Source organism: Paenibacillus sp. TC-CSREp1 (assembly GCF_050171015.1).
Classification (GTDB): domain Bacteria; phylum Bacillota; class Bacilli; order Paenibacillales; family Paenibacillaceae; genus Paenibacillus; species Paenibacillus silvae.
In genome coordinates this window covers 1-57,671 of the sequence record NZ_JBNOKM010000020.1, presented here as the reverse complement: position 1 = coordinate 57,671, position 57,671 = coordinate 1, and the positions used below count along the sequence as shown (strand labels likewise).

The window sequence follows — 57,671 nt, the reverse complement described above, 5'->3', positions numbered from 1 at the left end:
CTCGGCGAACTCGGCTACATTCAAATGCTGCTTCTCACCTACCGATTTACCTGCTGCACGGAATGCCGAGCCCCAGATCGGACCAGATGCACCGCCACAATACTCCATAATTACCAGAGAGCATGCATCCAGGAATGAACCGATATCCTTTTTCTCCTCGTTAATGATGTGGTTCCACTCACGCTTCAATTGACGGAAGCCCTTGGCTACACTCATCCCGAAGTCGCCGTCTCCCGCATGGGAATCCAGTTCGCAGAACGGTACTTCGTTTTTGATGATGATTTCGCCCATCTTATCAATCAGATAAACGACATTGTCGAGCGAGAATTGATTATTTTGAATCACTGCTGCTGAAGCGTCCGTCTGTACCTCATAGGATACAGGTGCATCCTCGGTCACAACCGCTTCCAAAGCTTCGGAGTAGGCTGGTTGTGCCACTGGAGGGCCGGATACTTTGAATGCAGGCGTGTCACTTTCCTTGAACAGCAGCGTTTTCAATTCATCATCCAGCTTCAGGATCGTCACCGACGCACCCGCCATATCAATGCTGGTCATATAGTTGCCTACAAATGTTGTTGCAACGGTAAGACCTGTATGGCCTGAAAGCTCACGTTGAACCGAGTTGTTGAGCAGGTACAGCTCCTGCAATGGTGTTGCGCCAAATCCGTTTACAAGCACAGCGATTTCGGCTGAAGCATTCTGATCCAGCTTCATGTCTTGAAGCAGAGCAGAAACCATACGTTCGGCAAGTTCATCTGCGGTAGCAATTTTTTCACGGCGAATACCGGGCTCACCATGAATACCTACCCCATACTCCATCTCATCTTCTGCAATTTCGAAGGTTGGTGTACCTTTCGCAGGAACGGTACAGGAGGTGAATCCAAAACCGATGCTGCGCACGTTCTGTGCTGCTTTCTCCGCAACGGCCTTCACTTCTTCCAGACTACGGCCTTCCTCTGCTGCGGCTCCGGCAATTTTATGGACCAGTACCGTTCCCGCTACACCGCGACGGCCTACCGTATACAAGCTGTCCTGCACAGCGATGTCATCCTCAACACGTACATACTGCACATTGATGCCATCTTCCTCAGCCAGATATGCTGCGTTTTTGAAGTTCATCATATCGCCGCTGTAGTTTTTGATAATGAGCAGCGTGCCCTTGCTGCTCGCCGTTGCTTTGATCGCTTGATACACCTGAATCTGGGAAGGAGATGCAAATACGTCTCCGCATACCGCTGCATCCAGCATGCCTTTACCTACATAACCAGCGTGTGCCGGCTCGTGACCGCTACCGCCGCCGCTGATCAGGCTGACTTTGTCAGCCTGAATCTCTCTGCGTTTGATGACTTTATATTTTTTCAGAAATTCCAGCTCCGGGTGCGCAAGCGCAATCCCGTTGCACATTTCCATAACAACATGTTCAGCCTGGTTAATGATCTTTTTCATTTATTTTGCCTCCTGGCGAGCTGCTTTGTACTCCCGTCCGATTCGGTCAGCCGCTGCAATGGCAGCTGCAACTTCAGGTACTGTGATCGGGAATGGCATCGCATGGATGGATTCCTCTGGAATACACGCAATCTCAGCTACTTTCAGCAATTCTTCCTGCGTAATCGTCTCTACACCGATATCTGCCAGACTTACTGGCAATCCTACAGAGAGACAGAAATCCATTACCTGATGCAGCTCTTCGGTTGGAGCATTTTCAAGAACGAGCTGTGCAATCGTTCCGAAAGAAACTTTTTCACCATGGAAATAATGGTGTGTGCCTTCAAGCACGGTCAGACCGTTGTGGATCGCGTGTGCCGCAGCCAAACCGCCGCTTTCAAATCCAAGACCAGACAACAGAATGTTGGTTTCCACAATGTTCTCCAGCGCTTGAGTTACAACGTTGCTGTCACAAGCTACCTTCGCTTTAGCCCCGTCGGTAAGCAGCATTTCGTAACACAGTTTGGCAAGCGCAAGAGCTGCGTTTGTTCCAACAGCAGAAGGCGTGTATCCTTCACGGGAACCCATCGGCAGACTTGCATTGACACGGGAATAGGATTTGGATGTTGCTCTTGCTTCAAAGTAAGTGGACAGAGCATCTCCCATACCGGACACGAGGAAACGTGTTGGTGCATTAGCAATAACGGTGGTATCGACAAGCACAACGCTTGGGCTTTGCTTGAAGTATGCATAGTCATCGAAAGAGCCTTCTGGTGTGTACAATACAGCCGAGTGACTTGTAGGTGCATCCGTTGCTGCAATGGTTGGACAGATGATCAGCGCTTCGCCCTCAGCCACACATTTCGCTGCATCAATCGCTTTACCACCACCAAGACCAATCGTACAGGTGCAGCCTTTTTCTTTGGCAATCTCTTGCAAACGAGCCACTTCCTCGCGTGAGCATTCGCCTCTAAAACCGCTTTCAACAAAAGTGATATTGAATTTGGCTGCTGTTGCATCCAGCTTGGCTTTGACACGTTGTACATCGTCCGGGTGTGCAATCAATAAAGCAGAATCACCAAATGATTTTACGAAGTATCCCAGGTTCAACAATTCGTCTTCGCCTTGCACATATTTCGTTGGACTGATAAATGCTTTTCTCATAATATGGTACGCCTCCTAAAAGTAAAAATCGCTACATAAGTTGAACTAAAGATTTTACACAATCCACTCCGATGACAGAATAACCTTCCAATCGCTGTTATCCCCAGATTTTTTGGATTCCCTATTCCAAAGGGGAAAATCCGGTGATAAAGGCGAGCGCTCCGCTTTTTCAGGTTTTTTCTGTCCCCTCCGTTCACGTGTAAATGAATAGTTCAACTTATACAGAAACATTTTTGCCGCAGCGCTTGTCCTGCTTCACATGAAATTCAGACATTAAGGTGCCCTGCTCCGTGTTACATCAAATTTTAACTGTATCAATTGACCTAAATATAACGCAGACGCAGGAGGTTTGCAGTGGACTTTGATAACAAATTATTATAATTTGCAATCGTAATTTTTTGCTTTTTCGCGCAATCATGGTATGTTATTGTCATGAGATGGTTCAATTTTGACCTCCCATGTTCCATTACCCGCTATGTTCATGTCTTAATATGTACAACTTTTAACTTTTTAACGACTCTCCGATCCATGAAAATGATTAACTACGGAGGTTTTTCATATGATTAAAGAATATCTGCACATCAATAAAATACTGGATCTGGACAAATGGAAACGCCTTCAGGATTCACTTGCCACAGTAACCAAACTCGCTATACTAACCGTGGATTACAAAGGCATTCCCGTAACCAGCCACAGCAGCTGCCAGGCCTTCTGCCAGAACGTTCGCAAAGACCCCGAGCTTCTTCCCTACTGTCAAAAATGTGACTCGCGCGGCGGACTGGAGGCTGTTCGGCTCAATGAACCCTATATTTATCTCTGTCATTTCAATATTATCGACATTGCGATTCCGATTACCATTGATGGGAAATATATCGGTGCAGTCATGGCTGGACAAGTCAAGCTCGCTGACCCGGAGAAGGGAACCGATCTGGAGCAGATCGTGAGATCCAAAAATGTATCCATGCACGATGCCAAAATGAAGCATTTACAGGCAGATTATGACCAGCTGCCCGTCATGACGTACGAGGAGATTGTGAAGATTTCGAACATGCTGTCCCTGCTCTGCAACTATATTGTGGAAGAGGCGTTGAACAAAAACCTGCTGGTGGAGATGTTTGAGAAGGCTTCCGGCAATCAGGAGTCCGTGAACCTGTCCACGATTCTGCCCGGTTATTCCATTCGCAACATCGAATCCATCAAAAAGGAAATGACCAACGCCATCGCTGATGCTTATCTCAAAAATAGCCCAAATGATACGGAAAGTGTGAATCCGGTGCTGCAGCCTGCTTTTGAGTATATTCACGCGCATAAAAGTGAACAGGTGTCTCTGAAACAAGCGGCCGAACTGTGCCACCTGAGTCCAAGCTACTTTAGCCGGTTATTCGCGAAGGAAACGGGTGAAAACTTCACCACCTATCTCGCAAAGCTCAAAATCAAGTGGGCCAAGCAGCTGCTGGAGGTCACGGATATGCCCGTTTCACAGATCAGCGATGAGCTGGGATTTAATGAATCGGGATATTTTATCAAAATTTTTAAAAAGTTCGAGGAAATCACGCCTGCCCTCTATCGTAAATATATTCAAGAGCAGTGAACGATAAAGCTGTTGTGCCTGAGATCTCACTCTAGTAAGACACAAGATCATGCACCTGCTATGATAGCTGTTTCTGCAACTCCCCATCCAGCCAGGTTAGTGCGGCTCGCAGCTTATCCTGCGGAACTGTATCGTAGCGATCCCCTGTCGACATTTCGAAGGAGCAGGTGTTACCTCCAGTTTTGTTCAGATACGATGTGATCGCGATATCAAACTGCTGCGCCATTTGCACAAGCAGTGGTTCAACTTCGGAAGCGGCAAGCGCAAAATGAACGTGGAACATGTTGGACACCGGCTGTTCAGGAACCGTTCTAATCCCGTGACATGCATTAAACAGTGACGCCAGCTCTTTGGCCTGCTCATAGTAATGTCCCATTTTGCCAACACGCTCATGATAATAATACCGGGAGCTGAGTATGTACGGGTACAGCCCGATCAGATCACCGCCATGCCGCCGTTTCCACACCCTGGATTCCTGCATCATGTCTGAATCTCCGGCAAGAATTGCCCCCGCAATACCGCCAATACCTTTATAAAAAGAGATGTACACACTATCGAACAAACGACAAATCTCCGCTGGTGTTTTCTCATAATAAGGCGTGATCTCAAACAGACGTGCCCCGTCCAGATGCAGCTTGATGCCGCGTTCACGGCAATACGCCGAGATTGCTTCCAGCTCCTCGTATGCTGGCAGCTGCCCGCCAATCTCTCGCTGCGGCAGCTCAAGCAGTAGACAGGCGATCTCCTCTTTCATGCCCTTCACATCTTCAAGTGTAATCAACCGATCCGCTTCTCCGAGCAGAATGCTTTCGATCTGATGCAGCTCCTTCAGCCCGTCCTCCTCATGGATCTCCAGATGAGCCAGCGGGTGATAAGCCACCCGTTTAACATCAGCCCGGTCACACCAGATGCGAAGTGCAATCTGTTGTGCCATCGTACCGCTTGGGAAAAACACCGCGGCTTCTTTACCCAGCACCTCCGCCATCTCCTGCTGGAACTCATCTATAATCGAACCATTGCCATAGTGGTCACTGAACGTTTCTCCATCGACATGCTCCAGCGCCTCCTGCAATACTTTCACTTTACGGCTTCCATGCCCGCCTATAATATACGCAGCTTGATTGAAAGCATCAGCCAGCGTTACTACACTATTTTTATCCTGCACAATGCATCTCTCCTCTACTGTTCCGGTTCAGCCATAATCTCGACTAGCGCATGAAGCGCACTAGATATATGTTCACCACGAGAGTATACAAATCCTACTTCCAAACGAGAATACGGATCAGGCAGAGGCAGTATGACAATATCACCTCTGAAGGCTGCCTGAGCAACCGAAGAACGTGGCAGCAGGGATACGCCGAGCCCCGTAGCAACGCCATGAATAATCGTGTCCAATGTCCCGTACTCTATGACGTTTAATGTACGAATGCCCCGGGTTCTCAGAAAACTCTCGGCTTGATCCCGATGGCTGCAGCCAACCTCAAAAAATAGCATCGGTCTGTTAAGCAATATGGACATGTCATGTTCATCTGATCCGGTAATCAGCACCAGTTCATCGTCATACATTTTGATATATTGCAGCTCCGAATGGTCTATTGGACCATACACCAAAGCTCCGTGAAGCTCATGCTTCATAACCTTCTGGTTCAGCTCATGTGTGCCTCCTGTGACAAGAGAATACTGTACCTTGGGATAACAGGAGCAATACTCCGCCAAGAGCGGCGTCAGGAATCGGGAGACGGCAGTCTCAATCGAGCCTAAACGAAGATTTCCCGTCGGCGGACCTCCTTGCTGTGCGGCCTCCTCGGCTTCGTCTAGTAATTGCAATATTCGATCTGCATAACCAAGCAGGTTCTCTCCTGCCGGGGTAAGCAGCATTCCGCGATTCGAACGATGAAACAGCGGCACTTGCAGCTGTGCTTCCAGTTGTCTGATCCGTGTTGTTACGTTGGACTGCACATAATTAAGGGCAATCGCGGCTTTGCTTATACTGCCTTCGCGGGCAACCGCCTGGAATATTTTCAAATCACCAGCATCCAAAATCTTCACCTGCTTACCGTTATATGAGAGCATAAGAGCATTCTGCCAACTTGAAAGCTTGTACCTCATGCCAACGCTCTTCTATTTTCCACTTATTTTTCACTATGATTATTATTGATACTGACCTTCACTTTTGTTTATTTTACGTGTTTTCAGCCTGCCTGTACAATGACTCGGTAATAGGCTTTATCTTTACACAAACACTGCGATGATGTGTAAATAAGCAGCTTATCTATATCATTTAGGAGGTAACCTCATGAAAGCTATAAAAACAATGAAGGCCATAATACATTCTGAACAAGCCGGTCTGAAAGGTCTTCACTATTCAACCTGTGCAGTCCCGAAAGCAGAACCCGGACATGTCGTGGTGCAGCTGCGCTCTGCCGGACTCAATCACCGCGATCTCTTCATTATGTCAGACCGAATGCCCCAAGACACTCCACTTATTCCTGGATCAGACGGAGCAGGTATTGTGGTCGAGGTCGGCGACGGTGTGCAACATATCGTTGCAGGTGATCCGGTAATCATTCATCCGACTCTCGACTGGCAGCATACCGCAGACGTGCCTGTTGTTCCGGGGATTGTCGGTGGTCCAACCGACGGAACGCTCGCACAATATATTGCGCTGCCTGCCAGCAATGTGCTCCCCAAGCCTGCCCACCTCTCCTGGAACGAAGCCGGGGTCTTATCTCTTGCTGCGCTGACAGCTTATCGGGCGTTGTTTACTCGTGGCGGACTCCAGGCTGGTGAACATCTCTTCATTCCCGGCATTGGAGGAGGTGTCGCTACGTATGCCTTGCTCATGGCAGCAGCTGCAGGAGCGAAGGTAACCGTAAGCTCCAGAAGTGAAGTTAAACGAGCTGAGGCGTTACGTCTCGGTGCGGTTCAAGCTTTGGATAGTCATGGAGACTGGGGAAATATGTTGAACAGGGACAATCCTGTAGACATCATCCTGGACAGTATCGGACAAGCGATGTTTCCCAAATACGAGCAGATCATCAGACCGGGCGGACGAATTGTAATGTTTGGCGCAAGCTCGGGCGATGACCTGCATCTGCCGATTCGTTCGATCTTTTTTCCACAGATCAGTCTGATTGGCACCTCCATGGGCAGCCGCGAAGAGTTTGTGCAGATGCTGGACTTGGTAGAGAAACATCAGATTCGTCCCGTAGTAGACAGCATCTATTCACTTGAACATACCGCACAAGCATTCGAACGTATGGAGAAAGGTGAGCAGTTCGGCAATATTGCTATACAGATCAATTAAAAAGCGACCTTGTGACCATGATCTTTCCCCCTAACAATGATAGACTATGCATAGACATCGTCATCGGTTGGGGGGATTTACTTTTGACTCATTTTCTTCAACGTTATATGAAGCATATCATCGCTATACTGATCGCAGTCATGCTTGCTGCTCAGATCCCTGTGGTGAAGGAACTGCTGGCAAGAGGAGCCGCAACATTGTACGTAGCTGCAAAATATCCAGGCCAAACGGTCACATTTGAACACTTTGAATATGAGCCACACTTTGGAGACTATATCATCTCCTTCGCGGCACAGAAGAGAGATGTTTTGCATCTTACCCTAGGGCCGAAAATACTGCCCATTTTTGTAAAATACGATCCCTGGAATCAGCCCATATCCGATTAAGCGACTATCGCTTTCCTATTTATTGAGTTAATTATTCAGGAGGTATGACCATGTCCAACCATCAACATCTCGTTATGTTAGTTCGTAAAATTATGAATGCGGAAGGAACCGAGCAGGAACTGGACGACATGTTAACCGAGGTGCAGCAGGCGCTGCCCTATGCAGAGGTTAGTAATCTGATTTTCTGGGATGAACGCGAGTTAACTGCGGAGCAGATTGTAGAAGAAGCGCTTCAAGCACGCCCAATACAGCTCCCGCCTCAATCTTGAACTTATTCAGGAGGTGAATGATATACATGTCTACCGAAGAATTAAATAACCCATTAGATGCTCTTGATTTCGACTCAGCCTCTTCTCACGAAAAACAGGAAGCACTTCGTCAGATCATTGAATTGCATGATCCTGAATTAACCCGGCGAGTTCTTGCTCTTGGCATGTGCACAGAGGAGGATGATTTAGTTCGTATTGAAGCCTGGCGTGCTCTTGGTATGGCGGAAGCTTCTCCACTTCTAGATACGATTTGCGAAGCAGCAGGACAGTTGGTACGCAATGTGGAGGAAGACGAGGATGTGCAGATCTATGCTTTAATGACGTTAGCCCTGCTGCCCGTTACCGAGGCTGAAATTGAGCTGGCTCGGAATGTCATTGAATCGGACGCATATATTTTGCTCCAAAGCGCTGCCTTCGCTGTGATAAAAGCAAATAAACAGCTTCCCCAAGCTGTACATGCGCTGGAATCTCTCCAATCACATCCAGAGTTCGGTGCTGCCGCCACAAGGGAACTTCATTCTATATCGGGACGTGAGGAACAATGAAATCCAACGATAAACAGCTTTCATCAGAACCGATTAAAGGACACTCGGCAGAAGAAGCGACGGAGGTTACTCAAGCCGTATACCTCACTCAAGGCGAGATTCATGCCATTCAGAAGGCCCTTCTTTTCCTCAAATTCGAATGCGAAGAGACCGCCTCATTGTTGTACGCGGGCAGTCCGTTATTGAATAGTGCACTAAGCAAAATGAGAGAAATCGATGTAAATAGCGAATTCATCCAAAAATTTCACGCTCGCCCTAATCCCCATGCAGCGGCTTTTATGCGTGAAAAGCTGGAGCGATCGTATGCCGAAGAACATGTGCCGCATGAGCGAACAGAAGAGCAGCAGGCTGAAATCTGGCGCAGCTGCATGTTTCCTTTTCCCGTAGAGGCGCCCAAACCGCAATCCTAAACTTCAAATTCTTTTATTTCGGTGAACTATTGAAGTAAATTACAGGTATAATATAGAAATACTAGATGATTTATTACATACAGGAGGCGAATGATGGAAACGGAAGGTTTACGCGGTGTGGAGCAGCTTGCTCTGAAGAAACACAAAATCTATAAACAAAGCCTGCTTCGATATTTGGCGCGCTCCATGCTGGCCAGCATGTTTATCGGCTTCGGCGTGATAGTCGCGTTCAAGACGGGAAATTTCTTCTATATGGAGGATTCCCCGTTTACATACCCTATGGCAGCGATCACCTTCGGTGCAGCAATCATCCTGATTGCTTATGGCGGCGGCGACCTATTCACAGGCAACACATTCTATTACACCTATGCGGCACTGCGCAAAAAGCTGCGCTGGCTTGAAGTTATTAAGCTGTGGATTGCGAGCTACAGCGGTAATTTGATGGGTGCGGCAGTGTTTGCCCTGCTGATCTACCTGACGGGACTGTTTGATTCAGCACAGGTTAACGGTTTCTTGCTGAGTGTGGTCGAGCACAAGATGGAGGCGCCAGCGATGCAGCTCTTTTTCCGCGGCATTCTCTGTAACTGGCTGGTATGTCTGGCCTTTTTCGTTCCGATGTTCATGAAGGAAAATGGCGCCAAAATGTTTGCCATGATGCTCTTTGTTTTTTGCTTTTTCATCTCGGGCTATGAGCACAGCATCGCGAATATGTGTACATTTGCAATTGCGCTTGTGTTGAATCACCCGGGAACCATCTCGTTTGGCGGTGTAATTCACAACCTGGTGCCAGTGACTTTGGGCAATCTGGTTGGCGGCGTGCTGCTGATGGGCTTTATGTATTATGCAGTGAACAAACCGTTTCTGGACGAAGAGACACATTAATTTTTTTCGAAAAAAATCCCCCTTCTTGCCCGGTCCAATGACCGCAGCTGATCGGTAAGCCAAACCAAAACCCCCGGAAGTGTCTCCTGTTTCAGGAGCCACCGCCGGGGGTTTTTAGCCTGTCACCAGCAGGATGACAGAATGAATCTCTTCACCAGAACATTATGAATCAAGCATCTAGGCACCTGTCCGCTTCATTTCGAGATGCAGCAGCGGAAACGGATTACCTGAACCATCCAGCTCCGACCGACCAATCTGCACAAATCCCATCTTCTCATAGAAACGGGCGGCGCCTTCATTCTGCTCATTGACATCCACTCTAAGCTCGGTGCCTTTCATCTTCATCGTTTGAAAGACTAGAAATTTACCGACACCTTGTCCCTGAAAATGCTCGTCTACAAACAACATCTCAATGAAGCTGTTATCCAGACCAATGAACCCCATTGGCTCCTGCTCGGCATCCAGGGCCTCCCAGACCTCAACTTGCTTTTGCTCCAAAGCCTCACTCACCATTTGTTTATAAAATAGAATGTGATGCTCCTCCAGAAATGTATGTGTAGCTCGAACAGCACGCTCCCAGACCGCTACCAATTTGGCGTGATCCTGCTCCCGATATGGTACCATTAACATGATGTAATTCACTCTCCTTTATCAAGTCACATGTAGTTAGGCACAAACTCCCGGTCATATTCATGATCGACTTCATGATGTAATCATTTTACATCCTTAGACCTTTGTACATTTTACCATATCCAGTATGTATAGGGCATCTGCAATTCACCAGCATTGTCATAACATCACGTATCAACTGATCCGCTCTTGCTCATCACACCTGCCGTCCTTAACCAGAAAAACCGCCTCATTCGAGACGGCCTTTCCTTACTACATGTGTAGGATTAGTGCTGCAGCTGAGCAAGAATCTGCGGATCTTTAATTTTTTGATCCTCGGATAACAGAACGATCTTGGACAAAATCTCGGCTGTTCTTGGATCTTCATCCAGAAACGGCAGGAAAATGCGTCCGCGATGCTGGCTGTGTACTGGCACAATGTGCAATGCACCTGATGCCTGCTTGAATACATTACCGCTTCCTAAATGAACAGCATATTCGCCCAGACTACCGTCGATACGTGCATAATTGCCATCCAGACGCACATTGTTGATTTTGAGCAGACGCAAGGATTCGTTCACAATGACATGACGCATCTCGATCGTTGTAAGGCTTGCCTCTGGATCAACACCGCCTACATGAGCAATGCTGACGACCAGATCAACATCACGCATAACCTCGGAGAAGAATACGGGCGGAACATCCTTTAATTCCACAGGTTTATACGTGCGGCGATCATAGAATTGCACCGTTTCCAGCGTAGGGGCTTCTGTATCAGCCGGGGAGAACCAGTCCGCCATCGCATAGAGATTAGCAATCAAGTTATACTCATAACTTACCTTTTGCAATCCCTCTTCATAGCTTACTGTCCACTGACGGCTTTTCAGCAGGCTGGCTGTTTTGTTCGGCTGAATCTGATAACCGGCATACCTGCGGGACACCGTGCCTTGTGCAAGCTCATCTTCGTTTGGCAGATAAAGTTCACGGAAAACCTGCTTGAACGGCTGACGCTCCTGACGATCGAACAGTTCTCTCTGGAACTCGCTCCAGTTGCCGCTCTGATACAAATGCAGTGGATGGGCAATCAACAGTTGATCCCCTTCCTTCAGAGTATAAGCGACTCCCTCTGCCCCTGGAGCAATCAAACCATTAGTCTGCGCGTCAAATCTTCCAAGTTGCGTGCCCGATTGGAATATCAATGTTTTTATCAGCGGCTGGATTACTGGATTGTTCATCAGATTGGCAATCTCCTGACAGGTAAAAGCCGTACCTGCGTTCATGGAGCGCTCCAGTTCCTGCTTGGCCCGACGGTATTGATCAGCCAGATCAGACTTCAACTCTTTCAGTTCTGCAATGTAACCATTTTTTTTAAATCGTGCCGGCACAGATTTCAGCGTTTTGCCTTTGCTGACAATAACCAGATCCGACTGGCCCTCATCATCAATAACGAGATGTGCCGTCGTATCTTCATCAAGTGCATGAGGTTCGAAATAAGACTTCATCTCATCCAGCTTGCGAGCCTCCATATCCCACATGAGGCGTGTCACATCAGCATAACCTGCATTGCGTGCAAGATTGCCAAGTGCAATCTGGGATGCCAATCCTTCGCTCGCACGGCGCTGCGCCCCGAACTGCTTGCTCTGCATCAGGAATTTCTGAATAAAGTCGTACCGCTCACGTAAATCCTGATCCCGATCTTCAGCTAGTGGAATCAAGCTGTAGGTCAATAAATGATCCTTGTTGCGTTTGTCGGCAACGGAATCGCGCATCTCCTTCAGGTCAAGCTTGCCCAGCGCGGCATCAGCGAATAATTGTGATCTGCGATGATTAGCCCCGCCGGAGATGTACTTGGCACAATCGTACAGCAGATTGAAACGTTCTTCCCCCACTGCTGCATAGGCTTCTTCAAACCAGGCAATATCAAAGGCTCCATCATTAAAATCTTGTGCAGGGATTGGCGAGTAATGTGCCACAATGGTTTCCTTTTCCGCGGTAAACTGTTCGTTAATATGCGCATGGAAATACCATGCACCGCTACGCAGTCCTTCCCAGCCAAGATGTCTCGCTACCAGCTCCATCCATTGTGGCGCATACATCGCTGCCTCCAGCAGCTTTTTCTCGTTAAACGGGTACTTCCGGATCAATTCACCCAGCAGCTGCTCATCTTCCCCAGCCCGAGGATAACAATGTTTAATCAGGTAACTAAACGTTTCTTTACGAGTCGTGTTATCCCCGTAGCTATAGATATAACCCCGTACAAAAGTATCCTGATCCATCGCAGAGACCAGATGCACCCAATGCTCCATTCCCTCGATTCGTTCCAGCTTCATCGCAAGCGTGCTCACTTCCGTGGACAATTCTCCCCGCGTCAGCTCGATCTCCAGAATGCGATTCACGACAGTATCCCGCAGATGCATCAGCTTCGGATCATCTTGAATACGCTCTGTACGAGCCGATGTCATGTCACGGATGAACACAAAACGATGATGTCCCATCAGCAGCTGCCGATATATTTCCTGATCATCAATCAGCTCTAACTGATATGCACGCAGGAAATCATCCAGCGACAGCAGTGATAATGGATGGTAAGGCTCTACAAGATGTGAGAATTGATAGGCTGTCTGGAAAAAACGCTTGAAACTGTCATTGTCGTATACGTTGTTTCTTACAATATAATTCCACGGACCTGTCAGAATGTGCAGCATAGCCGTTTCCTTCGCCAACATCTCAGCTGGCATGTTAGAGATAATGGAAGCCCACGCTCTCTCCGAAACCTCAAAGATTCCACTTGAATCACAATCCAGAAACGCCGCCGAGATCAGAGCTTGAACCTGCAGTTTATACGGAAGAGCCTCCATCATTTCATGCAGCTTAATCATCTCGTTTAATGGGTAAACCTGTTCTGCAAATGTTTTGCGCCAACCCTCCAGCAGTGAAATCTTCCTTAATTCCTCATACTCATACTGGTTGACGTAGAAGGAGTAATGTTCATTCAGCTTGCTGTTCAGCTTGCCTAGCTGCAATTCTACATACAGCTGCAGCAGCTGCATATTTGTGAGTCCACTCTGCTCAAAATACTGCTTCCACACTTCAGGCAGCGGAAATTGGTCCAGTTCTTTCATTTTGGATCGTTCTGCATAGGGAACCATTGAGCGCAAACTGGCTCCGACAAGCAGTGTATCTCTGTACCCCGCATAATACTCCACAACATACTCATGATCCCTGTGTTCATGAACCAGTGCATTCAAGCCTTCCAGAATACTTTGGATCTTATCCAGCGATAACCGAAAGATATCCTTCGGGCCACTGCCACTGTGGTCACGCTCTTCATCCAGCAGCAGTTCACGTCGATTCGGATCAAATAAACCATATCCATTGGAAGACGTGTAGCGGCTACCTTCTTCAAGCAGTTTATCCAGCAGCTTTTGCTCCTTGGCTGTAGGCTTATCCAACTGCTCCGCCAAAGGCTTGAGCTGCTCCATTTGCTCTGCTCGTGCTTCATCCCCTTGAATCTCCGTTAACAGCTCAAGCGCTCCCAAACGCTGCAGTTCACTCTTGGCCTGGAGTAAACGCTCAACCGAGTCCTTCAACTTCTCAGCCGGCTGCAGCAGCAGAACTTGAATAACCTTCTGTCGAAGAGAACCCGTTTTGAGCTTCAGCAGTGCTTCCATCTGCTGCATCTCCTCGCTAGTCAGCGAAAGCCGTTTTACTTTGATCAGTGCACTTTCACGATTGCTGATGCTCTTGTCGGATAAACTCTCAAACACAAACTGCCGCTGCACCTCGTTATCAGGTTCCTGCACAAACTGGGATAACAGCTCGCCACGTAATTCAGGGCTTAACCGATCCTTCAGGGCTATGACCTCAGCAATCCAGTCCGCATCCATATCATAAGCGGCCAGATATAACATTTTCTTGATTACGTCATCTGCTCCGATTCGATATTGAACATAATCCAGCACTCTGGAAGGTCCACTTGAACCGCTCTTTGGAATGAAATCCAGCATCTCTTTAAATAAATCAAAGTCATGACGGCGTGCCTCTTTATCTTCAAGCACATCCCAGCGAGGCACATACACGCTGCGCTGATGCTCTCCCTCTTCAAAGCTCCAATTGTGCGTGTACGCCGCCGTATAATTTTGCACAACCCAGTGTATCAATTCAATATCTTGCACATTCAGTGTTTTGCGTGCCATGGCAAGACGAAGTCCCAAGTGTTGGCTGTTAGCCAGAATATACTGTGCTACAATTTTCTGATACAGTTCACCCTGATCCATAATCTCCACAATTTTGCTTTGAAGATCATTCTCTTCAATAACAGCTGTAGCCCACAGGCTGATGTATAGTTTGTTGGCATTTTTCTCCTGCCGCCATGCCTCGCGAACTTCCTCATGAACAAGTGCCTCGTACGCCTGTTCGGCCAGTTGAGACACTACACGCTGGTTCACAGCTTCAAGCCCAAGCCCGGTCCATACCCCCAAAGCTCTAACGACAGAGCTGAACCGGGTCAGGTTGTTGTCCAGAATTATTTTTAATATGTAAATATACGCTTCAAGCGTCCCTTCGTCCATGCGTTCCACAATGCTCTGGCGAAGTCCCTCCTGCAGTCTCGCCGCAATCAAGAGCTCACCGATCATATGATAAGCATCCGTCTGCTCGCTCATGAGCATGCCCTTGATCATTTCACCTGTCAGCAATGCAGACTGGTTATCCCCGTAAATTATGTCGTGCAGCGCCTGCTTGACTTCAGCATTATGATGATCCAGTTCATAGGCAATACAATCCGGCAGCACACTGCGGTATTCATACAGATTAAACTTATCCTGCTCACGAAGGGTCAGGTAATCCATCAAGTGTAAATCTCTGGCCTCCATGCGAAATAAACCGAGCAGCTTGCGCAGTACATGCACGACATGCTGCCTGGGATCGTAAGTCCGGAAAGGCCGGCGTTCGTAGCTGGTGCTGTAAGGATAGAGTGTTGCGCCTTCAGCAATATAACGGAACCGGGCAACAAACGAATCATCGGTCAGGTGCTCCAGCACTTCAATAATAGGCTGAAACAGAGGCTGCTGCTTCTCCAATGCGAGACTGACCAGCTGTCTTTCCGCATTGAAATAACTCTCCTCATCCCCACGCAAATACGTTGACTCTGCCAGAGTGATGATATATTTCGACAACTCCAGCTGTGGTCCGGTAAAAGCACCTGCCTTCTGCTGCAATCCTTCAATATACGTTTGTACCTGATCTTCCTGATTCATTCTGTTCTCCTCCTTGTCATCCTGCTTCTTCCTACCACAGACGTCCAGCTAACATTGTAAAACGAATAAAGGCCACATCAGCACCATCCTCAATCGTCAGCGGCTCATCCAGCGCTTCGAGCTCCCGCTCATTCAGAAATACTTTGTAAAGTCCGTCTTCATATGCCAGTATCGCGGCTTCCTTCGCCTCTGCCAGTTCAGGAATACCCTCACCGTTTACCGAGCCAAAACCAACCTTGCCCGCAGCGCCCTGAGCCCCGATCTCCTCCGGCATCAGATAAGCAAGCATGGACGAAGTATTTTTTCTCTCCTCGAAAGCTTGTACCTGCACTTCGACCATGTTTTCGATAAGAAGCCGAAGGGTGCAGGTTGTTTCCGGAAGCACGACTGCTTGCCTTGCGAGAGCCTTGCGTTTCCCCAAACTTTTCACCGTAACCCATATATTCAAGAAATGTGCCTCCCTTCATCGAATGCTGCACAAATCCAATTTAAACCAGCAGCATACAACCCTGTAAAACCCTAAATGAATACCCGAAATTCGGACAGTTCAAAACAAATAAAATACGTACATATGTACCCCTGATGAACATCATAACCAAAATATACGTCTCTTTCATGAGCCCATAATCATGTTTACATCGAACCTGCGAACTAGTACATATTTGCGCATAAAACGCAAAAAGCCACTCCCCCCGCATAATCAGGGATGAGCAGCTCGGAAGCACCTAACATGATATTCGCGCATTTTAATACCGTTTTTCCGCTGGAGCGTATCATACCAAACGCAACGGTTGAATCCTGACCGCGGCTGTCTTGAATCCAGGCATCCGGCAAACGGGGTCCAGTTCCGGCCTTGTTGCCCGGTTCACATTCTGAATACCACCCCAGTGCATAGGTACAAACAAGGTATCATTCCGGATGGACTCCCTGATTCGGGAACGTACAGTGAATGTCCCATAAGCAGACGTGATCTCTACCCATTCACCGTCACGAATGCGGTGACGAGCTGCTGTTGCCGGATGCAGCTCCACAAAGTTCTCCAGCTCGCGAGCGGATAGAGCCGGACTTCTGCGAGTCTGTACACCCGTCAGATAATGAGGAAGAATTCGCCCATTCGTCAGAATCAGGGGATATTCATCTGAAACATCGTCCCAGCCTAGACTTGAGCCCAACGTAAATGCAGCCTCTCCGTCAGTATGAGCGAATCGTTCGCGGAACAATAAGCCCTCTCCTTGATGCTCCGCAGAAGGACAGGGCCAGTACACCCCCTGCTCCTTACGCAGACGCTCATAGGTAATGCCATAATAATCTGCCTTACCACCACGGCTTGCCACTCGTAACTCATTAAAAATATCCTCCGCCTTCTCGAACTCAAACCACGAGCCCTTGCCAAGCTTCGTTGCAATTCGGCATAAAATAACCCAGTCATCCAATGTCTCTCCCGGTGCAGCTCTCCCCTGTTCCCGCAGAAGAACACGGCCCTCCAGATTCGTAAGTGTACCCTCATTCTCCATATAAGCCGTTACTGGCAAAACAATATCCGCCATTCGGGCAGTTTCGGACAAGAACATATCAGCTACAACCAGCAAATCAAGCTTGCGCAGCCCTTCCTCCACCAGACGAACGTTGGGGTTAGAAACGAGCGGATTGGAGCCCATAACGAGCAAGGTCCGAATATGCTGTTCATGAATGCGCTCCATCATCTCATAAGCCGACACACCTTTACCCGGCAAAGCCTCGGGTTCTACACCCCAAACCGACGCTATATAGGCACGGTCCTCCGCATTTTCTATAGAACGATAACCCGGCAGCTGATCTGCCTTCTGCCCATGCTCTCGTCCTCCCTGTCCATTCCCTTGCCCGGTAACTGCACCATATCCACAACCTGTTCTTCCGATTTTGCCAGTTGCCAGCACCAGATTCAGAAAACGGCGAACAGCCATATGTCCATCCGTTTGCTGCTCCACCCCGCGTGCAGTCATAATCATGCCGGTTTTTGCACTTCCATAAGCAATAGCGGCCTTTCGGATCATGTCCGGTTCAACTCCGCACGCGGTCGCAGCGTGTTCAAGCTGCAAACTTTCCATCTCCTGCACCAGCTGTTCATATCCACTGGTTCGTTGTTTAACAAACGCGGAATCTACCAAACCTGCCTCCAGAATCACCTTCAGCATCGCATCAGCCAAAAGTGCATCCATACCAGGCTTCACCTGCAAGTGAAGATCAGCAATCGCAGCGGTTGCCGTCTTGCGAGGATCAATGACGATGATCAATGCTCCATTTTCTTTGGCCTCGTTAAAGTAAGGCAGCAGTGTCGGCTGGCACTCAGCTATATTGGTGCCCGCCAGGATAATACATTCGGCTTTGGGAATGTCGGACAGCGGGAATGTTAAACCGCGGTCGATCCCGAAAACTTTATAGCCAGCAGAAGCGGCAGCTGACATGCAGAAACGGCCGTTATAATCAATGTACTTGGTGCCAAGCGCAACCCGAGCGAATTTGCCAAGCAGATAGGCCGTTTCATTGGTTAATGATCCACCTCCGTATACACCAACGGTATCTTGCCCATAAGTATGCTGAAGCTGCTGAACACGATCCGCAATGGTCTGAAGTGCCTCCTCCCAAGAGCACGGCTGCAATTCTCCCCCGCGGCGAATGAGCGGCTGCATCAATCGCTCGGGACTGAATACTTGCTGATGAGCATTCAGGCCCTTTACACACAAGCGACCTTGTGAAGCCTTGTTTGGCAAGCCTTGAACCGCATACTCCGCACGTCTCTGACCAGCAACAGGCGCAGCCAGCTCTTCCACCGACATTTTGCACTGCACGCTGCAATAAGGGCATTGGGTTTCTTTTACCACTAATTTGGACACCGCTTGTTCCGTATCTGCTGTTCCGCTCATACTTCCCCCTGCCTTTCTGAATAATGATTCGAAGCTTCACGCCTCAATCTGAAACTGAATCGCTTCAACTGACCTTTGCATTCCGTCAAGCTCAGCATTCGCGACAAGCACACGTTCCTGCTCCCGATTAAGCACAAGCTCCTGTTGAAACCGTGTATCCAAAAGTGTTTCCCGAATGGACATACTTCCGAGTCGATCCATCCAGGCCCATATTGGTTCATCGAACCACGCCGTTTGTCGGTACCATTGCAGACAGGCTGAGGCAAGCTGCGCAGCTTCCCCGATTGATTCAACCGTACCCAGAAGAATACCTTGCTTCACAGGATGACCTGCATGACCTCCTGCGTAAATCTCCCACCCTGCCGGAGAAGCCAGCAGGCCGATATCCGTAACCAGCACAGGAACGAATAATTCTGGACCCGAAGCGATCGTTATAATCACTTTGTATGGCATTGCTGCGCCCTTCCATAAGCTAAGAAGCTCTGACTGGACTTTCCCCGTACTGGAAATACACGCTGTGGATGAACTGTGTTGATCTGATAACATGTGAATGTTATTCTTCGTATCCATCTCAGGCTGTGTGTTCCCTGACATATGAGCATAAAATTGAATAGCGGCAAAACATACTGGACACCCCTGTTCCGAGTTCCAATTCAGCTGCTTCAGGATCGAAGTCAAGTCATTGCCAATCTTCATCCACAACCCACTTAGCTGATGCTTCAGCTCTTCATGTCCCATATCCGTGCAGCGGCATACAGGCATTACCGCCTTCTTTTGAAAATCGCGTGAATCTGTACTTGCAGCAGCATCTTCATTAATCATTCCACGTTTCGCGTGTTTCAGCAGCGCGCCCACCATCGGTCTGCAGCCGCCACAGGAGCCAGAAGCTTTGGTTTGCAGCTTCACTTGCTCCTCCGTCTCCAGCCCCTGCTCATGAATAGCCTTCAAAATGGATGCTTTGCTTACATTATTGCAGGCGCACACCGTTTCCTGATTCGGAAGCGCAGCTGCAGCCATCTCAGCCGGATCAGTAGCCCCTTCCCGAGGGGCTAGCTCTGCAGCATCAGCCCCACGCTGCACCAGTCCAAGCAAAGCTGTTCCATCAGCCGTATTTCCAAACAAAATGGCGCCCTTCACCTTACCACTTTGCATCAGCACTTTTTTGTACGTCCCCTGTATGCGATCTAAATGCTGTACTGCCGTCTGTAAGCCCTCCCCGCTGATCTCGCCTGCCGAGAATACATCTATACCCGATACTTTAAGCTGCGAATAAGGAACGGAACCCATATATTCCGCTGTCTTCTGCCCGCACAAAGTACGCGCAAGCACTTTACCCTGCTCATACAGAGGTGCAACCAGGCCATAACTTATTCCCCGATGCTCTGCACATTCTCCAACAGCATAGATATCAGGCACACTCGTGCGCATGTAATCATCAACTGTAATCGCACGATTCGTGGCAATACCACTTCTTCTCGCCAGCTCAACATTCGGCCGAATGCCAACAGCGACCACAACGACCTGTGCCTCCAGCTTCGAACCATCTGTAAAAAGCAGCCCCTGTGCTTGTGAACGTCCGGTTATTCTCTGTGTATTTTTACTCAAAAGAAAGGACATCCCCTGAGCTTCAAGCTCATGCTGAAGCATCGCTCCAGCCTCAACATCCAGCTGCCGGTTCATGATATAAGGCGCATTATGGACTACCACCGCTTCCATGCCCAGATGCAGCAGCCCGCGTGCAGCCTCCAGTCCCAGTAACCCGCCCCCGATCACGGCAGCTTTGCTGAACTCCTTGGAGTAGTGGGACATGCGGTTACAATCATCTATCGTTCGGAAAGACATCACACGCTCCTTTTCAATACCCGGGATCGGCGGCATATATGGAGAGGAGCCTGTGGCCAAGATAAGAATATCGTACGTTTCCTTTTTGCCGGATGCTGTTTCGATGAATTTACGGTCTGGTTCAATCCGGTGCACAGTCTCCCCTGTACACAGCCTGATCTTACGCTCCGCATACCAAGTCCAGTCATGGATGATGATATCCTGTAAGGAATGCTCTCCCTGGAGGACTTTGGATAACATGATTCGATTGTAGTTGGGGCGAGGCTCGGTCCCGTAGATGACGATCTCGTACATATCCGGTTCGAGTGCAACAATCTCTTCTACACATTTCACACCTGCCATGCCATTGCCGATGACGACCAGTTTCCTTTTATTCACGGGACGGCCCCCTTTCTCGGAATCAAACAAAATAGCCCTTTTCGGATTCTAAGCAGAACAACCCCTTCTCGGATTTAAACAGAAAGACCCCTTTTCCTTATGGAGAAAAGGGGCCTCATTGCCTCCGCTCTACACGCCATTGTGTAGATTCTTATTAAGTTCAGATTAAGGTAATCCGTTTTTAATGTCAACTAAATTAACACAATAATAATAGAGTTCGCTCGATAATAATTATTTTAAAATTTAATGTTATTTTTATTGACATAATCTTTTCAACTTTTTATAATTTGAATCAAAATCACAGTGTTGTGATCATCTCAGAAGCGGAAAACACAAAGACGTGTACCGCTGTCGGCAACGGGGCCGCAAATCGTTCTGGTATCAGGACGGCTTGCGGTCTTTTTTTGCCTGAACGAAGACATAGAGACATAACAAAAAACCTATCTGGATGAGGAGCGATGAAAAATGATGGAGAGCAAGAGTTTTTGGAAAAGCGGACATAAGCCTACGCTGTTCGGAGCATTTATGTATTTTGACATCAGCTTTATGATCTGGGGCATGCTCGGTCCCCTCGCAGTTATCATTGCCATGGATTACCCGATGACTCCACTGGAAAAAGCAAACCTGGTCGCCCTGCCAATCCTCGGCGGCTCCATCCTGCGACTTGTGCTCGGCTTCATGTCCGACTATATTGGCCCCAAACTGACTGCACAGATCGGTATGCTTGTCACACTTGTGCCTTTGCTGCTGGGCTGGCTGTGGGTTGATTCTCTGAGTCAGCTCTACGTCGTCGCTCTTCTGCTTGGCGTAGCTGGTGCCTCATTCGCAGCTGCACTCCCCCTTGCAGGCCAGTGGTACCCAAAAGAACATCAAGGTCTGGCCATGGGAATTGCCGGAGCAGGCAATAGTGGAACGGTGTTCGCCACGTTATTTGCTAATCGTCTTGCCACTCATTTCGGCAGCTGGGAGGTTGTTTTTGGACTAGCGATTATTCCGATTGTAATTGTATTTGTGCTCTTCTCCCTCTTCGCCAAAAACAGTCCGAATCGCCCTGAACCGAAAAAGCTCTCCCAATATGGAACTTTGCTTAAACAAAAGGATGCGTGGGTCTTCTGTGCCTTTTACTGTGTCACCTTTGGCGGCTTCGTTGGACTATGCAATTATCTGACCATTTTCTTCAACACCCAATACGGGTTATCCGCCGTTCATGCCGCTGATATTACTACTTTCTGTGTGATTGCAGGCAGCTTCTTCCGGCCTGTTGGCGGTTTTCTGGCTGATAAAATCGGGGGAACCCGAATGCTGACCTTCTTGTACACAGGGGCCTGTGTTATGCTCCTCGGCGTGTCCTTCCTGCCACCTCTGCCCGTTGTCATCGTAATGCTATTCCTTGGCATGATGTGCCTTGGAGCAGGAAACGGCTCCGTATTCCAGCTGGTTCCACAGCGCTTTGGCAATGAGATCGGCCTGATGACCGGTATTGTCGGGGCTGCCGGTGGGTTAGGCGGTTATGCACTGCCACTTATTCTGGGCCAGCTGTACAGCACCTATCAATCTTACACACCGGGCTTTGTCAGCCTTAGTCTCATCGCCGCTGCCTCTCTGTGCCTCGTGCTTTTCATGCAAGCCCGCTGGCGGGTAAGCTGGTTGAGCAGAGGCAGCAAGGGTATAGCCGAATCCACTTCACTGACGTCCTGATCCTGCTGCTCGCCTATATGAACAAACAGCGCTAGCCAACATGGCAGCGCTGTTTTGTTTTGTTTTGTTTTGTTTTGTTTTGTTCAAGCTAGTTGCTTCAGGACACATACTTCTGAAGAATAATAACCGCATTATGCCCGCCGAAGCCGAAGGAGTTGGACATGCCAATCTGCAGATTCGCCTCTCTGGCAACGTTCGGGACATAATCCAGATCACATTCATCATCCTGCTTTTCCTGGTTAATCGTTGGTGGAATGATGCCATGCTGCAGTGTTTGTACAAGGGATATTGCTTCTGCCCCTCCAGCTGCACCAAGCATATGCCCTGTCATGGATTTATTGGCTGTAACAGGAATACGATACGCCGCATCTCCAAAGAGCTGTTTAATCGCTCTCGTTTCCGATAAATCCCCTGCCTCTGTGCTGGTCGCATGAGCGTTAATGACATCAATATCATCTGGCACCAGCTCCGCGTCACGCAGTGCAGCCCTCATCGCCAGAAAAGCTCCTCTGCCTTCAGGGTGAGTGGCTACCATGTGATACGCATCAGAGGTGGCTCCATACCCGGTAACCTCCGCGAGAATATTGGCTCCCCTTGCCAGCGCATGAGACAAGGATTCTACAACCAGGACGCCTGCCCCTTCAGCCATAACAAATCCGTCTCTCCTGCCATCGAACGGTCGGCTTGCTGCTGTATAGTCTTCGTTTCTGGTTGATAAAGCTGTTGCATTGCCAAAACTCGCAAGGGATATTTCCGTAACTGCCGCTTCCGTCCCGCCGGCAAAAATAACATCTGCTCCGCCGTGCCGTATCAGCCTGAACGCCTCACCGATAGCCGTATTTCCGATGGAGCAGGCTGTTACCGGGGAAAGCGTTGGCCCCCAACAGTCAAATCGCATGCTCACCGCCGCTGCTGCCATATTGGATATCATCATCGGTACAAGCGTGGGGCTGACTCTCCCGGCTCCCCGCTGCGTTAATACATTTCCCTGTTCCATCAAGGTCTGAATGCCTCCAATACCAGAGCCAATATATACCCCGACGCGCTCCCGATCCATTGAATCGAGCACAAGACCCGAATGAATCAAAGCCTGTTCGGCCGCCGCAACAGCAAATTGTACAAACCGGTCCATACGCCGTGCTTCCTTTCGTCCAAAAAGAGCTTCACCGTCAAAATTACGTACCATGCCACCGATTCTTGATTTATATAATCCGCTGTCCAGATGTTCAATCGGAGATATGCCGGACTTCCCTTCCTTCAATGCATTCCAGAATGTATGCACATCATTCCCGAGCGGTGAGATCACACCCATCCCCGTAATCACAACACGTTCTATCGTCATTCCCGTGGTTCTCCCTTCTAATTGTCCTTTAATTATCTTTAATTTTCTGTTTCCTGAGGCTTATGCATTCATAGTGCCATGTTTGTATATCCTATTACAAGTTGTCATTTATCATAGTATAATGAGTACCATGATAGAGTGGAAGGAATGATGATATGAGTGAAACAACTCGCTTGCAGGCCTTATCTGCTTTCTTGAAGACACAACGTTCCAGATTATCCCCGGAATCCGTTGGTCTACCTGCCGGAGGACGGCGAAGAACTCCAGGCCTGAGAAGAGAAGAAGTGGCCCAACTGGCAGGAGTAAGCACCACCTGGTATACCTGGCTGGAGCAAGGACGAGGCATTCAGGTCTCTCATGCGGTGCTCGACAGCATCGCTTCTGCCCTAAGACTCACTGCCGATGAACGGAAGTATCTGTTTTCACTTGCTATGGAGCATTATTCAGATCTGCCCGCTCCGGAGCCGGACACCTTTCAGCTGCATCCGTCCCTGCAGAAAATTTTGCAGGAGCTTAGGTACTGCCCAACCATTATCTCGGATCGGCGCTGCTTTATTGTGGGATGGAACGAAGCGGCCGCACAGGTCTTTATGAACTTTGAACAAATCCCGTTGGAGCAGCGCAATATGATTAGTCTGTTATTCGATCGGAAGGAGCTGCGCAGGCTTGCCGTGAACTGGGAAGACTTTGTAAGCGGATTTTTATCTATATTCCGTGGCTATTATGGTCGTTATGTCGACGATGAATGGTATAATTTATTTTTGAATGACATGATAGACCGCCACCCAGATTTTCACACATTATGGAAACAGAGCAGCGTGAGCAGTGCTCCTGATGTCTGGATCGAATTCAGGCATTCCAAAGCAGGCAAAATGCTGTTTGATCTGACCTCATTACAGGTGCAGGGCAATGCCGATTTGCGCTGCAGCATCTATACTCCAGCACCGGAAACCGCAACAGAACGCAAGCTGCAGCAGTTGTTGGAGCGTGGCAGTGAAGTTTGAACAGCAGGCCTATTAACGGAAAGACGGCATAAACAGCCAATATATCTTTAAAACGCGGTTTGAGAAAGGGACATCATGACCAAAGTGCTTATTATAGAGGACGACAACATGCTGGGTGATACATTATGCCTGTATTTACAAGGGGAAGAATACGAAGTATGTCGGGTTGATACCATTGGGAGAGGCCTTGAGCAGCTTGAAAACCGACCGGATATCATTTTACTGGACTTGATGTTACCCGATGCCAAAGAGAAACATCCCTGCGCACTGATGCGTGAACATACCTCAATCCCGATCATTGTCATATCTTCATTAACCGGGGTTTCCGAACGTATTCGCTCCTTAACCGGCGGTGCGGATGATTTTGTGTGCAAACCCTTCAGTATGCAGGAGTTGAAGGCACGCATCGAGGCTGTACTGCGCAGGTATACGCTGCTGAAAAGTTCCTTCGTTGTCGAACATGAGCCTGGAATCTCGCTCGATCTGGCTCGTCGAACGATTCTGCTGAATCATCGCAGAATAGAGACGACCTTTTCAGAATTCGAAATAATGAAGCTGTTTGTGGCTCATCCCGGCAAGGTGTTCAGTCGATATGCCCTCATCGAGGCCATTCGCGGGATTGATGCCTATATCCATGATCGAACAATAGATGTACATATTACGAACTTGCGTAAAAAGATTGAAGATAACCCGAAAAACCCCCAATATATTCAAACGGTATGGGGGGTCGGGTATAAATTCACACCATAGGCGGGGCAACATAGCCTGGGCATTGTGATTACCACGGTAGCGATTCAATAATGAAATCAATTTCTTGCTGTACCTTCTGCAGCAAAAATTTCAGCTCCGTTTCCGAGAACGGGACCGACAACAGCGCTTCCAGACGAAGCACGGCCTGTAACAAATGTACAGCATGCAGATGGGCAGCAACACCTACGAGAGAATGTGTACTTCGTACGACGAAATTCATCTTCTGCTGATGCAGACTGGTTTGGATTCTGGATTCAAAATCCTTGTATTCGAGAGAAAAGCGGGTCAATGCATACTGAAGAATGTGTGGTCTTTCACCCATCTGTTTCAGTGCTTTTTCTGCCTCTATTCCCCTGATTCCAAATATGCCCTTCAGACCAATCCAGTTATCTAATATGGAGCTGATCTGTTTCTGATCAATCGGTTTGGTCAGAACGGCATTCATGCCAGCCACGATACATTCTTCAAGCACCTTCTCTGCTCCGTATGCGGTAAGTGCAATGACAGGAGTCTGATCATACTGTCTCATTTGCCGAATTTGTTTGACCGCCTCTATTCCGTTCATTTCCGGCATATTCAAATCCATCAGTACCATCTTCCATTGCTGTGTGTGCAACTTGCCCAGAACCTCTATTCCATTATTCACGACGCAGACCTCATATCCCAACTGCTGCAGCATGGCACGGATAGCGATCTGGTTGATTTCATGATCCTCCGCTACTAAAATGGAGCCTCGCTTCTGCCCAGGCTGTTCATCGTCCAATCGCATCGGGTTCATCTGCTGCACCTCTTCCTGCTGAAAAGCAAGTAATGCTTCAAAGAGTCCAACACGAGTCAGTGGCTTGAAGAGAATGACCTGGGGAGTACTGTAATGCTGCTCACTTGCCACTGCAATTTCACTGGTCGCATGTGTATATCCAAACACCTGAATCCGGGAATGCCGCAGCCGGGCCATTAGCCTGCTCCAGTCCGGATCAAAATGTATATGTTCTGTATCCATATCCAGCATAATCAACAGGCAAGGTGATTCCTCTTCTTCTCGTTCATCATTAACATGTTCGAGCACCTGTTGAAAAGAAACGTAGACTTCCGGCCGAAGACCAAACGAACGCAGCATCTGCTCCAGATTCTCGGCCACTCTCATGTCACTATCCACTATGATTACATCACTGACAGCATACAATAGAGGGTAGGTTGGAAGGAATGATCGTTCTTCTGATTCCGTCAATTCATACATCAGGTCAAACGTAAATATGCTGTATTCACCAAGCACACTTTCCACTTGCAAACTGCCCCCGAGGGAGGTAACGAGGAGATAACAGATAACCAGGCCCAATCCAGAGCCGCCATACTTTCGATATGTCGAAGGTTCAGCCTGACTAAAGGGGACAAATAAACGCTCCATCTGTTCAGATGAAATTCCGATTCCTGTATCTTGAACCTCAAAACGAACTTCGACACTTTTTTCTTCAAATGCAAGCACTTCTGCATGCAGAATAACGTACCCTTGATCGGTAAATTTAATGGCATTACCCAGAAGATTGATAAGTACCTGCTCCAGTCGAAACGGGTCACCAAGCACCGTTAAAGGCAAATCGGGATCAGTCTGAAAAATGACCTTGATATCCTTATGCCCAATAGCAGTGCTAATCTGATCCGCCACACGTTTAAAAACCTCTTCCAATGAAAACGGTACATGCTCCACATTAAATCTCCCGGCTTCGATCCTGGAGAAATCCAGGATATCCTTGACCAGATTGAGTAAGGACTGAGAGGAGACCATGATCTTGCTCACATAATCCAGCTGCTGCGTGGTAAGATCCGTTCGCTGTAACAATGAGCTGAAACTGGTAATACTATTCAGTGGTGTCCGCAGCTCATGACTCATTAAAGCAAGAAATTCACTCTTTGCCTGACTCGCCTTGTCGGCCTTCATACGTCTGTGTTGATCTGTAATATCCTGAAAAACCGCTCTAATCTGCTCTCTGGACCTGGATGAATTGAGCGGGTGCAGATGAACACGAACGTGCAGCTCTTCACTTTCCCCTATACGGAAGATTAACTCCGTCTCTTGTGTAGTTCTGGATGACAGTGTGTTCTTCAGAATCGTAAACCAGCATTCCACCTTCTCCATCACAAGCAAGTCTCCAAGCTCACGTCCGATCACCTGCTCCCTGTCCGCCTGAAGAACATCAAGAAATTTCTGATTCATTGACACGATCGTGCCTCTGCTGTCCAGACCCGCCACCCAATTCGCAGATACTCGCTCCAGCATGCGATAGCGCTCCTCACTCTCCTGAACTCTGCGTCTGACCGCTCGATGCTCTGTAATATCAAGTCCGTATCCAATGACATACTTCACCACTTCGTCTTCTACATACGGGCCTAATTTGACAAGTGCATAGTTCCCCTGATACTCGATCTCAAAAAAAAAGGATTCGCCTTTCCAGGCCCTGTTGAACTGTGTTTTCAGAAAGTGAATTTTCTCCGGCGGCAGAACATTAATCGTGCCAAGCTGAAAGCTTTCCTCCAGACTCCGCATATCCATATCTAACCGAGACAACATCTCTCCTTCCAGCAAAAGAAATTCAAATTTCCCGTTCACTTTGCGTACTTTAAAAGTGAATCCTGGCTGCATACGGAGCATCTTGATCATCTCCTGCTCCTTCTGGACCACCAGCTGTCTGTAATAATGATTCTGATTCAGAAAATAGATGAACAATACAAGCAGAAGCATACCGAGGAAATGGCTAAACAAGACTGTTCCCCGGCTTTGGAGGGTTGAGGAGTCAGAGGTGACTAAAGTGGTCAACTGATATGCTGAAATCAGCAGTAATGACCCGGATGTCCAGCGGTTGACAAAACCATGAATGTACTTGAAATTCAGCGTAATTATGAGTACAAACACTATCTCGTACATGGCATACTGCCAATTCTCTATCGAGGGCCACAGTCCCACATTGAGCCGAAACATCCATAAACCGGCAAATGTAATAAATGCCGTTCCTCCTCCACCGTAATAGGCAGCCAGAAGATAGGCAACAGAACGGAAGTTAAGCACCGTACCGTCTTCTAATACAATGGAGAAATAGTATAGAACGGTACCCAGCATACTCATAGAAGTACCTATAATCACTTTTGAGGTAAACGACAATTCCCGTCGATTGTTCAATTGATTTAGATAGTGGTGCACCAGAAAGACAATAATAAGTATTAATGTAAAATTTAAAACCAGATCGCGCAGCAAAGTTCACCATCCAAGTTACGACTTCAGCATTGCTTAATATATATAAATAATACAGATAATGACATTTGAGATTTACAACTTTTACCTCAGCAATAATCAAATCATATTACGTGAACCCCTTGTATTCAATTGCAAATATTGACCTGTCTTCCTGCACTCTTCCCCTTTTTCTTCTAACATGTATTCCGCGCTATGCACTCCATAAATCCCCTTCAACTTTAAACCAAACATAAAAAGGAGCCGCTCGGCTCCTTAATACTTAAATTGATGAAGCAGATTTGCAATTGTTCAGCCATATTGTACAAACTTTGTGCAGGATGCTGGAATTTCCTCCATTGAAGCCAGGTCACAGTAAAAAGACCCGAGCAGCATAGCTCGGATCTCTGCTGAATATAGAACACCTAGAATGCTGGGATGGCAATATCCGCGTAGTTTTTCTCAAAAAAGGCTTTGACCTCGGGACCCGCCATTCGTTTAGCCAGCTTCTGAATCGCTTCAGAATCTTTATTATCCTCTCGGGCTACAAGTGTAATGGCAAAATGCGAATCATCCTTCTCCGTTAGCAGCGCGTCCTTCTTCGGAGTCAGACCGAGCGGGCTCGCATAAGCTGGAGTCATTGCGACCAGGTCTGCATCGTCCATCATACGGGCAAGCATCAGCAGATCGACTTCTTTAAATTTAAAGTTCTTTTTGTTTTCTATGATGTCCGCTTGTGTAGCGTTAAAGCCCACTCCATCCTTGAGTTTAATCAGACCATTTTGCTCCAGCATCACCAGAGAGCGTCCAATGTTAGAAGGGTCGTTGGCAATCGCAATGACTGCACCTTCAGGTAATTCATCTATGGACTTATATGTTTTGGAGTACCCTCCATAGATTGCATTGTAGATGGGCTGCACTGGAACGAGATTGGCGTTGTTCGCTTCGTTATACTGCTTCATATAAGGCACGTGCTGGAAAAAGTTCGCGTCCACTTCCTTGTTCGCCAGTGCTGTATTAGGCTGAACATTATCAGACAGCACCACAACCTCCAGATTCACACCATCCTCTTTAAGCAGTGGTTTGACAATATCAAGTACATCGGTCATTGGTGGAATCAATGTGGCTACTTTCAGTGTAACTTCCTGTCCGGCTTGAGCTTCCTGCTTTGTGCCTTCAGCCGCAGGTGTTTCTTCTTTTTTACCGCAGGCAGATACAACCAGCATAACTGCGAGCAGTGTGAGCATTAATTTGGCTTTCATTCATTTGTACCCCTTCTCTTTATATTCTCTGTAGTCATTACAGGCGGCTTCATAACCGCATTTCTCATGAATCGAAATTCTGTTTTGCTTCTCGCACTTCCATACTATCGCTGCGATCCTCAGGATCGCCGATCAAGCCAGCGTGACAGCCTGCTGCCCGTCAATTGGATCATCTGCACCAGAATAATCATAATGATGATCGTAAATATCATAATTTCCGTTTCGAAGCGTTGGTAACCGTAACGAATAGCAAAATCGCCAACCCCGCCGCCTCCGACGATGCCCATGACCGTAGAATAGGAAATAAAGCTGATGGTTGCTGTGGTAAGCCCAAGCACCAGACCTGAACGTGCCTCCACATACAGGAATTTCAAGACAAGCTGTACCGTCGAGGCCCCCATAGATGAGGCCGCTTCAACAACTCCCTTAGGCACATCCAGCAGGGCCTGTTCAACCAGCCGGGCATAATAAGCAATAGCGATAACGGATAAAGGTACCGTGGAAGCTAACGTACCGATGGATGTTCCTACAATCATACGTGTGAACGGGATCAGGAACACCACCAGCAGCAGAAACGGAAACGAACGTATGATATTCACCAGACTGCCCAATACGACAGTCAAAGCCCGATTCTGATATCGCTGTCCTCTGCGACACAGATACAACAGTGTACCAAGCGGCAGACCAATCAACACAGCAGCTGCAATAGAAATACCTACCATCACAAATGTCTCTCCAATAGCCTGCCAGATTTCATGCTGATATTTCAGCACGGATTCAGGTAACATCATCGTTTTCCTCCTGTCGTTCCAAACGATGTGCATCCGAATCTGTTCCAGCCCGAGAATCCTCTTCGAGCAGTGAAGTGAGTATATCCGGCTGCGGAGCAGGAATAAGGCTAACCTCGGATTCAGAAAGAGTACGTACGAGCTGTCCTTCCCTCATGACAGAGATCCGGTGGCATAATCGCCGCGCCACTTCCATTTCATGCGTCACAAGCACAATCGTCACACCCATCGTCTCGTTTACATGACGAAGCACCTCCAGTATTCCACCAGTCGTCTGGGGATCAAGAGAAGAGGTCGGTTCATCACAGAGCAGCACCGCTGGATGACTGGCCAGTGCTCTGGCAATGGCGACACGCTGCTTCTGTCCTCCGCTCAGCTGGGCCGGGTACTGATTCGCCTTCTCTTCCAGCCCGACAAATCGCAACACCTCCAGTCCTCGTTCGCGCCGCTCTGAACGCGAAGCCCCCGCAAGCTCCAGCGGCATGCTTACATTACCGAGGACTGTTCGGTTGCTGACAAGATTGAAATGCTGAAAGATCATGCCGATGGTTTGGCGTGCTTGACGCAGCGTACGCTCATTCATCCGGGTCAGGTTTTGCCCATTAACGATAACGTCTCCTGTATCAGGCTGCTCCAGACCGTTAAGCATCCGCAGCAAAGTGGATTTGCCCGCCCCACTGGAGCCAATGATGCCATGAATCTCTCCTTGCTTCACTTCGAGAGAAACAGAACGTAACGCCTCATATCCCTGATCCGCACGGGAACCGCGCTCTTTGAACCTTTTGCTTATACCATATAATGAAATCATGGAGAGTCCTCCCGTGAATGATCAACCATGGTTCTTCCCAGAACACATGAAGAAAGCCCGCACAGCCGATAACCGGAGCGCGAGCAATCCTGTTCATTTATAATAAAACAACATCACCACCCAGACAAGCTTTAAGGAGAGATTTCTCCTTCAAAACTACTGGCTGGGAAAACCCGGAAACGACCGTTCGCTGATCCGACGTACACTTCATTGCCGATCTGGTTGATCATGCCATTCTTGGCCTCCTGATCCCGATGCTCCGGCGTACCCATTACAACATCATGTACACGTCCGAGCAATGCGCCGTCCCTTTTGTCCATCACCAGCAAATCATCATTCAGGGGAAGCAAAAGTCGATCTCCAATCATCAGATAACTGCCTTGATTCGTCGTATATTTAGCTGATCCGATCGTTTCCCTCGCGCTCCAGCACGTCTCCCCGGTTCTGTAATCTACAGCGGCTGGATGTCCGTTCATGATGGTGTACAACTGATTCCCTTCGACCAACCCCCGCTGCAGCTTCACATCCAGTGTCCACCGAATCTCTCCTGTCTCCGGGTCAAACAAAGATGTTGTAAAATCCTCGTAATCACCATATTGGTCTCCTTTATTATTTTCCCGAATCAGTACCATGCCATCATTCAGCACCTCTAGTTCCTGGCCCGCACGGGCAGGAAATTGTGATAACTTTTTACCTGAAGTCAGATCAAGCAATACCCACTGATGATCCAGCGGCATCCAGCGCTGAAGGGACACCGAGCCAAACGGATCATACCGATCAATGCCATCAAAATAAGAATTATTTTCGATATGACTCAGCTCCGATGATTGTGCTGCTTCGATCTGCCAAACGATACGCCCAGTCTTGGGGTCGGCCGCAGTGAACTGATCCTTATCCCAATACAGAACATAAGGCTCATCTGCACTTCGATTCAGCAAACGATAACCTGTTGTCAGCTTTTTGCTCCATAACCGTTTACCATTTGAACTGTTCAGCACATGAATCCAGCCGTTTGCAGAGCCTTCAGCAGCAGAACGATCCACAATAACCACACCTTGAGCCGCCTTGATTCCTTTCACTACCGATACTTCGTTAGCGGCGTCATTCAGGTGGGTACTGTCACTGCGCTTCTTCTGCTCCTCGGGCTTATACTCCCATCGCAGCTTGCCGTCCTTGAGGTTGATGTGCCGCACGCGATCCCGATATTGTTTACGATCGAAGTCATAGCTTGTGAATAACGTAACCGCATCACGCTTCGTATTTATGAACGCTTGGGCAGGACCGAGTCCGCTGTGCACCCTCCAGAGCAGTTTGCCTGTATGCCGATCCAGCGCGTAGTATGAATCCTCAAAGTGCATACCGCTGAACCCGCCGTCATCTCCCTTCATCAGAAGTACATCCTCTGTACCCGCTTGCAAAAAGGTATAGTTCAAATCGCCCTGATTCACCCATTCAGGCTTCCAGGGAAGTGTCTGCGGCAACACTCTGCCAGCGATTTCATGGGTGTAAGAAAATACATCAAAGCGGCCATAGCCCCGGTAGTAGGGTTCATCATTCCCCCGATTTGCGGGCTTGTTCCAGCGAACCTCAATCAGCTTGCCCTTTTCATCAAAGGTTAGCAGCAAATGTGCATCCTGGCGCTCATATCGCCAGGTCTGTCCAATCTGCATTGTGTATCCTGTATCCTTCATATTTCTCGAATGTTCCTTCCAATCCGGCTCCCCCAACCACTTCACGGCCTGCTTGGAGGTTGTGATCTGGCTCAGCTTGGTATCCGTTAGAAGTTGGAGGAAGGGCAACGATAAAGGCTGTTCTCGCGTAAACCAGCCATCTATAACAGGGGTCTGGTCCGTAATATCGGTTTTCCTGATCCATAGCAGTGCATGATGATAATTAGTTTCTTCACTGTGCCAAATGCGCGGAGCGATTGATACGCCGTACCATTCCTTCCATTCTGCCACAATCAGCGCCTGGGTTAGCTTCGTTTGGTTAGAAGGCCAGGTTACTGTACTGTCTGGAGTCAAATAAAGCTTGCTTCCAGCTCGAACGGCGAACGTCTTGGGGGATATCTCCGTCATGCTGCGGCTCTGCTTCAGCACATACCAGCCAGGCAGCCAGTAGCTGTCCTGCTCCCTGGTTTTAATCTTGATCCATTCGCCCTGAACCGCTGCCAGAGTATACTTTTCCTTCGGGGATGTTCGATATGTAATCTTCATCTGATCGGTTGCAATGCGGTGATCCTTCGGTCCGCTGAATAACGGCAAGCCGTCTCTCAGTGTTACTTTTTCTCCCTTCTTGTAGGGTACGTTGATATTAGGCTCCGTCATTCCTTTGATGGCAATCGGTTCGATTGAACCCGGGGTCGGGGAATGGGATAACGTTGAGGTAGTCAAAGCAGTGTTTGAGAGTTTTGTTCGGGCGTTCATCTCGAGCGTCTGTGGTATGGAATCCTGAGCCTGTGCGTTAGTTAACGCTATCCGGGTACCCGTCAGTATCGTTCCGCCCAACAGTACAGCCGCTATTCCAGTTAGTGCTGTGCATATGTAAAACCATGTTCTGCGATCAGGTACTTTTTTCACGTCCATCCTTCCCCCAATAGAAGTTATTTCCATATAGGACGTTCCAATTCTCCAAAAAGTTACTATATAAGTTGAACTAAAGATTTTACACAACCACTCCGATGACAGAACAACCTTCTAATCGCTGTTATCCCCAGATTTTTTTTGGATTCCCTTTCCAAAGGGTAAAATCCGGTGATAAAGGCGAAGCTTATGCTTCCGATGCAGCTTTCTTGCAGAAAGCTCTTAGCTCCGCTTTTTCAGGTTTTTTCTGTCCTCTCCGTTCACGTGTAAATAAATAAGTGCAACTTATATAGTGTAATTTCTCTTGCATTCCGAAGTTTATGATACAGATTTTGGGTTAATATCTTATGGATATTCCATTAATATGCAACTTTTGGGATAAACAGTCCGTCTAATGACTTGAAAGGAGAATGAACATGAACAAAACAAACTCTACACATCACTCTTATTGGAAACAAAAAAAATGGAAAATGATGCTGGCCGCCTCGATTTTGACCGCAGGAGCGGCACCTGCTCTGTTCACCCCTTCGGTGGCTGAAGCAGCCGCAACAGTTAAACCCGCAGCTTACATTAACAATATGCCTGCACAATATGATGTGGTCATCCGCCAAGGTGTCACGTACATTGCACTGACTGAACTGCAATTCCTTGGAGATTATACCTTCGGTTACGATAATAAAAGCAAACAAATCAGTATTACTGCTGGCAGTGACAAATACGTGCTCACACCTAATAGCAAAACGATGAAAAAGAATGGACAAACCGCCTCCTTGTCCTCAGCTCCAATTCTGGTGAAAGGAAAAGCGATGCTTCCGCTCCGTGCCATCGGGGAAACATTCGGTGCACAAGTACGCTGGAATCAAGCAGCCAAAGAGGCTTATATCTACGATACAAACGCTGCTGTGGTGAAGGATTATAACGGTTCTGATCTGACCGCTGCTCGTGAAGCTGCCATACAACTGCCGCGGTTTTCTGATCTGGGCCAGCCTCGCCTGAAGGTGAAAAATCCGTTAGGGCCAGTTGATTCATCCACTGCTTATATTTTCGAGCAAGGACAAAAGGATCGTTTCTTCACGATAGAGGATAGTGATCTGGTCAGCTATTATACGATTACCAATGGAAATGCAATGCTGAAATGGCAGGCAAATCTGGGTAAACAAGCCGGAACCATTGGCGATCTGTTCTTTATCAAAGCAAAATCGATTGCCGAAGTAGGAAATCGACCTTCTGTTGCTGGTAAAACACTTGTGTCCTTCAAGTACTCACTCATGCTGGAGGAAACAGCCTATGATCTGATGGACAAGTCCGGCTCCTTGGATAGCGGTTCTGTTGCTCCAGCCAAAGGCAAAATTATTGTTGAAGTGCCTGGAGAGAAGAAGTAGTTCAGATATAAGGACACGATGATCCTCCCAAAAGTAAGGAAGTAACCATTAAAAAACGGGATGAAGCAGTTATTTTACTGCCTCTCCCGTTTTTTATGTGTTTCTATAAATTCGGAGGAACCGAAACCGATGTTTTTTCATAGGGTGCAATTCCTAATCGACGGATTCCAGCAACCGTGTCGCTATTTTGCACCAGCTTGAATCAATAGGGCCTCGATTTCCTTAAACCCTTTTGCTTTGGCATGACGGAGGGGAGATATACCATCGCCATCAGCCAGATTAACATCGGCTCCATGATGAATGAGTAGCTCAATCGTTTCCTGCTGCCGTTTGTTGCCATCGTTTAGAATGATTGCCTCCAGCAGTGCTGTCCATCCTAAACGATTCACATGATTCACATCTACCGAGGTTTGCGTCAGCAGTTCTCGAACCACCTCGACATATCCATGCTCAGAAGCAGGTATGAGTGCAGTTCCACCATAGCGGTTTGTAATAGAAGGGTCTGCTCCGGCCTGAATGGTAAGCTTCAAAATATCCAGATAACCTTCAGCTCCTGCATATAAAAACGGGCTATTTAACATGTCGTCCTGCAGGTTAACGTCTGCTCCTGCTTCGATCAGCTTTTGGGCAGATGCAGTATCATGATTGTACGTCGCAATCATCAGGGCCGTTCTTCCTTTCTGATCCTGAGCCTGAACATTGGCCCCCTCTTGAAGAAGTTTAACAATGCCTTCGGTATCTTTAGCTTCAGCTGCACTGAGTAACTGCTCATCTAGTAAAGCCAACGTTCTCTCCTCCTTTTCATTAAACATACAGCCTTGAACGATCAGCACACTGCTGATCAGTATGATTAGCAGCCATGATTTGTTCATGCGCCCTCCTTACTGCTGTACCACCGTCACAGATGAAGCAACACCCCAATCGCCAACCGGATTCAGCGTATAGACTGTGTCTGACACCAGCTTGCCTTCATTCGTAAGTTCAAATATACCTGCTGCACCCTTCCGGCTCGAATATTTATACGCAGCTGTCAGAACACGCCCATCTGGTGCTTTCAGGGTAACACTCCGACCAGAGAAAAGTTCATCCCCCGGATCTTGGGCAAGCGTCACTTCAATGGCCGTTTCACTCGAGACTTTGGCACTCTCTATGACTAATGCTTCAAACGATTTTGCAGTAAATGAAGCATTCTGGATATGGGCCCATTCGGAAGTTACGGTATAGGATACCCCTGGTTTCAAAATCTGCCTTTCAGGCAATCGGAACTTTGGTTCTTGTCTGCCATCAGTCGACTGAGTAAACGGAACATACTTCGCAATCATCGGTTCTCCGTTTTCCGGTGTAATCACAACTTGTCTTCCCTGCATGGAAGAGATGACCTGGTACGTTTTGCCGTCCGCCTGCTCCTGATCGTCCAGTACAAAGGCATTGCTGCCTCGGCCAGCACTGTATGCAGAAATAATATAACCGTAATCCACAACACCGTTCTGTTTCAGCGCTTCAATCTCAAATGTATCATTCGTGACTTGACGAACCTGACTCATGTTGACTTTCACGTCACTGCCTGTGAAAGAGCCCGCAGCTTGCCCTTTATATGTAAGGCTGTATGCTTCTCCAGCTTGTTGAACAGAGGTTGGCACGATGTATGTAGCAATTGAGCCTGTTTTCAAACGAGGCATATTGGTCAAGGTCAGTCCCCCGCTGAAAGCAAAATCTGTTTTTGATTTGGCAAATACCTCATCTTCTGTGGTAAGCGGCTTGTCAAAAGTAATAACAAGTGTCATGTTGTTCAGTGGTTTAATGTTTTTTATTTTTGCCTGGTCCGAAGGAATCGCTTGGTAAGCCTTGTGCAGGGTTACTGCCGCTTCTCCACGTGTCACAGAGCCCGTTTCTTCATAAAAAGCACTCATCCAATGATGCACGGATTTCACATCACGTTTCAGAGCTTTAGAAACAACTTCTTTCAGTTCGGCATCGCTCACCGAGCTTTGAGGTTGAAATTGGCCATTCTCTGCCTGCATAATGCCAAGTTCCACAAGCTTTGTGGCATAAGGCGCATACCAAGCGTCAGCGTGAACATCGGTTATCGTTTTACTTTCCCCGTTCTGGTCTTGCAATTGAAATGTCTTATAGATCAATGCCGCTAACTCTGCACGGGTAATGGCACGATGCTCTCCCATTGTGTGATCGCTGTATCCGTTCATGATATCCAGACGATTCAGCTCCTTGATTGCACTCTGCACCTGCTGATCCGTAAGCGGCATTGCCAAGGCTGAAATAGGTGTGGTGTAATCAGCTGCCTGGGTTTGTGATGTGGTTAACGGTAACACTGCTGTTCCCAATACGGTTATTGCCAGTACTGCTGCTATTTTACGAGTTGTATGATTCATGAAAGTTCTTCCCCTCTATAGGCTTTTTTGTATCTACCTATATAGCGTAGAGGAAAAAAAGAAACTCCCAAGGTTAAATATATTAAAAATGTATAAACTGGAGCTAATCTTTATCTAAACTCATATCGTGAAACGATATCCTGCACCCCAGACCGTCTCTATATACTCCGGTTGCTTGGGATCACTCTCCAGTTTGCTGCGCAGTTTTCGGATATGCACAGTAACAGTGGCAATATCACCGCTGGATTCCATACCCCAGATGCGCTCAAAAAGATCAGATTTGCTGAATACGCGATTCGGATGACTCGCCAAAAATACAAGCAGGTCAAACTCTTTGGTCGTAATCCCTACCTCTTCTCCGTTCAAAAACACACGCCGTGATCCCTTGTCAATGTGAAGACCACGAATGTGGATCTCATCCTGCTCGGCCGGCCTGCTCTTGCCAAGCAAACGCTCATACCGGGTCAGGTGAGCCTTCGCTCTGGCCACCAGTTCACTTGGGCTGAAGGGTTTGGTAATAAAATCATCCACGCCCAGATTAAACGTTCGGATTTTGTCAATCTCTTCTTTTTTCGCGGAAACGACAAGGATCGGCACTTCCTTCTCGTCACGAATAAGCTTGCACAATTCAAACCCGTCCATGCCCGGCAGCATAAGATCTACAATGACAAGCCGGTATTCCTCTTCCAGCGCACGACGCAAGCCTTCAACACCATTATGGCAGAGCTCCACCGAAAACCCATTCAGTTCAAAATAGTCTCGCTCCAGCTCGGCTATCGTTGTTTCATCCTCAATAATTAGAATATCAATCATGGTTGTGCTTCCCTTTCTCTAACCGTCTCAATTGAATATGGATGCTTGTTCCTTCACCGAGCTTGCTTTCCGCCCAGATTAAACCACCATGTCCATCTATAATCTGACGGGCGATAGCCAGTCCGAGTCCACTCCCGCCTGTAGACGAGTTCCTTGACTGTTCGGCACGATAGAAACGCTCAAAGATGTGAGGTAGTGCCTCCTCCGAGATCCCTTTTCCATTATCCCTAAAAATAAGGGTATTCCACTCCTGATGCGCTTCAAGAATGATGCTCAATCGTTTGTCCTCATGATCCATATACTTGAGTGCATTATCTACAATGTTAACGACGGTGCGCTTTAATTTATCCGGATCCACAGCCGATACCGCTGAACCCGAGGTTCGGTTATGCCACGCCAGTACCACGCCTTTGTCCTCCAGATCATATCGCAGCTCCTCGATGCTATCCTCCATAAAATCAACCAGATCAACCGGATTGAAGACAAAGGGCTCCTGATTTAAATCCAGTTTGGAGTAGAGAAACAATTCATCCACCAGTTTATCCATACTAACCGCTTTGGAGTGAATGATATTTATATAACTCTCCATCTTTTCTGGCGTATTAGCTACTCCATCACGAATCCCCTCGATATATCCTTTAATATTGGTGATCGGAGTACGCAGATCATGCGAAATGTTGGAAATCAACTCTCTGCGGCTGACCTCATCCTGCTGCCGCAGCTCATTGGAGCGCTGTAGCTGTTGCCGCATACTCTCAAAGGCTTCACTAAGCTGTCCAACCTCGTCATTGGAGGCAGGTTCAAGCTCAAATGATAAATGACCATTCTTGATCTGTTCCGCCGAGCTTCGAAGCTGATGCAGCGGTTGGATGAAGCTGCGTGTGATCCAGCGGAACAGGAGCAAATTAGCGATAACAAGTACACCAATTAACAAAAGAGACATCACGGGCAGAAGCTTGCGAGTCAGCTCGGCGAAGGGACTTCTCTCCCGAATCACAAAAATACTGCCTCGTTTTTCGTCTGAATATTGAAAATCAAACTTGGCATAGGCGTAGAAACGCTCACCAATGTTAAATGTGCTTCGAATCTGATTATTGCTCAGATCATAGGAAGGCAGTGCTTGCCCCAGTCCCGGTTGATGGAACGTTCGTGACTCAAAGATCGGATTGTTCTCACGCCTGACGTAGAGCCCGGATTTCTCGGCTCGAAGCTTCATATCAAACTCTCGAAGCAGTACCTTGTTCTGCAGCTCGTCTGGACTATTTTTAGCCATAAACTTCATCTCTTGAAAAATGGCCTCTCCCTGTTCAGTGAGTGGATTGACCTGATAGTGGACTTTGTATATATCCCGAAAGCCTTGCAAATCCCCAGTTGCTGCAATGGTATAGAGGCTTGCTGTAAGCAGAATAAACAATAGGCTGATCACAAGCATACCTGTAAAAGACAGCAGCATTTTGATACGAATTGACATGATATCCCCTCTTAACATGCGTTTGGTCCAGTTGTGCACATGTTATCACAAGAGCGCTGCCATTGCCCAGTTCAGGCTTTATAGGCTGCGCCGTCAGTAATATTAACGGTGCCTGAAGTTACAGAACCTAGTGAGGAAAAAGCAATAGCTATTTATTTCTTTTCATTTTTTTATCCTTTCTGATATAAGCTAAATTTTAAAAACTAGTTATGAACCAAGAAGATTTCCAGACGACTACCTCTAACTGAAATAAAAAAAGACAAGCCCTTTTTAATTAGAAAAGAACTTGTCTAATAAAGCAAAATATATTTTTACGCAGCTGATAGGCAGACTTTAAGTCCTATATAGATAACAAATTTACGCCATGAGAAGCTCTCAACTAAACTCAAGGATGTTTACAGTCACAACCTTCATATTGTGAACTCACATAAAAACAATTTGTGGTTCCCGATGAATTTTTGCATCGGTCATAATAGTGCACATAACCGATTCCCCAAATATCACATCCGTCCTCACAAGTTCTGTTTTCATTGCATTTCCCTACATAAGTCCAACCACTCGGACATCCAGCCATTTGAATTCCTCCTTAAAAATAATTAGATAATTCTGACCTCGTCACCAATTGAACTATGATACTTTATTGTAATTTAAAGTAATTATGACGAGATACTTCTATTGTAACGAAAGTATAGATTCAGAAAATAAATAAAATCTAAAACTTTAGACGTAATAGTTTGCATTTTCAACAAATTTTATCTTATTCCCATTAAGAACGTAGGCTGCATTAGTTTTATAAATTGACGGATCTTTCATTATTGAGGACGCATGGATTAATTTAATGTGATCTAACTTTTTTTGTTTAGTTTTATACAGCCACAGGGGTCCAATAAATATAACTACTGTGTTTTCAAAATCACCATTCATCAACTTATCTTCGATGCTTTGAACATCTTGAGCTTTGTAGTTCAAAAAAATGAAACTGTAGGAGACATCCTTGCTTAAATCAAGCCGAGAAAGGCATTTTAACAATACTGCTTTTTCGGCGACTTTTAATTTGTTACTTACCAAGGCTAAACATATTATCAAAACCAACACAATAATAACGAATATCCCAATATTCATATTTCAGGCCTCAGTTTCTTTAATTTATGTAGATGATCACTAATATCAAAAATCAAAATTAATATACTGAATCCCAGTAACAAATATATAGATTGGTTAATGTTTCTTTCCGGATTTGATAACCATATTTGAATCAGAGATAGAATAATAAAAAATAGGTTTCTAACAATAGGATTTTTATTCAAAAAATGCACTTTCCCAAAACAGTTACATGATTCTTCGCCTTTTTCGCGTTTTTTTCTGTAAGTAATAATGGTAAAGAACAAAAATAAGCCGATTGTTGCTGCTTCTTTATAGCCATTTAGAACATGGCACGCATAAAATATGGCTAACAGAAATTCTAACGTGACTACAGCAACAGCACTCAACTTAGCTAAAGAAGGCGGAACAACGTTATAACTCTTTATTTCGTAAGAGAAGTTGAACATATTTCTTGCTTTGAAATAAAAAGAAACGAAAAAAAGAAAAGAAAAGAAGTAATCTATAACAGCAGATGTTACTTCCATAATGAAGACCTCCTGTAAACAGATTAAAGGTAATACATTTCTTAGGTTGACAAATAAGTAAGTATACATCGCTAGTGCACTTTTGACTAATTGAAGTTAGGCACGATAAAAAAATGATCATACCACTGTATTAACAAGAGAATGACCCTGTTAGGAGTAACTAGCGTACGGAGGAAGAGATAGACTATAATAATCCGATCCGCAAACATAGCTCTTCACGATACGGCCCTCGTTGTTAATACTGTATAACCATGGAATTGTCCCTGTTTGAAGATGAGTTTTCATTTCCTCTGACTTCAACGAATAGACACGATAACTTTCAAAAACACTTCGTAACAGTTGGATATCTTTTTCTGGAGCGTCAATTAAAATAAGAACATTAGCATCTCTATTCTCATTGTTGAATTCGACCAGTGACTCTAACGCACTCTCACAAGATCTGCAGGACACACTTAGTAGTATGACCATTAAGTATTCGTTTTTAATGCAATCATATAGATAAATTCCTTTCTCATGAATGAGAATATTCGGTAGTTGTTCTCCAACTTGAAGAACTGAAGGTCTATACTCTATTTTTTTATGCGGTAAATTCATGAATTCTCTTCCCCCATCTTATTTTTTCTTCATAATTTTAAAATGTAGCCTCCGCCACTTCTCGTTAATAAATATTCCGGTTTTTTAGGGTTGACTTCTATTTTTTTTCTTATTTTTTGTATGGTCATATAGACATTAGCTTCGGAACCGAAACCATTCCAAACCGATTTCAAGAGTTCGGTTGTATAAACAACGCTGTTACACTGATTAATGAGAAATTGAAGAACCTGATACTCTCTGGAACTTAAATAAATACATTCATCATTTTTCAATACAGCTTTTCTTTCAAAATCAAGGTACAGTTTTGTGGCATAGCGATCTCCATCAGTCGACAATACATTTCTTTGTACAAATAATCCCATTTTCCCTAGAATACTAAATGATTTTTCTATACAGTTGGTCGAATCATAATACAAATAAATATCAGCCGTAGTCTTTAAATATAGATTAATCAGATATTGCAGCTCGTATTCTTTTCTGAGAACTGACCAATGAACAATTATTTTCTCAATTTTATCTAAATAAACTTTTTTCAACTCATTCTTACTACATATCGTAATGATCGATGCTTCATTAAATAAGGAATGTACATATGTTAGGAAACTTAGATTATCCGTCCACAATAGAATTCTCATATAAGCTCCATTTCTCTGTTGTAAGTAATGCACAAACTACTAAATTTTCAATATCAAATGTAATTAAAGAACACCTGCAAAATTTAGCAGGCGTTCTTTGTTACTTTCTTATTATCTGCACTCGCAATCTTCAAAAGTACTAGAAACATAGTAGCATTTCGTAGTCCCGCCTTGAGAGCAACGATCATAAGTATGCTTGTATTGAATTACAAATCCAGCATATGCAGGATTGTCACATGAAGATGTGCTGCAAGAGTAGTCAGTACATGTTCCAATAAAATTCCATCCAGTAGGACATGCCATTATGATAACCTCCTCTCTTTATAAACTATTGTTTTCGTCCTAAATGTATATTTTTCTTTTGTATAAATCTATAAATTTACCCTAAATTTGTTTTAGGAACTTTAAACATATACCCTCCTCCTTTTTTTGTGATTAAGTATTTAGGTGATTTGGGATTAATTTCTACTTTATTTCGAATTTTCTGAATAGTCATATAGACATTGGCCTCGGAAGTCACTCCCGCCCATACCCCTTTAATAATCTCTTCGGTATTAACAAGTTTCCCTTTATTTTGAAATAAAAAATAAAACAGGTTGAATTCTTTTTTTGTCATTTCAATTTCAGTATTACCTTTAATGGTAATTGATCTATTCGTTGGATTTATTTGGATTAACTCCTCACAACAGAACGTTGTAGAAGTAAATTCATTGAAAATAACGTCTCTTTCTTTTAGTTGATAGCACAGCTTCCTGAATAGATTATGTAATTCTTTGTCCCACTCATGATCAACAATAATTATATTGATCCCAAGTTTCACGTTTTTTCTAAAATATATAAAATCAGTTTTTGTAAAACTAGGAGAATCTAGAATGATACATCTGACGTAACTATGATCAACACTAAGAAACGAATGAATATCTGAAACAATTATGAATTCTCCTGATTCCAGAAGAATTTTGTTAATTTCTGGTGTATACATAACTGAATAATCTTTCCATATCAATATTGACAAAGTACTCCCTCCTTTGGTTGTATTACGATTTGTCTGGATATAATCTGAGCAACAAATTCTCCTTGAGGATAGAGATACACGAAAAATCAATGTTTTATGCAACTTAAAGCGATGAAAGCATGTAACTGAACTAGTTCAATAATGTGGCAAATCTCTCCGTAAGGTTACATTTGTGAATTAGTGGTAAATTGTTGCCCTTAATAATAATTACATATCATTCGCCAAAAAGTCTATATTTATGACAATATTGTACATTTATTTTAAATATTTAGAGTTTATTTATGTAACTATTATTACATTCTTCATATAATAAATTATAAAAACATAGGAGCGATATTACGATGGAAAAACCCAAATTTTTAGAAAAGTACGATTTAGATATTCTCAAAATTGACGATTTTTTACCGAACATGCCACTTTCAGAACACACCAATTTACATGACCTAATGGAAGATCATTTAATCCTTTTTTTGGCTAGTACACATTGTGATTTATGTGAAAAAACACTAGAAGTTATCGAAGAATATACAAAAGAAAATCAAGATTTAAATATAGTAGTCCTTCTAGACTCAGATCCAGCGGGTATCGAAGTTCTAATTAATCATTTTAAAAACCGCATCCAACTTTATTTGGTCCCCCCTCACATAATGAACAAATATCTAAAAATGAGATTTCTACCTGTAGGTTTTGCAGTTGATAGCAGTATGAAAATCCTAACTACTCATTCTGTTCAAGATATGAATTCATTCCGGGATTTAGTAGAACCTCTGCAAATACACTTATCGAGGTAATATATGAATTTCAATATACTTAGCAAAGAAGTCCATCGTAATTCTTGGAGACTATATTTTACGATTCTCATACTGGGATTGTTAACAGCAATATTATCTACGAGTCAGATACAAGCTACTAAACATCTAACTGACACCTTAGTCAGTGATCAAATTAGCACACAACAAGTTATATTATGGATGAGTCTTCTTTTTTGTGTGTACATTGGAACAAATATCGTAAAGATTATAAACACGTACATGCAAGATAAAGTGCGTATACAAATGAGCTTCAATCTGGATACCATTTTTCTAAGTAAAATCAATCCACAAACGATTACTAAAATTGAAACACCAAAATATCAAAATGATCTAAATGTTGCAAAATATGGTTTTGACTCTATATCCAGTTTAACACTTTCCTTTCTGCAGTTTATTAGTCTGTTATTCTCCATAACCTTTTATTTTGTTATTTTATTTCAGAAGATTTGGTTTCTTCCGTTTATTGTGCTTCTTCTCAATCTGCCTAAATTGCTTAATGAATCTAAACTAGCAGTAAAGGAATACCAATATATTGAGCAAACTACAGAAGTCTCAAGGAAACGTTCAATACTTCAGGGTCTTCTCTTAACACCGCTAGCTATTAAAGAGATACTCATATTTGCCGCTAAACCTTTTATCCTGAATCATTGGGATCAATCATATAGAGAAGAAAATATTCAAACGCTAAAATATAAAAAACTTGAGTCCGTTAAAAAACTTATGCTAGGAATACAATCTAACTTAGGGTTACTTTTGAATCAGTCTATTTTAATATTCACCTTGATAAACAAAACAATCTCATTTGGTGATTATATTTCCCTTTTAGCAGCAATTACGATGATTGAAGCGTCCTTTTACGGGATTGCAAGTTACTACAGACAAATTAGACAATATAATATATCAACCAAGAAATTAGTTGATTTTTTGGGGAATTATTCTAATATGGGTAATGAGACAAAGAATAGTATCGTCAGTGACTCTAGAGACATCCACATAAGAGACCTTAGCTTTCAATATCCAAACCAAAACATTAATACTCTTGAAGGAATCAATTTAAAAATTAAAACTGGTGAGAAACTCACTATTGTGGGTAGTAATGGTTCCGGAAAATCTACTCTATCTAAAATTATTGCTGGATTACATGATATTGAGGAGCAAAAAGTTTTTTTTGATGGGAGAGATATAAAATCTTTAGATTCAACGTCATATTTCACAAAGTTTTCTATGGTTACTCAAGATTTTATGAAATACCCTTTTACATTAGGAGAAAACATCTCTCTCTCAGATAATCCAAATTTAAGAAAAATTAAGGAAATACAAAAAAACTACTCAAATCTTCTGCCTGATATTGATTTGAATACGGTACTAGGGTATGAATATGAGGGGGCAAAACAACTTTCAGGTGGCCAGTGGCAAAAAGTAGCTTTAGCTAGAGCATTATATAAAGATTGCGACTATATGATCCTGGATGAAGCAACTTCCGCATTGGACCCAGAATCAGAATTTAAATTTATCCATACATTCATTCGAAAAGAACGAAGTAAAAATTTAATTTTTATCACACATAGATTAAATTTATGCAAACTTTTTGACCGAATAATTGTTATGGATAATGGGAGAATAGTAGAACAAGGAACACATCATCAGCTTATGAATATAAGAGGCAAGTATTTTAGTTTATATCACAGCCAAAAAATGGAGGAAGAACACAATGGGCCTGTTCAAACAACTATTTAAAAATGCACAACAAGGTAATGAAACTTCAATCGAACCGTTCCAAACAGGGGAAGTTTTCCCTAGCCAAGACTACAACGAAAATAACAATGCAATTTTCCTATCACTAACTTGCCAAGACTGCATCGAGGTCATTACAGCCCTCCAACAGGTTAGTACTGAAAAAACAGAGGCGCTTCCTAATTTGGCACTTTACATTGTCGCTTCGGAAGAGGAAGTCAAGGAACTTGATACTTACTATAATTCTAGATTTATTATTCATGCAATCTCTAAAAATGAGCTAGTTCAAAAATATAGAGTTCCTAGCACACCATATTGTTATAAGAGAGATAACAGCAATCGAGTCATCAGTTCAATGGAGTTTGACGATTTAAATTCATTTATGAAGATACTAATTGGTGATCATATCATCTGACTTAGCGGGGAGTTCTAAGAGGCTTTTTTGCATCCTTAGAACCCGCTTTTCATTTTTAATAATCATTTAAGGGAGTGACGCTTTTCATGGAGTCAAAAAAACGAAACAAACGTAAAAAAATTAACAAAACAAAGTGGGCTGTAATATCACTTACAACACTTCTTCTTCTTTGTGGTTTTGGTTACTTGTTTAGAAAAGAATTATCTGTTTTTGCTTTTAATGCAGTGTTGAAAAAAGAGGTTAAGACAACATTAAATAAATCATATAAACCAGTCGGATATGAGGTCAAAAGTCCCAAAATAGAGTTAAGTGAGCCCTTCTCCTTACTTCTCCTTGGTATAGACCAACGTGAAGGAGAACCTAGTAGATCAGACACTATTATTTATTCTGTAATTCGACCGAAAGATGATAAAATATTATTGATCTCCATTCCTAGGGATTCCTATACCGATATTATAGGGAGAGGGGTTACATCAAAGATAAATTCTGCATATGCACATGGTGGAGCAAAAATGAGCATCGATACAGTCGAAAATCTTTTAAAAAACAAAGTGAATTACTATGCTGCAATAAATTTTAACGGACTGAAAGATATTGTTGATGCCATAGGTGGAGTAAAACTTCCGATAACTGAGGTTATTGAAAATAAAAATCCAATTCATGAAAAGTTAAGGGTAGAGCCAAATAAGCCAATCTATTATGGTGCGGACGCTTTGAGCTATGTTCGCTATCGTGAAGATTCTGATTTTAAGCGTACCGAACGCCAGCGAATTTTTATCAGTTCCTTAATGGATAAAGCATTAGAAATGAAAAATATATCCAAAATTCCAGAATTAATTGATATTGCGGGTTCCAATTTCACCACAAATATGGATTCTGAATTTATTCTGAATTTAGCAGAAACAGTTTACTTGAAGAATTCTGCTCCGAAATTTGAAAATTACATGTTACAGGGTAATGGCAAAATAAGAGGCACTACATGGTATTATGATCTTGATCCAGAAGACTTGGAGTATGCTCAAAAGCTTATTACTAGCTGGCTCAGCAGTAGCTCCAATGAGGGAAATCTGCTGCATCCTAAAAATATGGACTAACATTATCAATGAATATGAAAAAAACTAGTAGTGTATGTATATCCTACTAGTTTTTTTTCATTAGCAACACTGTGAATAGTGACTATCTGCCCAAAAGCAGTCAGTTTCACCCGTTTTGTTGTTTCTACATCTGTAATATTCATGTCTGTACCAAGTATATTCCACAACCGGTAAGGTACTACACACTTGATTAAGATTGCATGAATATTGATCGTTACATTTACTAGTGTAAGTCCATCCTGATGGACATCCTGCCATATTATCACCTCCTATGTAATATGAATTATATATCGATTTCATGAAAATTAACATAAATTGAACATAAAGGGAATCTAAATGTTAGGGACAAACCTCTTAGCATTTAATAACACCCCTCAGTTTAAGTATATCAACCATTATAACAATATATATATTTCCTCTTTTTTTACATTACCAGATGCTACCTGATTGACATCAGCTAGGTATAAAATGAACTCTTAGACCAATTTGTAAGGCATCACCGAATAAGTGTCCGTTCAAAAGCTCAAAGAAGAAGATAGTCAAAAAAAGGATAAAGCAGCATCTCCTCTGCTTCATCCTGTTTTTGACATGTTGTTTACTAGCGATATATCAATAATAAAAAGTTCAAGCCTGCTGAAGCAAATCAGCTAAAGCACCTATGCCATTACATTTGTTTTGATCATTACGCCAAGTGCAGTTTAATACTGTGTGTTTCCTGACTGGCTCGTTTTACCCGAAGCAAAGCCCTTGAATAAGGTTGGTACTTTGGAATAGCGGGTGTTCGTGATCTTCCCTTGAGATACACTGCTGTCCGTACGCATAATCGCATCTTTAACATTAGAAATGTTGGAGTTGTCCAGCGTCATGTTAACCGCAAAGGTCGTACCTCCATTTTGCCGTACCAGCTTGCCAATATCATCCGCTCGGAAATTTTTGATGTTAATGGTGCCTGCCGCATTGATCTGGAACACTTTATCATAGGCTTTATATGCTGCACCGCCAGTGATATTTACGGTCCCTGAAGATTTTAATGTCAATGCATCCTCGCCTACATCCTCCCATACAACGTTGGAAATATTACAGCTGCCGTAACAATGCACACCGTCCGCTGCAGGTGCACCAAGAATAACGTTTTTCAACGTAGCTCCTGCTTCCAGCCGGAATACAGGTTTCTGATTTTCCGCTTGAGAACCGTCACCCAATGTAGAGGGATTCGCTACAAACGTTTTTCCCTGCCCATCATAAGTCGTGCCCTTTGGTACCACGATGGTTGAATTGACGACGGTCGGTGCAGCCGCAACAGGCATTACACCAAATACAGAAGCAACGAGACCGGCAGACAACAAGAGCGTTAACATTTTTTTCATCATCAACATCCTCCCTTGATTTGAGTATTTCGTTGAACAAGCCGCTGGCTTGTCTACAGGAACCTTTTTGAGGTAAACGGCACACCCCCTGTTCGGAACCTGATTCAATCCTACAAAAAAAGGAGGATTACAGGAATAATCCCTGGATTAGATTTACCAATTCCGGTAGTAATACAGATGTGGTCTCAGCTTTCTACAATTCGCATTTATTAATATGTACCGATATTAACTAGCAGTATGCTGCTTTTACCCCTTGTTCATGAGCGCAAAATAACAGAAAAGACCCTATTGGCTGCTTACAGACAATAGGGTCTCATCTCTCAAATCGGTCAAAATCCGAAGGGCATAGAGTCATCCAGCCTCAAGCACCCGTGCCAAACCGCTGGCGATATCCACACTTGCGGCACAGTTCCTCCACAGCCTCCCGTTTCGAAAAGCCGTATACCAGATTGTTGGCCCGCTCCCCATCAACGATCTCGGAGAAAGACTGCTCATGAATATTGCCAAGGTTAATAACACCTTCACCATCAAGGCAGCATGGAACAACCGTTCCATCCACCAGCACCGCAGCCTGACTGCGCAGCGCATGGCAAAAGCCTTTTCCGTCATCTTCCGGTGCATCCAGACTTGGCCATTGGAATTCGTGGTCCTGATTCAGATATACATTCGGTGCAATTTTGACACCGCTGCCCGGAACGACCTTTTCCTCAATACGGAAGTCCAGATTGAATTCACGCTCCAGCACCTCAAGCGTTTCCCGATTTCGATTCATCTGGGCATTCGTAAAGTTATCCTGTGTGAGATTCCACAGCCGGAACGAAATAATAACATTATGCTTCACAGCTTCACGAGCGAAAGTCAAAATATTGCGCAAATAACCATCACGATCCGTTGATCCCTCATGTCCGTCAAAGCTGTGCAGGGAGAAATTCATCTGTCTCAATGCAGGTTTGCCCAGCAGTTTATGCTGTGTCTTTGGCAGGAGTGTACCATTGGTTGTAATGTTAACCTTGAATCCCTTCGCATGAGCGGAATCCAGGAGCAGGTCGATTTTGGGATGCAGCAAAGGCTCGCCTTTGACATGCAGGTAAATATGTTTGGTGTGCGGTTTGATCTGATCCAATATATGATTAAACACTTCAGGGTCAATAAAGCCTTTGGCTCTTTTCGTTTGTGGACAAAAGCTGCATGCCAGATTACAGATGCTTGTGATCTCGATATATACTTTCTTGAACGTTTTCAACTCAGGGTCCCCATTCTGCCGGGAGGAAAGTGAAACAGTTCCTGCCCTCATTCTTTATGCGGCCATATGGGCCAATCCCCATTATATCGGGTTAACGAGCGAAGGTAAATCGGTAAACCGCAGCGTTGCCAAAACAAGCGTCAAGTCTCATGCCCTCTTTACATTCTGGACGCATGTGATATATGCTTGGATCATAACTGCATATTTTGCACATCACACTGGGGGAGCCTTACGGCTGAGACGAATATATCATTCGGACCCTTTGAACCTGATCTGGATCATACCAGCGGAGGGAAGTGGAGCAGCTCTTGTGGATAAAGGATTCTCCATTGATTTGGCAGAGTCCATGCTGGTAAAACCTCTATAGCTTCGCTCATTTCCTCTGGAAATGAGTGGGGCTTTTTTTGTTTTCTCATCGCATGGGCATGGACGGGAATTCGTTAAAGACTTGCTCTCGCCGCGTATGAACCTTAAAAACGGTAGATAAATTGCCGGAGCTAATGATCAAAATGGAGCTGCTTTTGGCTTTGAACGAAGTTCAAAGTAAGGGAAGCGATAGCTCGAACACAAGCTGTACAAAAAAGCTGTTACAGAGGCCGTTGCGATCGGGAGGATAACAGCCAGATGAGTGTACAACTTTCCCTTGTATGACCTTAGAAAATCTGGGTACAAAACGGATGTTCATCGGGATTCATGTGTGAATAAGCCGTATTGCAAGTTCTTCGATGTAATGGTCTGGATGTAAATACCAGCTTGTCTCACCATGCAATTCATTTTAGATCAAGGAGGTAATGACGTTGTCTTATCTTGAGCGTGTACGTGCACTTAATCCTTTGGTTCATAACATTACAAATCTGGTGGTAGCCCCTTTCACTGCCAATGGCCTGCTTGCCCTTGGAGCCTCTCCGTTCATGGCCTATGCTCACGAAGAAGTTGCTGACGTTGCAAGTATCGCTGGCGCAGTTGTGCTGAACATCGGTACATTAGATGAAAAGGTAGTTCAAGCCATTCGGCTGGCAGGACAGTCCGCTAATGCGCATCATGTACCCGTTGTGCTTGATCCTGTCGGTGCCGGGGCAACTGCATATCGCACGGAGACGGTGCAGCAGCTTGTTCGTGACCTTCGGCTTACTGTATTGCGCGGGAACGTTGCCGAGGTTGCTCATGTCATAGGTGTACCCTGGAGTATTAAAGGTGTGGATGCCGGGGAAGGTGAAGAAGACCGGATCAGCATCGCGGAACGGGCTGCACAGCAGCTTGCATGTATTGTTGTTATTACGGGTCAGTACGATATCGTTACGGATGGGTATCAGACGTTTCTCATCAGCAACGGACATGTACTGCTTACGAAGGTCACCGGCGCGGGATGCCTTCTCAGCTCGGTCGTTGGCGCTTTTGCAGCAGTTGCCCGGCCGGGAGATGATTTACTGAACAGCATTGTCGAGGCTGTTGCTTTTTACGGTGTTGCAGCCGAACAAGCTGCCGCCCTTACAGCTCAGCAGGGTCCAGGCAGCTTCCAGATGGAGTTGTTAAACCAGCTTGCGAAGGTGACACCCGAGTTCGTATCAGAACATTCACAGATCCGTCAGATCCGCGGAGGTGCAAGATGAATATAACCCAGGCTTTGACAATAGCAGGTGCCGATAACGGCGGTGGTGCAGGTATCCAGGCAGATCTCAAAACCTTTCAGGAGCTTGGAGTATACGGAATGACGGTGATCACAGCCATTGCGGCACAGAACACAACAGGTGTCCAAGGTGTATTCCCCATCAGTTATGCCGGCATAGCCCAGCAGCTTGATTCGACGGGAGCAGACTTTGAACCACATGCAGTCAAAACCGGCATGCTGTACAGTGCCGAGATTATTCGTCTCGTTGCAAGCAAATGGCGGCAATACGGCTGGTCCAATCTGGTTATTGATCCGGTAATGGTAGCCAAAGGCGGAGCGCCGCTGCTCCAGCAGGAGGCCGTACAAGCTCTCATTGAGGAGCTTTTGCCTCATGCCTTGATTACCACGCCCAATATTCCCGAAGCGGAGCTGCTCACAGGCATGAGCATTAACAGTCTGAGCGAACGTGAAGAAGCCGCAAAGCGATTAGTGCAGATGGGCACAGCATATGCCTTGATCAAAGGGGGACATGATGCGGGAAGCGGCATGATTGTGGATGTTTTGTATGACGGGCAGTCTTTTCATTATCTGGAGAATGCTCGGGTAGACACACGGCATACCCATGGTACAGGCTGCACGTTCTCTGCTGCCATTACGGCCGAACTGGCCAAGGGTTCGACTGTTGTGGCTGCCGTTACAACCGCGCGAGCGTTTATCCAGGCAGCCATCGAAGATGAGCTGGGAATCGGGGCCGGGCACGGACCAACGAATCACTTTGCGTACCAGCGCAGACAGCGGGGTGAGCGCTAATGCGGGTATGGGATGCAGAGACGGTGCGCCGCGCGCTGCGGCTGTATTTGGTAATGGGCAGCATCAATACGACGCGTGACCCGGTGGAGGTGCTGCGCCAGGCGATTACTGGCGGCATTACGATGTTCCAGTTCCGCGAGAAGGGAACTGGAGCATTGGCAGGCGAAGCCCGCACAGCGCTTGCGCTGCGGCTTCGCGAGGTGTGCAGCCAGCACGGGATACCGTTCATCGTGAACGATGATATGGAGCTGGCTGTGCAGGTGGAGGCCGACGGCGTGCATGTCGGCCAAGGCGATGCGGACGCGGCGCTGGTGCGCGCCCGCATTGGCGAAGGGCGGATGCTTGGCGTATCCGCCCACTCCGCCCTTGAAGCCCGCCGTGCCGTGCAGGCGGGCGCAAGCTATCTTGGCGTCGGGCCGATGTACCCGACGCGCTCCAAAGCGGATGCCCACGCTGTGCTGGGCCCCGCCGGGGTTGCGGAACTGCGCGCCGCAGGCATCGCAGTTCCGGTGGTTGGTATCGGCGGCATTGCGCCCGATACCGCGGCCGCCGTGATGGCGGCTGGAGCCGACGGCGTAGCCGTCATCTCCGCCATCGCGGGTGCGGCCGATGTGCGCGCAGCGGCTACACAGCTCGCTGCGATCACGCTTGGGGAGCAGGCATAGCCGCGCTCCCCACACACCCACAAACCAGGATGCAGCCGTGCGGTGCTGCATCCTTAACCTTTCAGTACCAGCCATCTAAACGATGAATCTTTTACTGTTCTTGTACTTCATATATAATCACTCTCAAATACATCATGTATAATTCCCTCTCAAGCACCTCATATATAATCCCCTCATCGACAGCTCACCTCCGAAAAATACATGTTGACTCTCACGCAACGTGACACTGTACAATTCATGTTGTAAGGAGGTCTTACTCATGGCCATGAAGGTTAAGGAAGTCTCTGAACTGGCTTCCATCAGTGTGCGCACACTGCATCACTATGACGAGATCGGGCTGCTTGTCCCGGACGAGATTACCGCTGCCGGATATCGCATGTATTCCGACGCCAATCTGGAACGGTTGCAGCAGATTTTATTTTTCAAAGAGCTGGGCTTCTCCCTGAAAGAAATTAAAAATATTATAGATGACCCGACCTTCAGCGCGGAGGAAGCACTGCATATGCACAAGCTCATTCTGCTCGAAAAACGTCAGCGTCTGGACCAGATGATTGCAACCATTGATAAAACCGTATTACACCTGAGAGGAGAAATTAAGATGACTGCCAAAGAGCAATTCCACGGCTTCGATTTCAGCCATAACCCTTACGAAAAAGAAGCGCGCGAACGCTGGGGAGATCAGGCCGTGAATGAGGCCAACCAGAAATTACAGCAGCAACCTGCGAACAAACAGAAAGAACTGGCTAAACAAATGAACGATATTTTTGCACGCTTGGCAGCACTTCGCCACACAGCGCCTGATTCCGCAGCAGCACAGGCCGAGATCAAGCAATGGTATATGTATTTGAATCAGATTGGAAACTACACTCCAGCTGCCTTCAAAGGACTTGGGCAAATGTATGTAGAGGATGAACGCTTCACTCGAAATATGGATCAGTTTGGCGAGGGACTGGCACAGTTTATGTGCCAAGCGATGGCCATATTTGCCGACCGCAACGAATAGCTTCCAAGGACATACTGCACTCCTGCTCCATACTCTAGGAGGTAAACCTGCTGCGATCATACATGCAGTTTCATCTTCCCATTCAGAACAATGCCCTCACATCAAAAAAGGACGTACGCCCCTGGCGTAACGTCCTAATCCTTTTAGAAGCTAAACGTATTACGGCCGCAATGTGATCCCTACGGATGGGACGCACTCCGAATACTTTTTAATATCTTCTTGGTGAATCTTGATCTATGCTTCCACTTCCGAATTCAACCTGACCTATGTTAAGCTCTAGGTGTTTGATCCGAGGTTGACGCTTCTGAAGCCATGCTTGTTTTCGCCATCCGGCCTGGAATCTGCCATGCGGAGACGATAGCCAGAACGACAAACAACAGATCGATGGGCTCACTGAAATATTCCGTGAATGTTTCTGCAAATGCACTGATCATTTCTCCGTTAAACACCAGATTCATCATACTCATATCCGTGTACAACTGAGCTGTAAAATATACAACCGTCAAATATTTGCCCAGCAAAATACCGATGAGTGAGAAAACTACAGCAATAATTTTGTGTACCGTCGCAATTTGTTTGTTGGAGAACAGCACTACGGCGTAACCACACAGCACCCCTACCAATATGGCGATAAGTCCAACCTCATACTCCGTCATAGCTGCAACCGCAGCCCATACCACACCTCCCAGTATGGCAGCAATCAAACCGCCGATGATCGGCATCCCGATTTTAACTCCTTGCTTTTCTTCCACGATGTCTTTCCCTCCTGAGTCATGCTAATACTGATTTTCCAGAATTCACCTTTACTATAAAACCACATAAAGCTTCAAATTTCAACAACTTTCTACTTTTTTCTACCCATATGCAGTCTTATCTGAACATGTCGTCTCACCTAATGCTCTCAAATTCGCTGCTGATCTAACAAAAAACACCCCTTCTACAGCCTGATTTCACCGTAAAAGAGATGTCTGCTTCCTCTTGTCTTGACCTAGAGGATCAATATATTTAATTATACCTGAGCTTTTCTGGAAGGCTGTATAACAGCCGAAATCTGCTCCAAAATAGCATCCAGCGAAGCCGGATCATGCACGTCATATTCATCAATGTTCAGCCGCAGCACAGGACACGCCGTAAACTGGTTAATCCACACCGAATAGCGTTCATGCATATGCTCCCAATATGAACGGTCCGTTTGAATTTCCATCTCACGTCCACGTTCCGTAATCCGGTTCAGAATGGAAGGCAGACTGCCTTCCAGATAAATGAGAACATCCGGGTGTGGAAAATAAGGTGTCATCACCATTGCTTCAAACAAGCTGCTGTAAGTTTCAAAATCAGTAGCCGACATCGTTCCCTGATCCGCATGCATTTGTGCAAAAATGCCCGTATCCTCATAGATAGAACGATCCTGTACAAAGCCGCCGCCCATTTCAAAAATTTTCTTCTGCTCTTTAAAGCGCTCTGCGAGAAAGTAAATTTGCAGATGAAAGCTCCAGCGTTCAAAATCATGATAAAACTTCTCTAAATAAGGATTGTGATCAACCTGCTCCAGAGATGTTTTGAAATTCAAACGCTCTGCGAGCGCTGCTGTTAACGTTGATTTACCCACCCCTACTGTTCCTGCTACTGTGATCAATGCATTCGCTGGAATGCCATAGTTATTCATATCATAAGCTCCTTTACCTGATTAACGATCTGCCTGAAATGCTCAGGATGCTGTACGAAGTCAAGCTGCTCCGCATTAATTTTAAGAATAACGGGCGGATTTTCCCCTTTAGCCAAATCATTCATGCCTGTCTTGTAATCAGCGATCAACTGCTTCATATAAGCCGGGTCCATATTCTGCTCAAACGAACGCCCTCGCTTGTTAATCCGGTACATCAGCGTATCCAGCTCAGCTTCAATGTAGATCACCAGATTCGGCTTCGGCAGGTCATCCGTTAACAGATGATAAATTTGACGATATTTGTCCCGCTTTGTTCCTTTTAAAGTGCGTTCAGCAAAGATCATATTTTTGTAAATATGATAATCCGATATAACCGGGCTGTTCTGCTGAATATAATGTGCGCCCGTGTCCTCCAGCTGTTTAAATCGGTTGCACAGAAAAAACATTTCGAGTTGAAAGCTCCACTCGTCAATATTTTGATAAAAGGAGGCCAAAAATGGGTTCTCCTCAACAATTTCTTTAACCAAAGGAAGGTTCAATTCCTGGGAAAGCATCGTAGCCAACGTTGTTTTCCCCGCTCCAATCGGACCTTCAACGGCAATAAACGGGGCTGATTTCATGGTGTTACTGTTCCTCCTCGTACATATGCGTGTTCCGTTTTTATATAGACCCCACCTATTGTATCACAGCTTGGTCCAAGGAAAGAGCAGTATTTTATGTATATAAAAAGTCCAAACGGAAAGACATGTCCTGTATCGTCGTATCATACTCATCATAAAAAAACAAAAAGACACACCAGATAATCATCAAGTGTGTCTTCCGTTGCTTGGCGGCGTCCTACTCTCCCAGGACCCTGCGGTCCAAGTACCATCGGCGCTAGAGGGCTTAACGGTCGTGTT

Annotated in this window: 46 protein-coding genes, 1 rRNA gene and 1 riboswitch (1 of these 48 running past the window's edge); of the genes, 19 read left to right on the top strand and 28 right to left on the bottom strand. The window is 45.7% G+C overall.

Annotated features, from left to right (window positions below; genetic code table 11):
• Together dhaK and ACQSGY_RS25460 are read right to left on the bottom strand one after the other, a co-directional pair.
• Positions 1-1,446: the 5' portion of a dihydroxyacetone kinase subunit DhaK gene (dhaK, locus tag ACQSGY_RS25465; RefSeq protein ID WP_427181451.1), read on the bottom strand. The gene continues 324 nt to the left of window position 1, outside the view; only the first 1,446 of its 1,770 coding nucleotides appear in the window; the start codon lies at positions 1,444-1,446; its stop codon lies beyond the left edge, outside the window.
• Entirely contained in the window at positions 1,447-2,589 is a 1,143-nt protein-coding gene (locus tag ACQSGY_RS25460) for a glycerol dehydrogenase (protein WP_145405929.1), read from the bottom strand.
• Positions 2,590-3,148: 559 nt separating this feature from the next.
• Between ACQSGY_RS25460 and ACQSGY_RS25455 the strand changes: the two genes are divergently transcribed.
• Positions 3,149-4,180: a PocR ligand-binding domain-containing protein gene (locus ACQSGY_RS25455; protein WP_427181450.1), complete on the top strand. Its 1,032-nt coding sequence runs from the start codon at positions 3,149-3,151 to the stop codon at positions 4,178-4,180.
• Between the two features lie 58 nt (positions 4,181-4,238).
• Here ACQSGY_RS25455 and ACQSGY_RS25450 read toward each other — a convergent pair whose 3' ends face one another.
• Positions 4,239-5,345, bottom strand: coding sequence for a threonine aldolase family protein (locus tag ACQSGY_RS25450; RefSeq protein WP_427181449.1), 1,107 nt, complete (start codon positions 5,343-5,345; stop codon positions 4,239-4,241).
• A 14-nt stretch (positions 5,346-5,359) separates the two neighbouring features.
• Positions 5,360-6,220 (bottom strand): LysR family transcriptional regulator, encoded by an 861-nt coding sequence (locus tag ACQSGY_RS25445; RefSeq protein ID WP_427181477.1) that lies wholly within the window; start codon positions 6,218-6,220, stop codon positions 5,360-5,362.
• Positions 6,221-6,494: 274 nt separating this feature from the next.
• Between ACQSGY_RS25445 and ACQSGY_RS25440 the strand changes: the two genes are divergently transcribed.
• The 6 genes from ACQSGY_RS25440 (at position 6,495) to ACQSGY_RS25415 (ending at position 9,979) form a co-directional block, all read left to right on the top strand.
• Entirely contained in the window at positions 6,495-7,487 is a 993-nt protein-coding gene (locus tag ACQSGY_RS25440; RefSeq protein WP_427181476.1) for a zinc-binding dehydrogenase, read from the top strand.
• An 83-nt stretch (positions 7,488-7,570) separates the two neighbouring features.
• A complete protein-coding gene (locus ACQSGY_RS25435; protein ID WP_426334136.1) occupies positions 7,571-7,873 on the top strand; it encodes a hypothetical protein in 303 nt (100 codons plus the stop codon).
• Positions 7,874-7,923: 50 nt separating this feature from the next.
• On the top strand, positions 7,924-8,142 hold the full coding sequence (locus ACQSGY_RS25430; protein ID WP_427181448.1) for a bacteriocin immunity protein: 219 nt from the start codon (positions 7,924-7,926) through the stop codon (positions 8,140-8,142).
• 26 nt (positions 8,143-8,168) lie between these two features.
• Positions 8,169-8,687 carry a hypothetical protein gene (locus ACQSGY_RS25425; RefSeq protein WP_427181447.1) on the top strand — a complete coding sequence of 173 codons (519 nt, stop codon included), beginning with the start codon at positions 8,169-8,171 and terminating at the stop codon, positions 8,685-8,687.
• On the top strand, positions 8,684-9,097 hold the full coding sequence (locus tag ACQSGY_RS25420; protein WP_427181446.1) for a hypothetical protein: 414 nt from the start codon (positions 8,684-8,686) through the stop codon (positions 9,095-9,097). Before ACQSGY_RS25425 ends, ACQSGY_RS25420 begins: the two co-directional genes overlap by 4 nt.
• 93 nt (positions 9,098-9,190) lie before the next feature.
• Positions 9,191-9,979 (top strand): formate/nitrite transporter family protein, encoded by a 789-nt coding sequence (locus tag ACQSGY_RS25415; RefSeq protein ID WP_427181475.1) that lies wholly within the window; start codon positions 9,191-9,193, stop codon positions 9,977-9,979.
• A 177-nt stretch (positions 9,980-10,156) separates the two neighbouring features.
• Here ACQSGY_RS25415 and ACQSGY_RS25410 read toward each other — a convergent pair whose 3' ends face one another.
• The 5 genes from ACQSGY_RS25410 to ACQSGY_RS25390 form a co-directional block, all read right to left on the bottom strand.
• Positions 10,157-10,609, bottom strand: coding sequence for a GNAT family N-acetyltransferase (locus ACQSGY_RS25410; protein ID WP_427181445.1), 453 nt, complete (start codon positions 10,607-10,609; stop codon positions 10,157-10,159).
• Positions 10,610-10,875: 266 nt separating this feature from the next.
• A complete protein-coding gene (locus ACQSGY_RS25405) occupies positions 10,876-15,846 on the bottom strand; it encodes a DUF4132 domain-containing protein (protein WP_427181444.1) in 4,971 nt (1,656 codons plus the stop codon).
• A 31-nt stretch (positions 15,847-15,877) separates the two neighbouring features.
• Positions 15,878-16,294, bottom strand: coding sequence for a hypothetical protein (locus tag ACQSGY_RS25400; protein ID WP_427181443.1), 417 nt, complete (start codon positions 16,292-16,294; stop codon positions 15,878-15,880).
• A gap of 325 nt (positions 16,295-16,619) precedes the next feature.
• Positions 16,620-18,749: an assimilatory nitrate reductase catalytic subunit NasC gene (nasC, locus tag ACQSGY_RS25395; protein ID WP_427181442.1), complete on the bottom strand. Its 2,130-nt coding sequence runs from the start codon at positions 18,747-18,749 to the stop codon at positions 16,620-16,622.
• A gap of 36 nt (positions 18,750-18,785) precedes the next feature.
• Positions 18,786-20,969 carry an FAD-dependent oxidoreductase gene (locus tag ACQSGY_RS25390; RefSeq protein ID WP_427181441.1) on the bottom strand — a complete coding sequence of 728 codons (2,184 nt, stop codon included), beginning with the start codon at positions 20,967-20,969 and terminating at the stop codon, positions 18,786-18,788.
• 468 nt (positions 20,970-21,437) lie between these two features.
• Between ACQSGY_RS25390 and ACQSGY_RS25385 the strand changes: the two genes are divergently transcribed.
• Positions 21,438-22,667: a nitrate/nitrite transporter gene (locus tag ACQSGY_RS25385; RefSeq protein ID WP_427181474.1), complete on the top strand. Its 1,230-nt coding sequence runs from the start codon at positions 21,438-21,440 to the stop codon at positions 22,665-22,667.
• Between the two features lie 97 nt (positions 22,668-22,764).
• Here the strand turns inward: ACQSGY_RS25385 and fabF are convergent, their stop codons facing one another.
• Positions 22,765-24,003: a beta-ketoacyl-ACP synthase II gene (fabF, locus tag ACQSGY_RS25380; RefSeq protein WP_427181473.1), complete on the bottom strand. Its 1,239-nt coding sequence runs from the start codon at positions 24,001-24,003 to the stop codon at positions 22,765-22,767.
• Between the two features lie 161 nt (positions 24,004-24,164).
• On the opposite strand from fabF, the gene ACQSGY_RS25375 reads away from it, so the two are divergent.
• Both ACQSGY_RS25375 and ACQSGY_RS25370 read left to right on the top strand, forming a co-directional pair.
• Entirely contained in the window at positions 24,165-25,013 is an 849-nt protein-coding gene (locus ACQSGY_RS25375; protein ID WP_427181440.1) for a helix-turn-helix transcriptional regulator, read from the top strand.
• Positions 25,014-25,088: 75 nt separating this feature from the next.
• On the top strand, positions 25,089-25,763 hold the full coding sequence (locus ACQSGY_RS25370; protein WP_427181439.1) for a response regulator transcription factor: 675 nt from the start codon (positions 25,089-25,091) through the stop codon (positions 25,761-25,763).
• A 28-nt stretch (positions 25,764-25,791) separates the two neighbouring features.
• On the opposite strand, the gene ACQSGY_RS25365 is transcribed toward ACQSGY_RS25370, so the two are convergent.
• The 5 genes from ACQSGY_RS25365 to ACQSGY_RS25345 all read right to left on the bottom strand — a co-directional run bounded on the left by ACQSGY_RS25365 (position 25,792) and on the right by ACQSGY_RS25345 (position 34,423).
• A complete protein-coding gene (locus tag ACQSGY_RS25365; RefSeq protein ID WP_427181438.1) occupies positions 25,792-28,935 on the bottom strand; it encodes a response regulator in 3,144 nt (1,047 codons plus the stop codon).
• Between the two features lie 476 nt (positions 28,936-29,411).
• The gene (locus ACQSGY_RS25360; protein ID WP_427181437.1) at positions 29,412-30,248 is read right to left on the bottom strand and encodes a MetQ/NlpA family ABC transporter substrate-binding protein; all 837 of its coding nucleotides are present in this window, start codon (positions 30,246-30,248) and stop codon (positions 29,412-29,414) included.
• A 119-nt stretch (positions 30,249-30,367) separates the two neighbouring features.
• Positions 30,368-31,039, bottom strand: coding sequence for a methionine ABC transporter permease (locus ACQSGY_RS25355; protein WP_216515533.1), 672 nt, complete (start codon positions 31,037-31,039; stop codon positions 30,368-30,370).
• Entirely contained in the window at positions 31,026-31,844 is an 819-nt protein-coding gene (locus ACQSGY_RS25350) for a methionine ABC transporter ATP-binding protein (protein ID WP_427181436.1), read from the bottom strand. Before ACQSGY_RS25350 ends, ACQSGY_RS25355 begins: the two co-directional genes overlap by 14 nt.
• 131 nt (positions 31,845-31,975) lie before the next feature.
• Positions 31,976-34,423, bottom strand: coding sequence for a PQQ-binding-like beta-propeller repeat protein (locus ACQSGY_RS25345; protein ID WP_427181435.1), 2,448 nt, complete (start codon positions 34,421-34,423; stop codon positions 31,976-31,978).
• A 419-nt stretch (positions 34,424-34,842) separates the two neighbouring features.
• On the opposite strand from ACQSGY_RS25345, the gene ACQSGY_RS25340 reads away from it, so the two are divergent.
• A complete protein-coding gene (locus ACQSGY_RS25340; RefSeq protein ID WP_427181434.1) occupies positions 34,843-35,808 on the top strand; it encodes a copper amine oxidase N-terminal domain-containing protein in 966 nt (321 codons plus the stop codon).
• Between the two features lie 182 nt (positions 35,809-35,990).
• On the opposite strand, the gene ACQSGY_RS25335 is transcribed toward ACQSGY_RS25340, so the two are convergent.
• The 7 genes from ACQSGY_RS25335 to ACQSGY_RS25305 all read right to left on the bottom strand — a co-directional run bounded on the left by ACQSGY_RS25335 (position 35,991) and on the right by ACQSGY_RS25305 (position 44,354).
• Positions 35,991-36,680: an ankyrin repeat domain-containing protein gene (locus ACQSGY_RS25335; RefSeq protein ID WP_427181433.1), complete on the bottom strand. Its 690-nt coding sequence runs from the start codon at positions 36,678-36,680 to the stop codon at positions 35,991-35,993.
• Between the two features lie 9 nt (positions 36,681-36,689).
• On the bottom strand, positions 36,690-38,198 hold the full coding sequence (locus ACQSGY_RS25330; RefSeq protein ID WP_427181432.1) for an S-layer homology domain-containing protein: 1,509 nt from the start codon (positions 38,196-38,198) through the stop codon (positions 36,690-36,692).
• Between the two features lie 120 nt (positions 38,199-38,318).
• On the bottom strand, positions 38,319-39,011 hold the full coding sequence (locus ACQSGY_RS25325) for a response regulator transcription factor (protein WP_427181431.1): 693 nt from the start codon (positions 39,009-39,011) through the stop codon (positions 38,319-38,321).
• Positions 39,004-40,482 carry an ATP-binding protein gene (locus ACQSGY_RS25320; protein WP_427181430.1) on the bottom strand — a complete coding sequence of 493 codons (1,479 nt, stop codon included), beginning with the start codon at positions 40,480-40,482 and terminating at the stop codon, positions 39,004-39,006. Before ACQSGY_RS25320 ends, ACQSGY_RS25325 begins: the two co-directional genes overlap by 8 nt.
• Before the next feature lie 1,118 nt (positions 40,483-41,600).
• Positions 41,601-42,110, bottom strand: a complete 510-nt coding sequence (locus ACQSGY_RS25315) for a MauE/DoxX family redox-associated membrane protein (RefSeq protein ID WP_427181429.1) — start codon at positions 42,108-42,110, stop codon at positions 41,601-41,603.
• Positions 42,111-42,733: 623 nt separating this feature from the next.
• Entirely contained in the window at positions 42,734-43,240 is a 507-nt protein-coding gene (locus ACQSGY_RS25310) for a winged helix-turn-helix domain-containing protein (RefSeq protein ID WP_427181428.1), read from the bottom strand.
• 478 nt (positions 43,241-43,718) lie between these two features.
• The gene (locus ACQSGY_RS25305; RefSeq protein WP_427181427.1) at positions 43,719-44,354 is read right to left on the bottom strand and encodes a winged helix-turn-helix domain-containing protein; all 636 of its coding nucleotides are present in this window, start codon (positions 44,352-44,354) and stop codon (positions 43,719-43,721) included.
• Between the two features lie 341 nt (positions 44,355-44,695).
• Between ACQSGY_RS25305 and ACQSGY_RS25300 the strand changes: the two genes are divergently transcribed.
• The 4 genes from ACQSGY_RS25300 (at position 44,696) to ACQSGY_RS25285 (ending at position 48,409) form a co-directional block, all read left to right on the top strand.
• Positions 44,696-45,145, top strand: coding sequence for a hypothetical protein (locus tag ACQSGY_RS25300; protein WP_427181426.1), 450 nt, complete (start codon positions 44,696-44,698; stop codon positions 45,143-45,145).
• 240 nt (positions 45,146-45,385) lie between these two features.
• Positions 45,386-46,903, top strand: a complete 1,518-nt coding sequence (locus ACQSGY_RS25295) for an ATP-binding cassette domain-containing protein (RefSeq protein ID WP_427181425.1) — start codon at positions 45,386-45,388, stop codon at positions 46,901-46,903.
• The gene (locus ACQSGY_RS25290) at positions 46,878-47,315 is read left to right on the top strand and encodes a hypothetical protein (protein ID WP_427181424.1); all 438 of its coding nucleotides are present in this window, start codon (positions 46,878-46,880) and stop codon (positions 47,313-47,315) included. The genes ACQSGY_RS25295 and ACQSGY_RS25290 overlap by 26 nt, the downstream gene beginning before the upstream one ends.
• 86 nt (positions 47,316-47,401) lie before the next feature.
• Positions 47,402-48,409, top strand: a complete 1,008-nt coding sequence (locus ACQSGY_RS25285) for an LCP family protein (RefSeq protein WP_427181423.1) — start codon at positions 47,402-47,404, stop codon at positions 48,407-48,409.
• A gap of 698 nt (positions 48,410-49,107) precedes the next feature.
• On the opposite strand, the gene ACQSGY_RS25280 is transcribed toward ACQSGY_RS25285, so the two are convergent.
• Positions 49,108-49,776 carry a pectate lyase gene (locus ACQSGY_RS25280; RefSeq protein WP_427181472.1) on the bottom strand — a complete coding sequence of 223 codons (669 nt, stop codon included), beginning with the start codon at positions 49,774-49,776 and terminating at the stop codon, positions 49,108-49,110.
• A 361-nt stretch (positions 49,777-50,137) separates the two neighbouring features.
• Positions 50,138-51,019 carry a radical SAM/SPASM domain-containing protein gene (locus ACQSGY_RS25275; RefSeq protein ID WP_427181422.1) on the bottom strand — a complete coding sequence of 294 codons (882 nt, stop codon included), beginning with the start codon at positions 51,017-51,019 and terminating at the stop codon, positions 50,138-50,140.
• Between the two features lie 210 nt (positions 51,020-51,229).
• Positions 51,230-51,331: riboswitch (TPP riboswitch) on the top strand.
• Between the two features lie 479 nt (positions 51,332-51,810).
• On the opposite strand from ACQSGY_RS25275, the gene thiM reads away from it, so the two are divergent.
• The 4 genes from thiM (at position 51,811) to ACQSGY_RS25255 (ending at position 55,106) form a co-directional block, all read left to right on the top strand.
• Complete coding sequence (thiM, locus tag ACQSGY_RS25270) at positions 51,811-52,629, top strand: hydroxyethylthiazole kinase (RefSeq protein ID WP_427181421.1); 819 nt, start codon at positions 51,811-51,813, stop codon at positions 52,627-52,629.
• Positions 52,626-53,438 carry a bifunctional hydroxymethylpyrimidine kinase/phosphomethylpyrimidine kinase gene (gene thiD / locus ACQSGY_RS25265; protein WP_427181420.1) on the top strand — a complete coding sequence of 271 codons (813 nt, stop codon included), beginning with the start codon at positions 52,626-52,628 and terminating at the stop codon, positions 53,436-53,438. The genes thiM and thiD overlap by 4 nt, the downstream gene beginning before the upstream one ends.
• Positions 53,438-54,103 carry a thiamine phosphate synthase gene (thiE, locus tag ACQSGY_RS25260; protein ID WP_427181419.1) on the top strand — a complete coding sequence of 222 codons (666 nt, stop codon included), beginning with the start codon at positions 53,438-53,440 and terminating at the stop codon, positions 54,101-54,103. Before thiD ends, thiE begins: the two co-directional genes overlap by 1 nt.
• A 259-nt stretch (positions 54,104-54,362) precedes the next feature.
• Positions 54,363-55,106, top strand: a complete 744-nt coding sequence (locus ACQSGY_RS25255) for a MerR family transcriptional regulator (RefSeq protein WP_427181418.1) — start codon at positions 54,363-54,365, stop codon at positions 55,104-55,106.
• A gap of 269 nt (positions 55,107-55,375) precedes the next feature.
• Here the strand turns inward: ACQSGY_RS25255 and ACQSGY_RS25250 are convergent, their stop codons facing one another.
• The 4 genes from ACQSGY_RS25250 to rrf form a co-directional block, all read right to left on the bottom strand.
• Positions 55,376-55,858 carry a hypothetical protein gene (locus ACQSGY_RS25250; RefSeq protein WP_427181417.1) on the bottom strand — a complete coding sequence of 161 codons (483 nt, stop codon included), beginning with the start codon at positions 55,856-55,858 and terminating at the stop codon, positions 55,376-55,378.
• 257 nt (positions 55,859-56,115) lie between these two features.
• Positions 56,116-56,772 (bottom strand): deoxynucleoside kinase, encoded by a 657-nt coding sequence (locus ACQSGY_RS25245; RefSeq protein ID WP_188594524.1) that lies wholly within the window; start codon positions 56,770-56,772, stop codon positions 56,116-56,118.
• Positions 56,769-57,392 carry a deoxynucleoside kinase gene (locus ACQSGY_RS25240; RefSeq protein WP_188594523.1) on the bottom strand — a complete coding sequence of 208 codons (624 nt, stop codon included), beginning with the start codon at positions 57,390-57,392 and terminating at the stop codon, positions 56,769-56,771. Before ACQSGY_RS25240 ends, ACQSGY_RS25245 begins: the two co-directional genes overlap by 4 nt.
• A gap of 204 nt (positions 57,393-57,596) precedes the next feature.
• Positions 57,597-57,671 (bottom strand): 5S ribosomal RNA (rrf, locus tag ACQSGY_RS25235); the annotation flags it as partial.

Excerpts from the sequence above, each read along its gene's own strand:
- ACQSGY_RS25460 (WP_145405929.1), bottom strand. The coding sequence starts at position 2,589 with ATGAGAAAAGCATTTATCAGTCCAACGAAATATGTGCAAGGCGAAGAC.
- ACQSGY_RS25455 (WP_427181450.1), top strand. The coding sequence starts at position 3,149 with ATGATTAAAGAATATCTGCACATCAATAAAATACTGGATCTGGACAAA.
- ACQSGY_RS25440 (WP_427181476.1), top strand. The coding sequence starts at position 6,495 with ATGAAGGCCATAATACATTCTGAACAAGCCGGTCTGAAAGGTCTTCAC.
- ACQSGY_RS25430 (WP_427181448.1), top strand. The coding sequence starts at position 7,924 with ATGTCCAACCATCAACATCTCGTTATGTTAGTTCGTAAAATTATGAAT.
- ACQSGY_RS25425 (WP_427181447.1), top strand. The coding sequence starts at position 8,169 with ATGTCTACCGAAGAATTAAATAACCCATTAGATGCTCTTGATTTCGAC.
- ACQSGY_RS25420 (WP_427181446.1), top strand. The coding sequence starts at position 8,684 with ATGAAATCCAACGATAAACAGCTTTCATCAGAACCGATTAAAGGACAC.
- ACQSGY_RS25415 (WP_427181475.1), top strand. The coding sequence starts at position 9,191 with ATGGAAACGGAAGGTTTACGCGGTGTGGAGCAGCTTGCTCTGAAGAAA.
- ACQSGY_RS25410 (WP_427181445.1), bottom strand. The coding sequence starts at position 10,609 with ATGTTAATGGTACCATATCGGGAGCAGGATCACGCCAAATTGGTAGCG.
- ACQSGY_RS25405 (WP_427181444.1), bottom strand. The coding sequence starts at position 15,846 with ATGAATCAGGAAGATCAGGTACAAACGTATATTGAAGGATTGCAGCAG.
- nasC (WP_427181442.1), bottom strand. The coding sequence starts at position 18,749 with ATGAGCGGAACAGCAGATACGGAACAAGCGGTGTCCAAATTAGTGGTA.
- ACQSGY_RS25385 (WP_427181474.1), top strand. The coding sequence starts at position 21,438 with ATGGAGAGCAAGAGTTTTTGGAAAAGCGGACATAAGCCTACGCTGTTC.
- ACQSGY_RS25375 (WP_427181440.1), top strand. The coding sequence starts at position 24,165 with ATGAGTGAAACAACTCGCTTGCAGGCCTTATCTGCTTTCTTGAAGACA.
- ACQSGY_RS25370 (WP_427181439.1), top strand. The coding sequence starts at position 25,089 with ATGACCAAAGTGCTTATTATAGAGGACGACAACATGCTGGGTGATACA.
- ACQSGY_RS25360 (WP_427181437.1), bottom strand. The coding sequence starts at position 30,248 with ATGAAAGCCAAATTAATGCTCACACTGCTCGCAGTTATGCTGGTTGTA.
- ACQSGY_RS25355 (WP_216515533.1), bottom strand. The coding sequence starts at position 31,039 with ATGATGTTACCTGAATCCGTGCTGAAATATCAGCATGAAATCTGGCAG.
- ACQSGY_RS25350 (WP_427181436.1), bottom strand. The coding sequence starts at position 31,844 with ATGATTTCATTATATGGTATAAGCAAAAGGTTCAAAGAGCGCGGTTCC.
- ACQSGY_RS25340 (WP_427181434.1), top strand. The coding sequence starts at position 34,843 with ATGAACAAAACAAACTCTACACATCACTCTTATTGGAAACAAAAAAAA.
- ACQSGY_RS25335 (WP_427181433.1), bottom strand. The coding sequence starts at position 36,680 with ATGAACAAATCATGGCTGCTAATCATACTGATCAGCAGTGTGCTGATC.
- ACQSGY_RS25330 (WP_427181432.1), bottom strand. The coding sequence starts at position 38,198 with ATGAATCATACAACTCGTAAAATAGCAGCAGTACTGGCAATAACCGTA.
- ACQSGY_RS25325 (WP_427181431.1), bottom strand. The coding sequence starts at position 39,011 with ATGATTGATATTCTAATTATTGAGGATGAAACAACGATAGCCGAGCTG.
- ACQSGY_RS25320 (WP_427181430.1), bottom strand. The coding sequence starts at position 40,482 with ATGTCAATTCGTATCAAAATGCTGCTGTCTTTTACAGGTATGCTTGTG.
- ACQSGY_RS25315 (WP_427181429.1), bottom strand. The coding sequence starts at position 42,110 with ATGGAAGTAACATCTGCTGTTATAGATTACTTCTTTTCTTTTCTTTTT.
- ACQSGY_RS25300 (WP_427181426.1), top strand. The coding sequence starts at position 44,696 with ATGGAAAAACCCAAATTTTTAGAAAAGTACGATTTAGATATTCTCAAA.
- ACQSGY_RS25295 (WP_427181425.1), top strand. The coding sequence starts at position 45,386 with ATGCAAGATAAAGTGCGTATACAAATGAGCTTCAATCTGGATACCATT.
- ACQSGY_RS25290 (WP_427181424.1), top strand. The coding sequence starts at position 46,878 with ATGGGCCTGTTCAAACAACTATTTAAAAATGCACAACAAGGTAATGAA.
- ACQSGY_RS25285 (WP_427181423.1), top strand. The coding sequence starts at position 47,402 with ATGGAGTCAAAAAAACGAAACAAACGTAAAAAAATTAACAAAACAAAG.
- ACQSGY_RS25280 (WP_427181472.1), bottom strand. The coding sequence starts at position 49,776 with ATGAAAAAAATGTTAACGCTCTTGTTGTCTGCCGGTCTCGTTGCTTCT.
- thiM (WP_427181421.1), top strand. The coding sequence starts at position 51,811 with ATGACGTTGTCTTATCTTGAGCGTGTACGTGCACTTAATCCTTTGGTT.
- thiD (WP_427181420.1), top strand. The coding sequence starts at position 52,626 with ATGAATATAACCCAGGCTTTGACAATAGCAGGTGCCGATAACGGCGGT.
- thiE (WP_427181419.1), top strand. The coding sequence starts at position 53,438 with ATGCGGGTATGGGATGCAGAGACGGTGCGCCGCGCGCTGCGGCTGTAT.
- ACQSGY_RS25255 (WP_427181418.1), top strand. The coding sequence starts at position 54,363 with ATGGCCATGAAGGTTAAGGAAGTCTCTGAACTGGCTTCCATCAGTGTG.
- ACQSGY_RS25245 (WP_188594524.1), bottom strand. The coding sequence starts at position 56,772 with ATGAATAACTATGGCATTCCAGCGAATGCATTGATCACAGTAGCAGGA.
- ACQSGY_RS25240 (WP_188594523.1), bottom strand. The coding sequence starts at position 57,392 with ATGAAATCAGCCCCGTTTATTGCCGTTGAAGGTCCGATTGGAGCGGGG.